Annotated in this window: 56 protein-coding genes and 3 tRNA genes (2 of these 59 cut by a window edge); 33 read left to right on the top strand and 26 right to left on the bottom strand. The window is 39.3% G+C overall.

Annotated features, from left to right (window positions below):
* Window positions 1-5 carry the 5' portion of a branched-chain amino acid aminotransferase gene (locus RCC89_20855; GenBank protein WMJ75587.1) on the bottom strand. It extends 1,060 nt beyond the left edge of the window, so 5 of the gene's 1,065 nt are visible here — the first part of the coding sequence; its start codon is at window positions 3-5; the stop codon falls past the left edge of the window.
* A 308-nt stretch (window positions 6-313) separates the two neighbouring features.
* Here RCC89_20855 and RCC89_20850 point away from each other — a divergent pair, with 308 nt between their 5' ends.
* Window positions 314-1,276: a glycosyltransferase family 2 protein gene (locus tag RCC89_20850; GenBank protein WMJ75586.1), complete on the top strand. Its 963-nt coding sequence runs from the start codon at window positions 314-316 to the stop codon at window positions 1,274-1,276.
* Between the two features lie 19 nt (window positions 1,277-1,295).
* On the opposite strand, the gene RCC89_20845 is transcribed toward RCC89_20850, so the two are convergent.
* Both RCC89_20845 and dtd read right to left on the bottom strand, forming a co-directional pair.
* Complete coding sequence (locus RCC89_20845) at window positions 1,296-1,622, bottom strand: nucleotide pyrophosphohydrolase (protein WMJ75585.1); 327 nt, start codon at window positions 1,620-1,622, stop codon at window positions 1,296-1,298.
* 2 nt (window positions 1,623-1,624) lie between these two features.
* Complete coding sequence (gene dtd, locus RCC89_20840; protein ID WMJ75584.1) at window positions 1,625-2,077, bottom strand: D-aminoacyl-tRNA deacylase; 453 nt, start codon at window positions 2,075-2,077, stop codon at window positions 1,625-1,627.
* 86 nt (window positions 2,078-2,163) lie between these two features.
* Between dtd and RCC89_20835 the strand changes: the two genes are divergently transcribed.
* A complete protein-coding gene (locus tag RCC89_20835) occupies window positions 2,164-4,857 on the top strand; it encodes a hypothetical protein (GenBank protein WMJ75583.1) in 2,694 nt (897 codons plus the stop codon).
* A gap of 75 nt (window positions 4,858-4,932) precedes the next feature.
* Window positions 4,933-7,608: a glucosidase gene (locus RCC89_20830; protein WMJ75582.1), complete on the top strand. Its 2,676-nt coding sequence runs from the start codon at window positions 4,933-4,935 to the stop codon at window positions 7,606-7,608.
* Between the two features lie 11 nt (window positions 7,609-7,619).
* Here RCC89_20830 and RCC89_20825 read toward each other — a convergent pair whose 3' ends face one another.
* Window positions 7,620-8,585 (bottom strand): glycosyltransferase, encoded by a 966-nt coding sequence (locus RCC89_20825; protein WMJ75581.1) that lies wholly within the window; start codon window positions 8,583-8,585, stop codon window positions 7,620-7,622.
* Window positions 8,586-8,797: 212 nt separating this feature from the next.
* On the opposite strand from RCC89_20825, the gene RCC89_20820 reads away from it, so the two are divergent.
* The 5 genes from RCC89_20820 (at window position 8,798) to RCC89_20800 (ending at window position 10,534) form a co-directional block, all read left to right on the top strand.
* Window positions 8,798-9,673, top strand: a complete 876-nt coding sequence (locus tag RCC89_20820; protein ID WMJ75580.1) for a YicC/YloC family endoribonuclease — start codon at window positions 8,798-8,800, stop codon at window positions 9,671-9,673.
* A 112-nt stretch (window positions 9,674-9,785) separates the two neighbouring features.
* Window positions 9,786-9,859, top strand: a tRNA-Asn gene (locus RCC89_20815).
* Window positions 9,860-9,921: 62 nt separating this feature from the next.
* Window positions 9,922-10,007, top strand: a tRNA-Asn gene (locus RCC89_20810).
* Window positions 10,008-10,069: 62 nt separating this feature from the next.
* Window positions 10,070-10,155, top strand: a tRNA-Asn gene (locus tag RCC89_20805).
* A gap of 97 nt (window positions 10,156-10,252) precedes the next feature.
* Window positions 10,253-10,534, top strand: coding sequence for a GIY-YIG nuclease family protein (locus RCC89_20800; GenBank protein WMJ75579.1), 282 nt, complete (start codon window positions 10,253-10,255; stop codon window positions 10,532-10,534).
* A gap of 490 nt (window positions 10,535-11,024) precedes the next feature.
* Here the strand turns inward: RCC89_20800 and RCC89_20795 are convergent, their stop codons facing one another.
* From RCC89_20795 to RCC89_20785, 3 genes are all read right to left on the bottom strand, one after another.
* A complete protein-coding gene (locus tag RCC89_20795; protein ID WMJ75578.1) occupies window positions 11,025-11,945 on the bottom strand; it encodes a hypothetical protein in 921 nt (306 codons plus the stop codon).
* A 75-nt stretch (window positions 11,946-12,020) separates the two neighbouring features.
* On the bottom strand, window positions 12,021-12,215 hold the full coding sequence (locus tag RCC89_20790) for a hypothetical protein (GenBank protein WMJ75577.1): 195 nt from the start codon (window positions 12,213-12,215) through the stop codon (window positions 12,021-12,023).
* A gap of 162 nt (window positions 12,216-12,377) precedes the next feature.
* Entirely contained in the window at window positions 12,378-12,965 is a 588-nt protein-coding gene (locus RCC89_20785; protein WMJ75576.1) for a hypothetical protein, read from the bottom strand.
* A 127-nt stretch (window positions 12,966-13,092) separates the two neighbouring features.
* Here RCC89_20785 and RCC89_20780 point away from each other — a divergent pair, with 127 nt between their 5' ends.
* Window positions 13,093-13,242 carry a hypothetical protein gene (locus RCC89_20780; protein WMJ75575.1) on the top strand — a complete coding sequence of 50 codons (150 nt, stop codon included), beginning with the start codon at window positions 13,093-13,095 and terminating at the stop codon, window positions 13,240-13,242.
* A gap of 123 nt (window positions 13,243-13,365) precedes the next feature.
* On the opposite strand, the gene RCC89_20775 is transcribed toward RCC89_20780, so the two are convergent.
* Window positions 13,366-13,560: a hypothetical protein gene (locus RCC89_20775; protein WMJ75574.1), complete on the bottom strand. Its 195-nt coding sequence runs from the start codon at window positions 13,558-13,560 to the stop codon at window positions 13,366-13,368.
* Window positions 13,561-13,937: 377 nt separating this feature from the next.
* Here RCC89_20775 and RCC89_20770 point away from each other — a divergent pair, with 377 nt between their 5' ends.
* The gene (locus tag RCC89_20770) at window positions 13,938-14,132 is read left to right on the top strand and encodes a cold-shock protein (protein WMJ75573.1); all 195 of its coding nucleotides are present in this window, start codon (window positions 13,938-13,940) and stop codon (window positions 14,130-14,132) included.
* Window positions 14,133-14,196: 64 nt separating this feature from the next.
* Here the strand turns inward: RCC89_20770 and RCC89_20765 are convergent, their stop codons facing one another.
* From RCC89_20765 to RCC89_20755, 3 genes are all read right to left on the bottom strand, one after another.
* Window positions 14,197-14,829 (bottom strand): sterol desaturase family protein, encoded by a 633-nt coding sequence (locus tag RCC89_20765; GenBank protein WMJ75572.1) that lies wholly within the window; start codon window positions 14,827-14,829, stop codon window positions 14,197-14,199.
* Window positions 14,830-14,879: 50 nt separating this feature from the next.
* Window positions 14,880-16,010 carry an N-acetyl-alpha-D-glucosaminyl L-malate synthase BshA gene (gene bshA / locus RCC89_20760; protein ID WMJ75571.1) on the bottom strand — a complete coding sequence of 377 codons (1,131 nt, stop codon included), beginning with the start codon at window positions 16,008-16,010 and terminating at the stop codon, window positions 14,880-14,882.
* A 236-nt stretch (window positions 16,011-16,246) separates the two neighbouring features.
* Window positions 16,247-19,198, bottom strand: coding sequence for a glycoside hydrolase family 3 N-terminal domain-containing protein (locus tag RCC89_20755; GenBank protein WMJ75570.1), 2,952 nt, complete (start codon window positions 19,196-19,198; stop codon window positions 16,247-16,249).
* A gap of 343 nt (window positions 19,199-19,541) precedes the next feature.
* Here RCC89_20755 and mutL point away from each other — a divergent pair, with 343 nt between their 5' ends.
* From mutL to RCC89_20725, 6 genes are all read left to right on the top strand, one after another.
* Entirely contained in the window at window positions 19,542-21,440 is a 1,899-nt protein-coding gene (gene mutL / locus RCC89_20750; GenBank protein ID WMJ75569.1) for a DNA mismatch repair endonuclease MutL, read from the top strand.
* Entirely contained in the window at window positions 21,433-22,221 is a 789-nt protein-coding gene (locus tag RCC89_20745) for a rhomboid family intramembrane serine protease (protein ID WMJ75568.1), read from the top strand. Before mutL ends, RCC89_20745 begins: the two co-directional genes overlap by 8 nt.
* A 13-nt stretch (window positions 22,222-22,234) precedes the next feature.
* Complete coding sequence (locus RCC89_20740; protein WMJ75567.1) at window positions 22,235-23,116, top strand: rhomboid family intramembrane serine protease; 882 nt, start codon at window positions 22,235-22,237, stop codon at window positions 23,114-23,116.
* Window positions 23,117-23,168: 52 nt separating this feature from the next.
* Entirely contained in the window at window positions 23,169-23,951 is a 783-nt protein-coding gene (locus tag RCC89_20735; protein WMJ75566.1) for an enoyl-CoA hydratase-related protein, read from the top strand.
* 71 nt (window positions 23,952-24,022) lie between these two features.
* Complete coding sequence (locus tag RCC89_20730) at window positions 24,023-25,525, top strand: oligosaccharide flippase family protein (GenBank protein ID WMJ75565.1); 1,503 nt, start codon at window positions 24,023-24,025, stop codon at window positions 25,523-25,525.
* Between the two features lie 96 nt (window positions 25,526-25,621).
* A complete protein-coding gene (locus tag RCC89_20725) occupies window positions 25,622-25,855 on the top strand; it encodes a DUF433 domain-containing protein (GenBank protein ID WMJ75564.1) in 234 nt (77 codons plus the stop codon).
* Between the two features lie 354 nt (window positions 25,856-26,209).
* On the opposite strand, the gene RCC89_20720 is transcribed toward RCC89_20725, so the two are convergent.
* On the bottom strand, window positions 26,210-26,746 hold the full coding sequence (locus RCC89_20720) for a hypothetical protein (protein ID WMJ75563.1): 537 nt from the start codon (window positions 26,744-26,746) through the stop codon (window positions 26,210-26,212).
* Between the two features lie 457 nt (window positions 26,747-27,203).
* On the opposite strand from RCC89_20720, the gene RCC89_20715 reads away from it, so the two are divergent.
* The 5 genes from RCC89_20715 (at window position 27,204) to RCC89_20695 (ending at window position 29,700) form a co-directional block, all read left to right on the top strand.
* On the top strand, window positions 27,204-27,641 hold the full coding sequence (locus RCC89_20715; protein ID WMJ75562.1) for a hypothetical protein: 438 nt from the start codon (window positions 27,204-27,206) through the stop codon (window positions 27,639-27,641).
* Between the two features lie 287 nt (window positions 27,642-27,928).
* Window positions 27,929-28,153 (top strand): DUF433 domain-containing protein, encoded by a 225-nt coding sequence (locus RCC89_20710; GenBank protein ID WMJ75561.1) that lies wholly within the window; start codon window positions 27,929-27,931, stop codon window positions 28,151-28,153.
* On the top strand, window positions 28,150-28,491 hold the full coding sequence (locus tag RCC89_20705; protein ID WMJ75560.1) for a DUF5615 family PIN-like protein: 342 nt from the start codon (window positions 28,150-28,152) through the stop codon (window positions 28,489-28,491). Before RCC89_20710 ends, RCC89_20705 begins: the two co-directional genes overlap by 4 nt.
* A gap of 323 nt (window positions 28,492-28,814) precedes the next feature.
* Window positions 28,815-29,159 (top strand): hypothetical protein, encoded by a 345-nt coding sequence (locus RCC89_20700; protein ID WMJ75559.1) that lies wholly within the window; start codon window positions 28,815-28,817, stop codon window positions 29,157-29,159.
* Between the two features lie 235 nt (window positions 29,160-29,394).
* The gene (locus RCC89_20695; protein WMJ75558.1) at window positions 29,395-29,700 is read left to right on the top strand and encodes a hypothetical protein; all 306 of its coding nucleotides are present in this window, start codon (window positions 29,395-29,397) and stop codon (window positions 29,698-29,700) included.
* A gap of 82 nt (window positions 29,701-29,782) precedes the next feature.
* On the opposite strand, the gene RCC89_20690 is transcribed toward RCC89_20695, so the two are convergent.
* From RCC89_20690 to RCC89_20660, 7 genes are all read right to left on the bottom strand, one after another.
* Complete coding sequence (locus RCC89_20690; GenBank protein ID WMJ75557.1) at window positions 29,783-31,282, bottom strand: NAD(P)H-hydrate dehydratase; 1,500 nt, start codon at window positions 31,280-31,282, stop codon at window positions 29,783-29,785.
* 142 nt (window positions 31,283-31,424) lie between these two features.
* The gene (locus RCC89_20685; GenBank protein WMJ75556.1) at window positions 31,425-32,669 is read right to left on the bottom strand and encodes a hypothetical protein; all 1,245 of its coding nucleotides are present in this window, start codon (window positions 32,667-32,669) and stop codon (window positions 31,425-31,427) included.
* A 247-nt stretch (window positions 32,670-32,916) separates the two neighbouring features.
* A complete protein-coding gene (locus RCC89_20680; GenBank protein ID WMJ75555.1) occupies window positions 32,917-34,137 on the bottom strand; it encodes an NADH-quinone oxidoreductase subunit D in 1,221 nt (406 codons plus the stop codon).
* 3 nt (window positions 34,138-34,140) lie between these two features.
* Window positions 34,141-34,641 carry an NADH-quinone oxidoreductase subunit C gene (locus tag RCC89_20675; GenBank protein WMJ75554.1) on the bottom strand — a complete coding sequence of 167 codons (501 nt, stop codon included), beginning with the start codon at window positions 34,639-34,641 and terminating at the stop codon, window positions 34,141-34,143.
* A gap of 18 nt (window positions 34,642-34,659) precedes the next feature.
* Window positions 34,660-35,205: an NADH-quinone oxidoreductase subunit NuoB gene (nuoB, locus tag RCC89_20670; GenBank protein ID WMJ75553.1), complete on the bottom strand. Its 546-nt coding sequence runs from the start codon at window positions 35,203-35,205 to the stop codon at window positions 34,660-34,662.
* Window positions 35,189-35,665, bottom strand: coding sequence for an NADH-quinone oxidoreductase subunit A (locus RCC89_20665; GenBank protein WMJ75552.1), 477 nt, complete (start codon window positions 35,663-35,665; stop codon window positions 35,189-35,191). Before RCC89_20665 ends, nuoB begins: the two co-directional genes overlap by 17 nt.
* Before the next feature lie 695 nt (window positions 35,666-36,360).
* Window positions 36,361-36,801 carry a GNAT family N-acetyltransferase gene (locus RCC89_20660; GenBank protein WMJ75551.1) on the bottom strand — a complete coding sequence of 147 codons (441 nt, stop codon included), beginning with the start codon at window positions 36,799-36,801 and terminating at the stop codon, window positions 36,361-36,363.
* Window positions 36,802-37,127: 326 nt separating this feature from the next.
* Here RCC89_20660 and RCC89_20655 point away from each other — a divergent pair, with 326 nt between their 5' ends.
* Both RCC89_20655 and RCC89_20650 read left to right on the top strand, forming a co-directional pair.
* The gene (locus RCC89_20655; protein WMJ75550.1) at window positions 37,128-37,586 is read left to right on the top strand and encodes a 3-oxoacyl-ACP synthase; all 459 of its coding nucleotides are present in this window, start codon (window positions 37,128-37,130) and stop codon (window positions 37,584-37,586) included.
* A 78-nt stretch (window positions 37,587-37,664) separates the two neighbouring features.
* The gene (locus tag RCC89_20650) at window positions 37,665-38,027 is read left to right on the top strand and encodes a hypothetical protein (protein ID WMJ75549.1); all 363 of its coding nucleotides are present in this window, start codon (window positions 37,665-37,667) and stop codon (window positions 38,025-38,027) included.
* 57 nt (window positions 38,028-38,084) lie between these two features.
* Here RCC89_20650 and RCC89_20645 read toward each other — a convergent pair whose 3' ends face one another.
* Entirely contained in the window at window positions 38,085-38,711 is a 627-nt protein-coding gene (locus RCC89_20645; GenBank protein WMJ75548.1) for a hypothetical protein, read from the bottom strand.
* A 690-nt stretch (window positions 38,712-39,401) separates the two neighbouring features.
* Between RCC89_20645 and RCC89_20640 the strand changes: the two genes are divergently transcribed.
* From RCC89_20640 to RCC89_20625, 4 genes are all read left to right on the top strand, one after another.
* Window positions 39,402-41,315: a sulfatase-like hydrolase/transferase gene (locus RCC89_20640; protein ID WMJ75547.1), complete on the top strand. Its 1,914-nt coding sequence runs from the start codon at window positions 39,402-39,404 to the stop codon at window positions 41,313-41,315.
* A gap of 2 nt (window positions 41,316-41,317) precedes the next feature.
* Window positions 41,318-43,234 carry an LTA synthase family protein gene (locus RCC89_20635; protein WMJ75546.1) on the top strand — a complete coding sequence of 639 codons (1,917 nt, stop codon included), beginning with the start codon at window positions 41,318-41,320 and terminating at the stop codon, window positions 43,232-43,234.
* A gap of 230 nt (window positions 43,235-43,464) precedes the next feature.
* Window positions 43,465-44,427: a methylenetetrahydrofolate reductase gene (locus RCC89_20630; GenBank protein ID WMJ75545.1), complete on the top strand. Its 963-nt coding sequence runs from the start codon at window positions 43,465-43,467 to the stop codon at window positions 44,425-44,427.
* A 506-nt stretch (window positions 44,428-44,933) separates the two neighbouring features.
* Window positions 44,934-45,092: a hypothetical protein gene (locus RCC89_20625; protein ID WMJ75544.1), complete on the top strand. Its 159-nt coding sequence runs from the start codon at window positions 44,934-44,936 to the stop codon at window positions 45,090-45,092.
* A gap of 31 nt (window positions 45,093-45,123) precedes the next feature.
* On the opposite strand, the gene RCC89_20620 is transcribed toward RCC89_20625, so the two are convergent.
* The 5 genes from RCC89_20620 to RCC89_20600 all read right to left on the bottom strand — a co-directional run bounded on the left by RCC89_20620 (window position 45,124) and on the right by RCC89_20600 (window position 50,607).
* A complete protein-coding gene (locus tag RCC89_20620) occupies window positions 45,124-45,972 on the bottom strand; it encodes a hypothetical protein (GenBank protein ID WMJ75543.1) in 849 nt (282 codons plus the stop codon).
* A gap of 14 nt (window positions 45,973-45,986) precedes the next feature.
* The gene (locus RCC89_20615) at window positions 45,987-46,841 is read right to left on the bottom strand and encodes a DUF2490 domain-containing protein (GenBank protein WMJ75542.1); all 855 of its coding nucleotides are present in this window, start codon (window positions 46,839-46,841) and stop codon (window positions 45,987-45,989) included.
* Window positions 46,842-46,990: 149 nt separating this feature from the next.
* Window positions 46,991-47,434 carry a hypothetical protein gene (locus tag RCC89_20610; GenBank protein WMJ75541.1) on the bottom strand — a complete coding sequence of 148 codons (444 nt, stop codon included), beginning with the start codon at window positions 47,432-47,434 and terminating at the stop codon, window positions 46,991-46,993.
* Window positions 47,435-47,653: 219 nt separating this feature from the next.
* The gene (locus RCC89_20605) at window positions 47,654-49,849 is read right to left on the bottom strand and encodes a hypothetical protein (GenBank protein ID WMJ75540.1); all 2,196 of its coding nucleotides are present in this window, start codon (window positions 49,847-49,849) and stop codon (window positions 47,654-47,656) included.
* 395 nt (window positions 49,850-50,244) lie between these two features.
* Window positions 50,245-50,607, bottom strand: coding sequence for a hypothetical protein (locus RCC89_20600; protein WMJ75539.1), 363 nt, complete (start codon window positions 50,605-50,607; stop codon window positions 50,245-50,247).
* Window positions 50,608-50,783: 176 nt separating this feature from the next.
* On the opposite strand from RCC89_20600, the gene RCC89_20595 reads away from it, so the two are divergent.
* From RCC89_20595 to RCC89_20575, 5 genes are all read left to right on the top strand, one after another.
* On the top strand, window positions 50,784-51,137 hold the full coding sequence (locus tag RCC89_20595) for a single-stranded DNA-binding protein (GenBank protein ID WMJ75538.1): 354 nt from the start codon (window positions 50,784-50,786) through the stop codon (window positions 51,135-51,137).
* Window positions 51,138-51,446: 309 nt separating this feature from the next.
* On the top strand, window positions 51,447-52,817 hold the full coding sequence (gene nhaA / locus RCC89_20590; protein ID WMJ75537.1) for a Na+/H+ antiporter NhaA: 1,371 nt from the start codon (window positions 51,447-51,449) through the stop codon (window positions 52,815-52,817).
* Window positions 52,818-53,014: 197 nt separating this feature from the next.
* On the top strand, window positions 53,015-54,553 hold the full coding sequence (locus tag RCC89_20585) for an IS5 family transposase (protein ID WMJ75536.1): 1,539 nt from the start codon (window positions 53,015-53,017) through the stop codon (window positions 54,551-54,553).
* Window positions 54,554-54,788: 235 nt separating this feature from the next.
* Complete coding sequence (locus RCC89_20580; protein WMJ75535.1) at window positions 54,789-55,871, top strand: hypothetical protein; 1,083 nt, start codon at window positions 54,789-54,791, stop codon at window positions 55,869-55,871.
* A complete protein-coding gene (locus tag RCC89_20575; protein WMJ75534.1) occupies window positions 55,871-56,641 on the top strand; it encodes a hypothetical protein in 771 nt (256 codons plus the stop codon). The genes RCC89_20580 and RCC89_20575 overlap by 1 nt, the downstream gene beginning before the upstream one ends.
* A gap of 334 nt (window positions 56,642-56,975) precedes the next feature.
* Here the strand turns inward: RCC89_20575 and RCC89_20570 are convergent, their stop codons facing one another.
* On the bottom strand, window positions 56,976-57,260 hold the full coding sequence (locus tag RCC89_20570; GenBank protein WMJ75533.1) for a hypothetical protein: 285 nt from the start codon (window positions 57,258-57,260) through the stop codon (window positions 56,976-56,978).
* A gap of 262 nt (window positions 57,261-57,522) precedes the next feature.
* On the opposite strand from RCC89_20570, the gene RCC89_20565 reads away from it, so the two are divergent.
* Window positions 57,523-57,671: the beginning of a hypothetical protein gene (locus RCC89_20565; protein WMJ75532.1), read on the top strand. The gene runs 247 nt beyond the window's last position; 149 of the gene's 396 nt are visible here — the first part of the coding sequence; it begins with the start codon at window positions 57,523-57,525; its stop codon lies beyond the right edge, outside the window.

Below are 57,671 nucleotides of genomic sequence, written 5' to 3'. Positions count from 1 at the left end.
GCCATTGTTGTATAATAATTAGTCTGATAGACCTGAAATGCTAAGTTTTTGTAAAATTATGTATTTATAAACCTAAAACAAACAGGAAAGAGTTGTGTTTAACGCTATTTTTTTATATTTTTTGAAATGTCTCATTTTTTGCCAGACAATAATTGTTTAATGGTATTAATTCTCTTTTCTAATACGTAATAATTATGCTTGGGTATGTAATGTAATGCAATAGTTTTTGGGAAAACAGGAATTTTTTAAGGGTTTCTGAAAATGTAGTAATTTGCGGTTCAAATTAGACAATCAATAAGCTGAAATCTCAATCATGACAATTAGTGGATTTACGATGGCCAAAAATGCGACTAAACTGTATTTTCCGATAAAGGAGTCAATACTTTCCATACTTCCAATTGTAGATGAATTCATAGTAGCACTTGGCGACTGCGACGAAGACGACAAGACAAGGGATGAAATATCCTCTATTTTATCTCCTAAAATTAAGATTATTGACACGGTATGGGATACCAGAAAATTTCCTCGAAGTACAGAGTTGGCTCGCCAAACCGATATAGCCCGAAAGGCATGCAAGGGTGACTGGTTGTTTTACCTGCAGAGCGATGAGGTGGTTCATGAAAAGGACTTAGAAATTATTAAGAATAGATGCGCTGAATTTCAACATGATGATGAAGTAGAGGGACTTCTTTTTGATTACAAACATTTTTGGGGAGATTATGACCACTACCATAATGCTCATGGTTGGTATCCTTCAGAAATTCGTGTCATAAAAAATAGACCAGATATAAGGCCATGGCGAGATGCACAGTCGTTTCGGAAAATACAAGATTTTAAAGAAGGGGACTGGCATGAATACTACCGTAAAGAAGGAACAGAGAAACTCAAAGTAGTCCGGGCTGGTGCAGATATCTACCATTATGGATGGGTTCGTCCGCCAGAAGTGATGACTAGCAAAAAAGTAAATCACGATAGCTTACACCATGGCTCTGACAAAGGTCAGGTGATGAATCAGGCTACCCCTCTGGAATTTGACTACGGTCCATTAAATAAACTTCCTGTTTTTCATGGAAGCCATCCCGTAGCAATGAAGGACAAGATAAATGAGCTTTACTGGAAATCAAGCCTTCAGTATAAAGGCAACGTCCGGCAAGGACGTAATTTACATAAGCATGAAAAACTGAAAAACCGGCTAACGACTTTTATTGAACAAAAGGTTTTAGGTGGAAAGCAGATCGGTACATTTAAGAATTATTGTCTATTGAAAAAGAAGTAAAGCCTCATATATACAAGGCCTACTTGAGTTTTTCATTGTTCTTATGCCTTTCTTTGTCTCTAATGCTTTTCTTTGCAAGGTTTTTTTCCAGTGCATCGGTTAGGTTAACTCCTGTCTGGTTGGCCAGGCAGATAAGTACAAACATTACATCAGCCATTTCGTCACTGAGGTTTTTGTCTTTGTCACTTTCTTTTAATGACTGCTCACCGTATTTTCGTGATATAATCCTTGCAACTTCTCCCACTTCTTCTGTGAGGATAGCCATATTGGTTAGCTCATTGAAGTAACGGACACCTGTAGTGTTTATCCATTCATCAACTTTTTTCTGTGCTTCTTCAATAGTCATTATTAAATCCTGTTTTTAGAATCAATTATTATAGTTACGGGGCCATCATTGGTAAGGGATACTTTCATGTCTGCCCCGAATTCTCCCGTTTGTACATTTTTACCTAAGTTAATAGATAAGATATTAACAAATTGCTCATAGAGTGGGATGGCAATCGGTGGCGGAGCTGCATTGGTGAAAGATGGCCGGTTGCCTTTTTTTGTACTGGCATGAAGGGTAAATTGGCTGACCACAATTATTTCGCCTTGTATATCTTTTACCGAAAGGTTCATTTTGCCCTCTTTATCAGAAAAGATACGCATTTGTACAATTTTCTTGCTTAGCCATACTATATCATCCTCAGTGTCTTCATGGGTAATGCCCAGAAGGATGAGCAAGCCATTGTTTATCCTGCTTTTGATTTTTTTATCAATTAATACCGAAGCTTCTGAAACTTTTTGTAGAACCGCAATCATTATTTAATATTTTTGTAATAAGATTTCATGCCTAGGTAAATCTACTAATTTTCTTAGTAGCCCTAAAACAACACAAAAATTTAAACATGGAAAAGGACTCCAGTTTTAAAAAATTAATAAAATATATACTTGTCGGCTTTGCTGTAGCGGTTGTAGTTTTTTTTATAAAATTTTTACCTTCTGACTCAGATGGGCCCGAAGAAAAACTATATGCCTTGGTTCCGTCTAGTGCCATACTGGTGTATGAGAATATCTTATTCGAAGCGGAAGATAGTTTAGTGACCCCAGCGTTAGAAAATGTTCATCAGGTGATGCTTCTGGATGGGCTGAAGAAAAAGGTTATAGGTTTAGATTCATTGATTGCAGATCAAGACTTAAGTTCTCTTTGGGGATCTGAGAAAGTTTCTGCCGCCATGTTTCCTAACGGGAGATACCAATGCAGCTACCTTTTGTATGTCCCCGCTAAAAGTAAGCGGAAGGGCTTGCCTGGAATGATAAAAAACAGTGGGTTGAAGATTAAAAAAAGGAAGTATAAGGGAGTTTACCTTTCTGAAGTAATTGACCCTGATGGAGAGCCTGCGGTGGCATATGTAACAATAGGGGATTATATTGTTTTAGGGGACGCTCCTTCTTTGCTTGAAGATGTTATACGTGTGTATAAAGGGGAGGCTTCTTCTTTTAGTAAAATAAGAAAAAAGGCGGAGCGGCATGCCATACATGCAAGCTCGGGCGCTGTATTGGTTAACTATGATGCCCTGCCTTCCTACTTTTCTTCTTTTGCTAATAATAAAGGGGCTGAGACCTTTCAGGGGTTGAAAGATTTGGCAGCATTTGCCGTGTTGGATATGACTTTTCGGGAAGATGAGGTTCTGATGAATGGATTTACCGATGTAGCCGGCAACGAGTTCTTGAATGTATTTAATGAACAACGCCCTGTATCTCCAGATTTTGTCAACTATGTATCCAACCAATCTGCAGTGGTCTACTTTTGGGGGTTTAGTGATGGCGGACGGTTTATGAACGCATTGTATGATCACTGGAGTGTGAAAAATCAGGCCGATCAAACTGCCCGTTGGGACTCTGTTAGTCTAAATTATAATTTAGAAGGGCTATATCATGGCCTTGCCAACCTGGCAGGAATTGCCTATTTGGAGCCTTCCAATCCATCTAAGTCAGAACGGGTTGTTTATTTGAAAGCTAAAGAAGCTGACACGTATTTAAAAAAACTGAGAAAACTCGCCGGTGATACTGTTTCTAACCCCGAAACTTTCAAAGGGCATAAGATTTTCCTTTTAGAGCGTGCAGAAATCCCGAGCCTGCTTTTCGGGAATCCAATGAAGGGATTTGGCTCTTGTTATGCCACTATATGTGGCGATTTTGTCGTTTTGGCGGAAAATGCTAAAAATCTTAAGAAGCTTATTTCTGATATAGATGATGAAAATGTCTGGGGCAAAACAATAAGGTTCAATAAACTGGTCGAAGAAACTTTGTCTGGTTTTAATATGTTTTTTAGCATGAATATTTCTGCATCTAAAAACTTTATGAAGCATTATGCTGCAGAGCATGTTAAGGCGAAGTTGGAAAATGACCCTTCGTTCAAAAAGAACGATTTGCTTTCCGTACAGCTAAGCCGGGCAGGAGATAGCTATATTACCAGTTTGGCCTTGCATTTAAATAGTGGAGAAAGTGAAGAACTGCCTCCAACATTGGTTTCTGCCGAAAAGGAGCTCAAAATTGAAGAGGGGCTTTTAGCAGGGCCGTTTACTTTTTCTAATGGAATCGCTTGGCAGGACAGTACTGGAAAACTGTATTTTAGAAAAAATAAAAACACCTATAGGATAGATTCCTTGCCAGAGGTCAAAATGATGGTTTCTGCTGATCTTGATGGAAATAGCATTGATGATTTTATTTTCATAGCCGGAACGGAGGTTTTTGCTTGTGATCAAAAGCTTAATTTAAAAGAAGGTTTTCCTGTTAAAGCTCCTGAAGATATTAGGTTGCATACGCTTTCACTCTTAGATTACAACAACTCTGGGAATTATAGGATTTCTGTTTCTGATATTTCCGGAAACGTAATGCTCATTGACCGCAAAGGAAAAATTCTGGCTCCATGGGACCCTGCTGAGTTTGACTACCGCCTTGCCTGTCCGGTAAAGCATATTCGGATAAAAGGTAAGGATATGATTGTAGTACTTACAGAAAACGGCAAGCTTCATGTGACTAACCGCAGGTCTGAGCCTTATCCAGGATTTCCTGTAGATTTAAAAGCTATCGTAAAAAGTCCATTTTATATTAATGAAGGCACTAGTTTTAATTCTACCATAATCAACATATTGTCAGACAAAGGTGAGTTTTTTAGTATAGATATGACCGGCAAGGTTAAAAAGAGAAAGCAATTGGTTCGTTTGTCGCCGGAGTCTACCTTCAAGCTCCGCCCTGATTTTAATGGAAAAGGTTATAAAATTTTTAGGCAGACACGTACGCAGTTAGACTTTCTTGATCAGCAAGGTGATCTGATGGTAGACCTTCAGGGCTTTAGTGGCTATGGCTTGCAAGTAGAATATATCAATGCTGGGTCGTCGAGAGAAGCTGTGATAGTTATGGACAAAGGAAACAACAGGCTGTACGTATTCTCTCTTTCAGGAAAGAACCTTACACATGACCTGGCAATCAATAGCCGTAGGTTACAAAGTGGATCGCCCATTTTGGGTAGGGGGATTATTTTTTACAAAGAGTATGATGGTGTAATAGAACAGGTTATGGTTTCCGACATTCCTTGATGTCAGACGTGCTTTAACTTATTTTGCACCTGAAGGTTATTTAAAAAATATGGTATTTTTTATAACCTCAGGCAAATGGCACTTCAAGAAGTTAAGAGACTTAAAGATTGTAAGGAAAATAATCCCTGGAAAATATGGGGGCCTTATTTGACAGAAAGACAATGGGGAACTGTACGGGAAGATTATAGTTCTAATAGTTCGGCTTGGGATTTTATTACCCATGACATGGCCAGAAGTAAAGCCTACCGCTGGGGTGAAGAAGGAATAGCTGGCATATCAGACCATAAATCTCTAGTATGTTTTGCAGTGGCTTTGTGGAATGGGAAAGACCCTATTCTGAAAGAACGGCTTTTCGGGCTTGCTGGGCCTGAAGGCAATCATGGTGAAGATGTCAAAGAAATTTACTATTACCTGGACAGTTCGCCTACTCATTCTTATATGAAAATGCTTTACCGCTACCCTCAAGCGGAATTTCCTTATGCTGCACTTAAAAATGTGAACAGGCATAGGAGCAAGAAGGAAATGGAGTATGAAATATATGATACAGGTGTATTTAATAAAAACCGTTTTTTTGATGTTCATACAGAATATGCCAAGGCCGACCCTCACGATATCTTAATTAAAATAACGGTAAAAAATCAAGGGCCGGACACTTCCGAGCTGACCGTTTTGCCTACTCTATGGCTTCGGAATATTTGGTCTTTGGGATATGAGTGTGGTGTTAGCCGGATGAAGGCGAACAGTGCTCAGAGTATTCATGTAGAACACCACCTTGCTGGGGACTACTATTTTTATACTGACCGTAAAACTGATTTGCTTTTTTGTAACAATGAGACCAATTATAAAAGGTTGTTTGGTGTTCAGAATAAATGCAAATATTGTAAAGATGGTATAAATGATTATATAGTTTCGGGGCAGAAGAAAGCTGTTAACCCTGAAAAGGAGGGCACCAAAGCGTCTGCCACATACAAGTTCAAGCTTAAACCAGGGCAGGAAGAAGTGGTTTGCCTTAGGTTGTCCAGTAAACCTCACGAGGAGCCTTTTGCTGATTTTGACCAAATTTTTGAAGAGAGGGTTAAGGAAACCGATGAGTTTTACGAAGATCTTCAGAAAGATATTTATGACGATGAACTGAAGATGATCCAACGCCAAGCTTTTGCTGGTATGATGTGGAGCAAGCAGTATTATTACTTTAATATTCAGCAATGGCTTAATGGCGATCCGGGGCAAATGAAACCACCACGTGAAAGGTTGAAAGGTCGGAATGCCAATTGGTCTCATTTGAATAATAGTAATATCATTTCTATGCCCGATAAGTGGGAATACCCTTGGTATGCCTCTTGGGATCTTGCTTTTCACTGTATTCCACTGGCCCATTTAGACCCAGATTTTGCCAAAAGGCAGTTGACAATTCTTCTTAGGGAATATTATCTCCATCCTAACGGTCAAATTCCGGCCTATGAATGGAATTTTAATGATGTGAACCCGCCTGTGCATGCTTGGGCTACTTGGAGGGTTTATGAAATTGACAAGGAAAAGAATAAGGGTAAAGGAGATATTGATTTTCTGGAACGTGTTTTCCATAAGCTTTTGATGAACTTTACATGGTGGGTAAATCAAAAAGATACTACTGGAAATAATATTTTTGAAGGAGGTTTCCTAGGCTTGGACAATATTGGGGTGTTTGATAGAAGTCATGGGTTGCCGCATGGTGGAAAAATGGAGCAGGCGGACGCTACCAGTTGGATGGGAATGTACTGCCTTAATATGCTTCGAATTTCATGTGAACTTGCCCTGGAGCGACCATCCTATCAAGATGCCGCTTCTAAGTTTTTTGAGCATTTTCTGTTTATTGCCGGTGCCATGAACAATATAGGTGGTGAAGGAATTAGCCTTTGGGATGAGGACGAAGAGTTTTATTTTGACGTTTTGCACTTGCCTAATGGAAAAAGCATGCCGTTGAAGATTCATTCTATGGTCGGGTTGATTCCCCTATATGCAGTGCAGACCATTAACCCCGAAATGCTCGAAAAACTTCCTGATTTTAAACGGAGGTTAGAGTGGGTTATTGAAAACCGGCCTGATTTGTCACGGCTTATTTCTTCGTGGTATGAGCATGGAAAGGGAGAGACACGACTTCTGTCATTGGTAAATGAGACCAGGCTGCGCAAGGTTCTTACCAGAATGTTGGATGAGGATGAGTTCCTTTCTGATTTTGGAATACGTGCCTTGTCTAAATATCATAAGAAGCACCCTTATCAGTTTCATATAAATGGCGAGGTATTGTCCGTTAGTTACTTGCCTTCCGAGTCTGACTCTACGCTTTTTGGTGGCAATTCTAATTGGCGTGGCCCCGTATGGTTCCCTGTCAATTTTATGATCATCGAAGCGCTAAAAGAGTATTATAGGTTCTATGGAAATGATTTTTTAATAGAATTTCCTACCGGGTCTGGGAAGAAGTTAAATCTGGAAGAAGTAGCTTTCGCTATTAGCAGGAGGCTGATAAATATTTTTTGCAAAGATGCCAAAGGTAAAAGACCTGTATTTGGCGGTAATGCCCTTATGCAAACCAATCCCCTGTTTAATGACCATGTTTTATTCTATGAATATTTTCATGGTGATATTGGTGCCGGAATTGGAGCTTCTCATCAGACTGGCTGGACAGGCTTGGTGGCAGACCTTATAAGCGACTGTTGTAACAACCGGGAAGTATGGGAGGATGCTCCTTCCGAACAAATAGAACTTGAGTAAAAGCCTGCCTCTTAGTCAGGCTTTTTTTTCTTACTGATGAGTTGAATGCATCCGCTAATAAAACCTGTTCCATAACCTGTAAGTTGCGTTACAGAAGCCGCAACCGAAAAAAGGCCAGTAAAGAAGCTGCTGTTTCTGATAGAGGCATCTATTAAAACCAGCATTAGGTAGAAAAGTAGAGGCGCAAGTGCTACAGGATAAAATAGGGACAATATGAGAAGAAACGCGGCCCCCAGGGTGAAAGCGGTAGGTAGGAAATGGACTGGCTTTAAACTTTCTGGGTGAAGTTGGAAAAGAACAAGCCTTGCTTTTCCTGACTGGTAAACTTGGTTGAAAAACTTTCTTAAATCTGTTCGTCTTTTGTGGTAAACATAAGCCTCAGGAATTAATGCTGTTTTAAAACCTTTTTTTATGATTCTTAAGGTCATGTCAATATCTTCACCATAACGTATGGAAGAAAAGCCTGAAGTAGCTTCAAATACTTTGCTGCTATAGCCCATATTAAAACTACGCGGTAAAAACTTGCCAATACGTTTTTTGCCGCCCCTAATCCCTCCGGTGGTGAAAAATGAAGTCATGGCATAGCTGACGGCTTTCTGCATAACATTAAATTCCGGATCAGCCATATCAGGGCCTCCAAAGCAGTCTACAGGCGTTTCTGTAAGAAACTCATCTACTGCACGGAGGTACCCTTTGGGTATAACGCAATCAGAGTCCAGAAAGATTAAAAAGAGTCCTTGTGCGTGTACGGCCCCGTAATTCCTGCTCAATCCTGGCCCAGAGTTTTTCTTTGTAAGGTACTTAATTGACAGTTTGTCATAGTAGCTCCGCACAATATTTTCTGAAGGCCTTGATGAGCCATCTTCTACCACAATGACTTCAAAGTCTTTATAAATTTGATGTGTCAGGCTTTCAAGAAGCTCTTCTATTTCTTCAGGCCTATTGTAGACAGGTATAATTAATGAATATTTCGGCATTGCACTTAAATGTATTCTCTCACAAATTTAATAAGGCATGCCTTGTGGTCACGCGCATTTGTGAATTTTCCAGCAGGGTCTATGTTATTTTAGTTGTGTTGAATTTAGTAAGTATATTGATTTTAAGAACACGATTTAACAAAACATCCGTATTTTTGGAACAAAAGAATAATTAATAAAGTAAGGTAAGTTATAAAAATTAATTTTTTTCTATGATAAAATCAATGACGGGCTTTGGCTCTGCGAGTAGCGATAGTGAAGACAGGCTGATTGTGGTGGAGGTTAAATCTCTAAACTCGAAGTTTTTGGATACCAATCTTCGCCTTCCAAAAGAGTATGCAGACAAGGAAATAGAGGTTCGGAATTTGCTGGCGAATTTATTGGAAAGGGGAAAAGTGTCCCTAAATATTGAGATACAGCAAAAGAAAGACACCAAGCCTAAGGTGGCGGTGAACCGTGCAATTGTAAAGCAATACTATAAAGACCTCCAAGAAACAGCAGAGGAGCTTGGGGTAAGCAATAGCGACCTTTTTAGAATGGCGCTAGGCATGCCTAAAGCAATAGAGACAGATATAGAAGCAGAAGACAATGCTGAAGAATGGAAGCAAATTACAGACACTATTAGAGCAGCAATAGACAAGTGCAATAGCTATAGAGCTGATGAAGGATTAAGCCTTAAAGAAAAGTTTGGTGCTTATATTGAAAAAATTGCCATGCTCCTTGAACAAGTAATTGCTCATGACCCTAAGCGAATAGAAAATGTAAGGGAGCGTATTCAAACGCACATGAATGATTATTTGAATAATGAGCAAATAGATAAGAACCGTTTTGAGCAGGAGCTGATCTATTATATTGAAAAGTTAGATATTACCGAGGAAAAAATCCGCCTTAAAAACCATCTTGATTATTTTGTTAAAACAATGGAAAGTGATGGCAGTGGTAAAAAGCTAGGTTTTATAGCTCAGGAAATCGGAAGGGAAATAAATACCATTGGCTCCAAAGCTAATGATGCAAATATTCAAAAGTGTGTGGTTGAAATGAAGGAAGAGCTAGAGAAAATTAAAGAGCAGGTGCTCAATATATTGTAGCTTTCACTCCGTTTGGGCAAACATTCGCCTTGAAAAAAAAGTTAATTTTTTTAGAAAGGGATTTGCGATATTAAAAAGAAACCTGTAATATTGCATCATCAATACGGGATACTCCTCCTTAGCTCAGTTGGTTAGAGCACATGACTGTTAATCATGGGGTCCTTGGTTCGAGCCCAAGAGGGGGAGCATTTAAAAAAAGCCTTCTGTTTTACAGAGGGCTTTTTTATGATTTAGTTTTTATTTAATATCCCTCCTTAGCTCAGTTGGTTAGAGCGCATGACTGTTAATCATGCCCCGATAGCTATCGGGGTTGGTTCGAGCCCAAGAGGGGGAGCATTAGAAAAAAGCCTTCTGTTCTACAGAGGGCTTTTTTATGATTTAGTTTTTATTTAATACTCCTTCTTAGCTCAGTTTGTTAGGGCACATGACTGTTAATCATGCCCCGATAGCTATCGGGGTTGGTTCGAGCCCAAGAGGGGGAGCATTAGAAAAAAGCCTTCTGTTTTACAGAGGTTTTTTTTGCCTAAACTTAAATAGATAGTATTGTTCTGATATTTTTAAGGGTTAGATTTTTTTGTTGTGTATTTTGTGTACATCATACTTTCCCAGAAAAGCCAAAGGTTTTATATAGGCCAGACCTCAGATCTAAAAAAGAGATTGCAGCAGCACAATTGCCCTGAAAGCACCTATTTGACTCGTAGTGGTCAGCCTTGGGTTTTGTACTTTTCCATCGAATGTCAAACCATAAAGCAGGCGATGAGGGTAGAGCGTCATATTAAAGAAATGAAAAGTCGTCGATATATAGAAAACCTGACCAAGTATCCTGATATGGTTGCCAAATTGCTGGAAAAGTACCGTTGAAATATGAGGTATTTATAGTTTTGTGCTCACATGACTGTTAATCATGCCCCGATGGCTATCGGGGTTGGTTTGAGCCCAAGAGGGGGAGCAAAAAAGCCTTCTGTTTTACAGAAGGCTTTTTTTATGCCCAAAGTTAAATAGGTTTTATTTAATTACTCTGTCCTCTAAAAGAACTCCAAGAGTATAGCTTATTGCGAAGTCGGTATGTGTAAAGGTAATTAGTACCCGTCAGCGTCAATAGACCTGACGGCGTATTTAATTAGCAGGCGCGTGTGCAACAAAGTTTGTAAAGGTGTTTTTCAAGGAAAGCTTTTCAAAAATGCTTGTTTTTAAAAAAGAGCAATAGGTGTTGTAGTTTTTTTGGTAAGGTTGTTTAAGGCTCCATATGCATAACATGCTGCTAAGTCATTATGTTAAAGGGTAGTTTAATACTCATCAGCGTCAATAGACCTAATGGCGTATTAAATATTTCCGGATCATGTTCGGCGGTTTATTGAACCCACTCTACAAGTTCTTTTTCAGAAAGGTCTAGGTAATCTGTTTTTTTGTATACGACACCATTTTCTACCATAAATATAGCAGGTAGTGCAGGGCCGCTCATTTTTAAAAACTCGCTTCCACCTGAAAACATGCTGTAGGAAATGTTGTTCGCTTTTGTTTTTTCGAAAAAAGGTTCTATGTTTTTATCTTTCCCGTTTAAGACCATATAAATTGGAAGGTCAGGGTTGTTTTTTTGTAAGATGTGTAGTTTGTAAGCAGCTATCTTGCAGTGAGGGCAAGTTAGGCTGATATAAGCAATAAGCCATTTTCCGTTTTTCAGGTCTTTGTTGGGGGGCGTGTTGGTTGAACTATTGTAAAGGATGTCTAAAGGCAGTTCGTAATCCTTGGCTTCCCTGTCAAAGTTTGCTGCGCCTGAATAGATAGGGTTGAGTATGAAAGGTAGTGCCAGTGTGATTAATAAGGCAAGGGATATTGATGCTTTGCGGAAACGGAACGTAAGCCCAGATTTGAGTTTCTGAAGGCCAAAGACGGCTGCTATGAGCAATATGTTTTTCAAAATACCTTCTAAAGGTGTCATGGGGAATGCATCCCCGAAACAGCCACAGTTGCCGGTATTGCCTTTGGTGGCAATTTGTGCTGCAAGATAGATTGAAAATATGCCTAGTAATAAATAAAGAGACCTGTAAAACCATTTGCCAGTAGCAATGCCTGAAATTAAAATGAGGCCGGCAAAAAATTCTATACCTATAATAAACCTGGAAATGAACGGTGCGGTAGTCCAAGAACTTAGTCCTTGATCTACAAATCCCATTTCGAAATATTCTATGGGGTATAGTTTTGTGTAAGCGGAGAAGATGAATAAAAAGCCTGTGAATACCGAGAGGCTGTGGAATACTACTTTGTTTGTCATTTCTTCTTAACGAAGGTTTGTGATAAGGATTTACAGAGGTTGGTTTGTTAACCTCTGTAAATTATAATGGCTAAATTATTTAAGTTCACAATGAACGCCGTGATCAGGGTCGCTTTGGCTGTCACACCACGCTTTGTCATTGCCTTCAATTGGCTCGTTGTAAATTGTTTCTCCGTCCACCTCGCAAACGCAATTTTGATCTTTTTTACAGCTTGAAAGAACTGCTGAAGCGAAAAGTACACCTAGTGCTAAAGTAGTAAGTTTTTTCATGATTTTATGGGTTAAAAATTGGTTATTGTTCAAAGATGAAAGGTTTTTTCTTTAAAAGCAAAGGTTATGTAGATTAATCTAGGTTTTATTGGTGTGATAAAATTATGTCAAATTGACTGATGTGACATAGTTTCCGTGTTTTTTTCTCTGTGATATCCTAGGCTATTCCAGCCACTCTAAAAGCTCTTTTTCAGAAAGGTCTAGATAATCAGTTTTTTTATATACGACACCATTTTCTACCATAAATATAGCAGGTAGTGCAGGACCGCTCATTTTTAAAAACTCGCTTCCACCTGAAAACATGCTGTAGGAAATGTTGTTCGCTTTTGTTTTTTCGAAAAAAGGTTCTATGTTTTCATCTTTCCCGTTTAAGACCATATAAATGGGAAGGTCAGGGTTGTTTTTTTGCAAGATGTGTAGTTTATACGCAGCTATCTTGCAGTGAGGGCAAGTTAAGCTTATATAAGCAATAAGCCATTTTCCGTTTTTTAAGTCTTTGTGGGGAGGCGTGTTGGTTGAACTGTTGTAAAGGATGTCCAAAGGCAGTTCGTAATCTTTGGCTTCCCTGTCAAAGTTTGCTGCGCCTGAATAAATAGGGTTGAGTATAAAAGGTAGTGCCAGTGTGATTAATAGTGCAAGTGCTATTGATGCTTTGCGGAAACGGAACGTAAACCCAGACTTGAGTTTCTGAAGGCCAAAGACGGCTGCTATGAGCAATATATTTTTTAAAATGCCTTCTAAAGGCGTCATGGGAAATGCATCCCCGAAACAGCCACAGTTGCCGGTATTGCTTTTGGTGGCAATTTGTCCGGCAAGATAGAGTGAAAATATGCCTAGTAATATATAAAGAGACCGGTAAAACCATTTGCCTGTAGCAATGCCAGAAATTAAAATAAGGCCGGCAAAAAACTCTATACCTATAATAAGCCTGGAAATGAACGGTGCGGTAGTCCAAGAGCCTAGTCCTTGGTCTCATTTCGAAAAATTCTATGGGGTAGAGCTTTGTGTAAGCGGAGAAGATGAATAAAAAGCCTGTGAATACCGAGAGGCTGTGGAATACTACTTTGTTTGTCATTTCTTCTTAACGAAGGTTTGTGATAAGGATTTACAGAGGTTGGTTTGTTAACCTCTGTAAATTATAATGGCTAAATTATTTAAGTTCACAATGAACGCCGTGATCAGGGTCGCTTTGGCTGTCACACCACGCTTTGTCATTGCCTTCAATTGGCTCGTTGTAAATTGTTTCTCCGTCCACCTCGCAAACGCAATTTTGATCTTTTTTACAGCTTGAAAGAACTGCTGAAGCGAAAAGTACACCTAGTGCTAAAGTAGTAAGTTTTTTCATGATTTAATGGATTAAAAATTAGTGATTGTCCAAAGATGAGAGGGTTTTCCCTTAAAAGCAAAGGTTGTGTAGATGAAATTAGGTTTCAGCGGTGTAAGTAAATTGTTGAAATTGTCCATAAATACACCTGTTTGGCTATTTTAAATCAAGTGGTATTTTCTTTTGCATGTTGCTCAATGGCCTACTTTTTAAATTTTGATGGTATAGCTTTTTTGTTTGGAATATATTTTTTTTGTGTAATATTTTTATTGCTTTTGCTTTAAAATGTATTTAGTGGATCGTCCTGCGGACGGTAGCTAGGGTTATATTGAACATTTGAACTTATTTGGTAGGGCAATGTTATGCTTTTATAGCAGTAACAATAATTAGTAAGAGTAATGCAAAAAGGAACAGTGAAATTTTTTAATAACTCAAAAGGTTTTGGGTTTATTAAACCAGAAAATGGAGGAGAGGATATATTTGTTCATACTTCTGGGCTTATTGATGAAGTCCATGAAAATGACAAGGTTCAGTTTGAGGTTGAGCCTGGTAAAAAGGGTATGAATGCAGTAAAAGTAGAGGTTATAGAGTGACAGTTTTAAAATACATAGTACAAAAAAAGCCACCTGTCTAGGTGGCTTTTTTTGTCTACCATTCTTATTTAGGCTTTTTTTCTGGCATTGTGCCAAATACATAGTCCCACAGGGGTGAGGATACTCCAAACGCAATTTCTTGATCCTTATAGTGGTGTATGCTGTGGTTTAACCAAAGGGCTTTGAAAACATTCTTTGGTGGTGGGTAAGCGTGTACAATAAAATGTACAAAAAGATAGGCTGCATACCCTGTAAGGAAACCTGGCAAAAAAGCAAATACCCACGTGTCCATAACTAGATAGTATAGGGCAAAAAATGCCGTAGCCAGAAAGATACTTGCCAATGGAGGCATGGCCAATCTTGTTTTATCTTTTGGATATTCATGGTGGACGCCATGGCATATATACTGCATTCTCTTGCGGCCCTCTGTATGTGTACTCATATGGAAGAGGTACCTGTGAACCAAATATTCTAAAAAAGAAAACAGCAATGTGCCTGCCATAAAGACCAGCGGTATGAGGTATGCTGGCAGTGCAGTATGTTTAAATGCATAAAACAGCAACCCTGCTGAGATGCTTAAAAAAATAGTAATTGGAACTGATATGTGTGTTCTGGACAATTTTTCCAGTACAGGGTTCTCAAATAGCTGTTTTGAACCCGAATGTTTTGGTCGAGCTTTTGTGTATACGTTTTCCATATGACCCTAATATTCAAAAATTTCATGTAAAAATATTGTTGATGTCGAGCTTACTCCCCCGTTTGTTTCAACACTTCCTCGTAAAGAGCAATGTATTGCGGGACTATAACATTAACATCAAAATCCCCTGCTCTTTTTAGTGCATTTTTTCTAAACTGAGGGAGGTTTCGGTCATCTAAAATATGCAAAGCATTTTTGACCATGTCATCAACATCTCCTGTTTTACTAATGAACCCAGTTTTGCCATGAATGTTTAACTCAGGCAACCCTCCGGCGTCAGAAGAAATCAAAGGAACCTCACAGGCCATGGCTTCAAGTGCCGAAAGGCCAAAGCTTTCCTTTTCTGAGGGAAGGATAAATAAATCGCAAACTGACAAAATTTCCTCTACGGCTTCAAGTTTTCCTAAAAAACGTATGTCTTTATGTACATTAAGCTCTCGGCATAAGATTTCTATTTTTTGTCTTTCTGGCCCATCTCCTACCATTAATAACTTGCATGGAATGTGGGTTCGCAAGGCATGAAACATTCGTATAACATCATGCACCCTTTTTACAGGCCTAAAGTTTGAGGTATGTACAATCAACTTTTCATTGTCAGGGCAAATGGCGCGCCTGAAATACTCCCTTTTCTGCTTTTTGAACTTCATCAGGTCTATAAAATTGGGAATGACCTTGATGTCTTTTTTTATGTCAAAATGCGCATAAGTGTCCTTCCTCAGGTCTGAGGAAACGGCTGTTACCCCGTCCGATTGGTTGATGCTGAAAGCAACTACTGGGGCATAGGAGACGTCTTTCCCAACCAAGGTTATATCCGTGCCATGAAGTGTGGTAATAAAAGGTATTGAAATGCCTTCGTCCTGTAGTATTTGCCTGGCCAGATAGGCAGCAGAGGCGTGTGGTATGGCATAATGTACATGTAAAATATCGAGTTTTTCGAATTTTACCACATTGACCAATTTGCTTGCCAGTGCTAGCTCATATGGCGGGTACAAAAATAAAGGGTAGGGGGCTACGGCAACCTCATGGTAGAAAAGGTTCTCGTTAAAGAAATCCAACCTGACAGGTTGGGTATATGTAATAAAGTGAACTTCATGCCCTTGTTTGGCGAGTGCAATGCCTAACTCTGTAGCTACTACACCACTGCCGCCAAAGGTAGGGTAACAGACAATGCCTATTTTCATGGGAAACAATTCATTGGTAAAAATTTCCTGTTTCCTTAACAGAAAAAATCATAGCAAAAATACATTTTTAAGATATAACCCTAAAGGCATTGAAAGAAAAAATGTTGAAATTATTTGTTGTAACATCTTTTTGAGTAAAAAGGTGTTTTGATTGAAAAACCTTTGCTTGTTTTGAGTAGTAAAAAATATATGTTCAACCCGTTGTGTTACAGGTTTTTTGTTTTGTTTGGACGATCTTATTCTTTTGCCAGATTGTATTCTAAAATTGAATTGTAGATTTGGTCTTGTATAACTGTTCTAACGTTGTTTTTTATCAATTTTGTGTTGTTGGCATCTGGACACACCCTGTTTGACAGAAAAATATAAATAAGGTTATATTCTGGGTCTACCCAGGCTGCGGTGCCGGTGAAGCCAGTGTGCCCGTAAGTCATAGGAGAGGCCAAATCTGAGGTAGGACCACCCCCGTCAGGCTCTGGTTTGTCCCAGCCTAAGCCTCTACGGTTTTTGTCAAACTGTTTTTTGGTAAACCGCTCTATCGTCTCTGGCTTAAAATATTGATAGCCCCCATATCTTCCTTTTTGTAGGTGCATCTGCAAAAGAATGGCCAAATCATTGGCATTGCTGAAAAGTCCCGCATGTCCGGCAACGCCTCCAAGCATGGCGGCTCCTTGGTCGTGAACGGTGCCTCTTATCACTGTTCTGCGGAATAGTTTGTCATCTTCAGTAGGGGCTATGCATCCTTGTTCAAATTTGCAAAGAGGGTTATAGCCCATAGTCGACATGCCCATGGGGTCATAAAAGTTTTGTTGCAAAAACTCGTTTATGGGCTGGTTAAGGAGTTTTTCTGATATTCTTTTCATAATGTAAAAGCCGAGGTCGCTATATACATACCGGTACTTTTCTTTTTTCTTCTTTTTTAACATGTCAGACTCCACTGTCCATTTCCAAAGGCTATCTTCTATGGAGCCGATGGAATAAACCCCCGGTACTACTTCATAAGGGTGTTCTTCATCTTTTTGCCTGGCATAACAGGTCGGTGAGAAACCATTGGTGTCCATTGTTTTTTTCCAATAGGGTATAAAAGGAACCAAACCTGCCTGATGTCCTAATATATCTTTTACGATAAGATCTGCCTTATTGGTATTTTTGAGTTCTGGTAAGTAATAAGACGCTTTTTGATTTAGGTCCAACAAACCTTTCTCATGCAAAAACATAACTGCTTGCATGGTGCCAGCTACCTTCGTAATAGAAGCAATATCGTAGATGGTACTTTCGGTAACGGGTTGTTCTCTGTCATAGGTCATATGGCCAAAACTTTTGTTATAGACCACCATTCCGTCTTTGGCAATCAGTACTTGACCGCCCGGAGTCGCCCCATCTTCTATGGCTTTATTGAAAATACTGTCGACTTTGGCCAGAGAACTGCCGTTGAGGCCTACACTTTCAGGTTGTCCATAGCGAAGCCTGTCCAGGTTTTGGGTTATTAAACCTGTTCCGATTGGCAGGCTTTCTGATACAGTTACCGGAAGTTTTCCTGAAGGAGAAAGCGCGCCAAATATTATTTGTGGCACTATCCGATTGGTCGTTTCATTATCTTCAAAGCCACAAATTACATGTGGGTATTGGTCAAAGTGCTTAAGGCTGTATGGGTTGGCAAAGACTGACAAAACCACATTGGGATGGGCCTTGTGCAGTTTTTCAATGAACTTACGTGAGTTTTCAGTAATGCCGTAATCTTTATTGTTCCATGGGTTCGTATTGTGCAGCCCGACTACGACTACTTCGTGCGAAAGCAGTTCTTTTAAAATATTATCATAAAAGGCTTCTTCGGCATACTTGTTTGGCACTGAGTAGTGTTTGAAAGGTGCATATTTGTCTAAAGATTTTTGGAATGCATTGTCTTTGTCAATACCTATTGAAACGGAGGCAAAGCTGGCTGTGTCCACTATTTTGATCGGAAGCAGCTTGTGGTCGTTTTTGACCAGGGTAATGGCTTTTTCAAAAAGCTCTTGCTGAACAGCTTTCGCCTGTGTGTCGTTGAGGTCGGCATAAAGGTTTTTCAGGTCTATCTGAGGGGTGTGGTCCAATCCAGCCCAATATTTAGCCCTTAGTATTTTCCTTACTCTTTCATCGATCTCTTCTTGTGTAATTTCTTTGTTTTTAATGGCAGTAGCTATTTTTTTAATAGCCAAAGGGACATCCTCGGCATATAATAATACATCGTTTCCTGCCAACAATGCCAGTACATCTACCTCGCCAGGCTTATAGAAGTTGCTGACGCCTTTCATATTGAGTGCGTCTGTAAAAACCAGCCCTTTAAACTTCATTTCGTTTTTCAGAAGGTCGGTTACTACATATTTAGAAAGTGTGGTAGCTTTGTTTTTTGCATTGTCATAAGCAGGCACGTGTATATGTGCCACCATAATGCTCATGATGCTGTCTTTGATCAACTCTCTGAAAGGGAACAGTTCTATTTCGCTGAGCCTTTCTTTAGAGTGCATAATTACTGGTAGTGTCAAGTGGGAGTCAGTGCCGGTGTCGCCATGGCCTGGGAAGTGCTTGGCATTGGCCATCACTCTATTGTTTTGCATGCCTTTCATGTAGGCAATGCCTTTTAAAGCAACATTTTTTTTGTCTTCGCCAAAAGACCGCATACCAATGATCGGGTTTCTAGGATTGCTGTTGATGTCAACAACCGGTGCAAAATTTACATGCACGCCTAAACGGTTGCATTGCCTGGCTACCTCCGAACCCATGGTGTAGACGAGCTTATTGTCCTCAATGGCTCCAAGGGTCATTTGTTTAGGGAAGCTGATGGTACTGTCCAAGCGCATGGATAGCCCCCATTCTGCATCCATAGCAATGAGTAGGGGCACTTTGGCCAAGCTTTGGTAACGGTTGGTAAGGACAGCCTGCCGGTAAGGCCCGCCTTGAAAAAATATAAGGCCTCCAAGGTTGTGTTTGGTGATAAGTTCTTCGATTTCAGCGGTGTGTTTCTTGTCTTTATTAGAATAAGCTGCAACCATAAAAAGTTGACCAATTCTTTGTTCGGCAGTCATAGAAGACATGACGCTATCTACCCACTGGTCTATTCGTGGTTTTGATTTTTGGTTAACATGCGGCTTCTCCCATGCAACAAGCATTAGAAGTAGCGGAACAATGGCAAAGTTTAGTAATCTCCCAGGCATTACCTTTTGTGTTGATTTTTTTTGAAACAAATAAACTTAAAATTTGTGCTGAAAATTCAAAAAAAGTTTAGCAATTAAGAAATTTATATGGCTTCAGCTATAAAAGCCTTAAATTTGTTATTCGTTTAACTTGTTTGTGAAATAGCAAACACATATCTATTCCAGAATCAGTTTGTTCCCCTTATAGGGTCGGGTTTGTGCAATAGCGGTGATCGTTAGCAGCGTTATCGCATTTCCGGCTTAAACTTAAGGGTAATTTAAAACATACTGAAAGAAAAACGAGTTATTATTAGTTTTAATTTTGTTCTTTATATAATTAAACGTAATAAAAGGGAGTTCCCTGATGTCTGATATAATAAAATTATTGCCCGATGCCCTTGCCAACCAGATTGCGGCTGGTGAGGTTGTTCAACGTCCTTCTTCTGTTGTCAAGGAGTTGCTTGAAAACTCTATAGATGCCGGTAGCACCCGCATTACCTTAATAGTGAAGGAGGCTGGCAAACAGTTGATACAAGTGGTGGACGATGGAAAAGGTATGACCGAAACAGACGCTAGAATGTGTTTTGAAAGGCATGCTACTTCAAAAATTTCATCTACCGAAGATTTGTTTTGCATACGTACCATGGGCTTTCGCGGGGAGGCCATGGCGTCTATTGCAGCCGTTGCCCAAGTGGAGTTAAAGTCTTGTGCCAGGGACAGTGAGCTTGGCACCCTCCTAAAAGTCGAAGGCTCTGAGGTAAAAGTTCAGGAGCCTGTGGCCACTCCAGAAGGTACTTCCATTAGTGTGAAAAATCTTTTTTTCAATGTGCCGGCCAGAAGGAATTTTTTGAAATCCAATCCTGTGGAAATGAAACATATACTCGATGAGTTTCAACGGGTGGCTTTGGCTAATCCAGAAATTTCATTTTCATTGATACAAAACGATCTGGAAGTTTATAATTTGCCTTCTGAAAAACTTAGCCGTAGGATAATCTCCCTTTTTGGCAATTCTTATAAAGAGCAGTTGATTCCTTGCCAGGAAGAAACCGAAATGGTAAAAATTCATGGCTATGCAGGAAAACCTGAAAATGCCAGAAAGACACGTGGTGAGCAGTTTTTCTTTGTCAATGATAGGTTTATAAGAAATAATTACTTGCACCATGCGGTCATGTCTGCTTATGAGAACCTACTTCCAGATGATCATTTTCCTTTCTATGTTTTATTTATAGAAATTGATCCGAGACATATTGATATCAATGTGCATCCCACCAAGACAGAAATCAAGTTTGATGACGAGCGTACAGTGTATGCTATTATGCGGGCTTGTGTAAAAAAAGCTTTAGGGACACATAACATAACACCTTCTATAGACTTTGATCAGGACGTAAACTTTAAGCTGCTTACCGGAGCGTCACACCAGTCCTTCTCTATGCCGGAAACCAATTTTTCTTCCGGAGGGTCTTCCCCTGCGTCTGGAGGCGGTAGTTTCAGGCCGGACAAAGGTGGTGCATCCAATTGGGAGATGTTGTATCAAAACTTTGAAACGTCAGCCAGGCCGGAGTTTTCGCAGGATATGAACGACGAGGAAGGGACTCAGCAGGAAATGATTACTTTTGAAAGTAAAGCCAATTCCATGCGGAGCAACAGCCTTAATCTTGTCAAAGAGCTGTTAAATCCTGAGAATGATATGACTTTTCAGTTACACAATCGCTATATTGTGGCACAGATTAAGTCTGGAATGGTTATTGTAGATCAGCAGGCGGCACACGAACGTATCTTGTACGAGAAGTTTGTTGGCATGATGGAAAACCGCTCAGGCGCATCACAACAGTTTCTTTTTCCTCAAAAGCTTGAATTGAATCCGGCAGATTTTGCTCTGGTCACTGAAATGGAGGAAGAAATAAAAGGGCTTGGCTTTGTATATGAGGTATTTGGTAATAATACCATCGTTATCAATGGAACACCGGCGGATGTTTCTCCCGGAAATGAAAAAGGCCTGTTTGAAAATTTAATAGAACAGTTTAAGTTTAACAAATCAGAGCTTAAGCTCGATAAGCGGGAAAACCTGGCAAGGTCTCTGGCAAAAAAAGCTGCCCTTAGACCAGGTACTAAACTTTCTGTTACAGAGATGAATACATTGATAGACCAGTTGTTTGCCTGTAAAAACCCCTCGTATGCGCCAAACGGAAACCATACGATAGTGGTTATGGATATGAACAAGATAGCCGGATTTTTTAATAAAAAACCAGACCATAATGTATAACCTTACCCCCATTGTAAAAAATTTACTTCTAATCAATATAGGTGTTTTTATTTTGGCCTCTATGCTCATTGGTGACGATGCTATATTTATATTGGGGCTTAAATATTTTGAGTCCCCAGCATTTCAGCCATGGCAGTTTCTCACGCACATGTTTATGCACGCTGGGTTTGGTCACTTGTTCGGCAACATGATTGGCTTGTTTTTCTTTGGCCCGATGCTGGAAAGGACTTTTGGGTCGCAAAGGTTTTTGGTATATTATCTTATTTGTGGGTTGGGTGCTTCTCTTATTTACATGGGTTTTGTATGGTATGAAATCGGTGGTTTGCAAGATATGGTTCAGACCTTTCTTATTGACCCAGATCCTGCACTCTTTCAGAGCATTGTCAATGAGTACGTAACCGGCACAGCACGAATTGAGTATATGAATCTGGCGGATGATTTTAGAAACAATCCAGACAATACAGCGCTTATTCAAGAAACAAAAAGGGTAGTAAATCGGATTTATAATAGTAGGATAAACATTCCGATGGTAGGTGCGTCGGGTGCTGTCTTCGGGATTCTGATGGGCTTTGCATTAATTTTTCCCAATACGGAATTATTCTTGTTGTTTTTCCCTTTCCCGATTAAGGCTAAGTATCTGGTATTTTTCTATGGTCTATATACTTTGTATGCTGGAATCCAAAGAACACCAGGCGATAACATAGCACACTTTGCGCATTTGGGCGGAATGATTTTTGCGTTTATACTAATTAAATATTGGGGTTACAGAAGGTATAATTAACCAAGTAGGGATTATGAACAGCTTACTAAATGAATTTAAATATAGCTTTAAAAAGCAGGACAACGGACTGATACAAATTATCATTCTCAATGTCGGAATTTTTGTACTTACTGCTATTATCTATGTTTTTTCCAAACTTTTAGGAGATTCACGTGTCTTTGATTTTATTTATTATAAGAACATGCACCTCCCTTCGGCTCCTGCAGAATTTTTGACCAGGCCTTGGACTATCGTTACTTATTTCTTTAGCCACTCCATAAATAACATCTTTCATATATTGTTTAATATGTTGGCATTATATTGGTTTGGAAGGCTGATAATGGAATACTTAGGGCACAGGCGATTTGTTAATATTTATATTATCGGAGGTTTGGTGGCAGGTGTTGTTTTTTTGATGGCTTATAACTTTATTCCAGCATTGAGCAACCAACCGGCTATATTGATAGGTGCTTCAGGCAGCGTTTATGCGGTGGTGGTTGCCGCTGCGACACTTGCGCCTGATTATCGCTTTTATATGATATTTCTTGGGCCGGTTAAAATTGTTTACATAGCGGCTTTCTTTGTCTTTATCTCGTTTTTAGGATCTGTAGGGGACAATTCAGGTGGGAATCTTGCTCACTTGGGCGGTGCTTTACTTGGATTTGTTTATATTAAGCAATTAAAGAAAGGCAGGGATATTGGTAAACCGATTAGTGCAATGGCTGCATTTTTCCAGAAACTCGGAAGGAACCGGCACCTAAAAGTGTCTTATAAAAATAAAAATCCTAAGGCCAATGTCAAAGTGGTTCCAGATGAAAAAGAAATAGATGCCATTCTGGACAAAATATCTGTTTCAGGTTATGAAAGCCTGACTAGGGAAGAAAAGGAAAAGCTTTTCAAGGCAAGTCAGAAATAAATAATAAAGGCTTGTATATTTGTGAAAGAAACGCTTAAATAATAAATTTTTTATGGCAGCATATATAAACCTGCTTACAGAGCTTCAAGATGGAATTTTGAAAATTACTATCAACAGGGCCGACAAATTGAATGCACTGAATACTGCTACTTTAGAAGAACTAAGGGATGTGTTTGCAGGAATCATTGATAATACAGATGTAAAAGCTGTTATCATTACCGGGGCTGGCGAAAAAGCTTTTGTGGCAGGTGCTGATATTAAAGAAATTTCGGAGGTTAATGAACTTACTGCCCGGAAGTTTTCAGAAAATGGACAGGAGGTTTTCAAGTTGATAGAGACTTGTACGAAGCCTGTAATTGCTGCTGTTAATGGCTTTGCCTTAGGTGGTGGCTGTGAACTTGCTATGGCTTGTCATCTCCGGGTAGCTAATTACAACGCCCGCTTTGGTTTGCCTGAGGTTTCTTTGGGTATTATCCCTGGTTATGGCGGTACACAGCGCTTAACCCAACTGGTAGGCAAAGGAAAAGCCATAGAACTCATGATGACGGGAGAAATGGTGGTGGCAGAGGAAGCAAAAAACATCGGCTTGGTCAATTATGTAACGACCAATGAAGACTTGATGGCCAAGTGCGAAGAGTTATTGGAAAAAATTCTTGCGAATGCTCCCTTGGCTATCGCTCAGGTGTTGGAGTGTGTTAACGCTGCTTATGACCCAAGCGAAAATGGTTTTCAAACAGAAGCCAACTCTTTTGGTATTTGTTGCAAAACCGATGACTTTAGGGAAGGCGTAACTGCTTTTCTTGAAAAAAGGCAGCCTGAATTTAAAGGAGAGTAAAACTTTTTTATAATTATACACCGGAAATCAGTATATACTGGTTTCCGGTTCTTTTTTAAATAGCTTTTGATTTGTCAAAAATAAAGAAGCTTGCAGGACAAACTGCATTGTATGGGCTTAGTAGCATTGTCGGTAGGGTATTAAACTTTCTGCTGGTACCTTTCTATACATCTGTCCTTCCCTTGGCTGACTTTGGTATTTATACGGAACTGTACGCTTATGTAGCTTTTTTAAATATTGTCTTTTTGTTTGGGATGGAAACCACCTATTTCCGGTATTCCACAAAAGATACTTCCAAAGAGCAAACTTCTTATAATTATACACAAAGTTTTGTTCTGCTTACAAGTGTAGTTTTTTCGGGACTGATAATCCTTTTTTCACAACCCATTGCATCTTTCTTGCAGTATCCCCAGCATTACGATTATTTGATTTGGTTAGGTTTAATCCTGTTTACCGACACCATTTTAGCCATTCCATTTGCCCGGTTGCGGCTACAGAACAGGGCTGGTAGGTTTGCGTTCGTTAAGCTCTTTAGTATTATAACTACCATTTCTCTCAACATTTTCTTTTTGGTCTTTTGCCGGCAAATTTATTTGGGGAAAATGTTGCCCGACCTTCAGCTTTATGTGGAAATGATTTACGTACCTGGTTATGAGGTGGGGTATATCCTGCTCTCAAACCTTATAGCCAATGCGCTACAGTTTCCCTTCCATGCACCTTCATTTAAAGGTTTTCGGTTTTCATTTAACTTGGAAGCCATTAGGCCCATGTTTATTTATGCTTACCCACTCATGTTTATGGGACTTGCGGGTATGGTGAATGAAGTTGTGGACAGGATCATGCTGAAGTTTATGCTTCCCGATGATTTTTATGCAGGCCTTACCAGTCAGGAGGCCGTGGGGGTGTATGGTGCCTGCTATAAACTGAGCATGTTTATGACTTTGGCCATTCAGGCATTTCGTTATGCTGGTGACCCTTTTTTCTTTTCTCAAGCACAAAATAAAAACGCACCTGCGCTTTTTGCCAAAGTGATGAAATACTTTATCATCGTTTGTACAATTATTTTTCTGGGCGTAAGTGTTAATCTGGACTTGTTCGGCTTGCTTTTAAGAGACGAGTCATACCGCCAGGGACTTATGATCGTTCCGGTATTGTTGCTGGCAAATCTTTTTTTGGGGGTTTATTACAACCTCAGTGTCTGGTTCAAACTTACCGACCGGACGTTTATGGGTACGTTCCTCAGTTTCTTTGGTGCAGGAGTCACCATTCTGGCAAACTTCCTGTTGATTCCTGTGATTGGTTACATGGGGAGCGCAGTGGCTACTTTTATTTGCTATTTTTTAATGGCAGCAGGAAGCTATATGCTTGGCAACCGTTATTTCCCTGTTCCTTACAACCTGAAATCGGCAGCTTTTTATATTCTATTAGCAGTAGCTCTGGTAATAATTTCCATAGAGCTCCATCTGCCAGACCCTTTATTTGATTACGGATTCAGGTTTTTTCTTATTCTGATATACCTGCTAATTGTTTTTGCGCGGGAACGGAAAGATTTTAGGACGAGGCTGGATGTGTGAGTTGTGAATATTTTTGTTAAATTAGGTTTATGCAATTTTTAAGAAAAAAACTAACTGTTTAAAGTTTACGTTGATAATGTAAAGACCATGAAATCTATGAGCAACTTTTCAACAAGAATTACAATTGACCCTAACATTTGTAACGGAAAGCCTACAATAAGGGGTAAAAGAGTGACCGTTCAGACTATTCTTGAGTTTTTAGCAGCGGGGGATACTCCTAAAGAAATTTTAGCACAGTATCCGAATTTGGAGGAAGAAGATATTAAGGCATGTCTTGACTTCGCCTCAAAGATGATGAATAATAGTTTTATAGTCAAATCCGTCGCCTGATGGCTAATTTTTTAATTGATGTCAACCTTCCTTATTATTTTTCTTTATGGAATAAATTAAAAGCTGACTTTCTTAAGGCAAACCAGATGAGGTTTTCCGTAGCATATCTCCAAATCTGCTATCGGATTTATTGTCTGAAATAATTGCTACTTCTGAAAGTCTCTATAATTCCACTTATTCCTTCAATTAAATCACCCGTATTGCTGTTTATAAAAGCATTGGTTTTGCTCCTCATTATGAAATCTTTCGTCAGGGGCTATGAAAAAGGCCATGGTTGTTACATGGCCTTTTTTACTATGGTTATATAGCTATTTCAGTGGGATGTATAAATACCCTTAGAAAACAGATTTGATATTAGAAGTCGCCGAAATTAAAGAAAAGTCCTACGCCAAATACATCGCTGGCATCATCAAGGGTGTTGATCATATATGAAACTCTTAGGGTTAGAGGAATATCGTTTATTAGCGCTCTAATACCGCCGTTGAGTACAGGACCAGCTGCTTCGTTAAAATCGGCACCAAAAGCACCTTGTGAACCAATTCGGCTGATACCATAGCCAGCTCCCACAAACCCTCCAAATGCAGCATCAGAGTTTCTTGTTGCAGCATGCCCGAAGTTGAATTCCGCCACAGCTGGTGCATCAAGGGCAAAGGAGTTGCCTTGTTCTCCTATGGTTAAACCTAAACTTAAATGAGTTCCTACTGACACGGTCATATCATCGCTCATTTCTACTACGTTAAGTCTTGGCGAATAAGTAATCGCAGGGGCAGCGGCATGTCCTCCAGCAAAGTATGACGCTCCAAGTGAATGTGAAAAGGATACTTGGGAATAAACATTGTTTGAAAAACCAGCCAAAATAAATAGGCAGATCAGATAAAATTTCGTTTTCATTTTCTTTAAAGTTTAGTAAGAAATCTGAGCAAAATTATAAAAAACACTTTTATTGATGTGGTTTATGTAATATTGAGGGTTAGTTTAATCAATTTTAACTACGATTTTGGCGGTAATGGATCCTTTTTTGAGGTATAACGGCAATTTTTTTCGAAAAATATGTAGTGAGTATTATATGTATGGGATGTGCTATTTGTGCAATGAATTAATAGTATGTTTGAACCTGTCCGTTATTGTAGTTTTTTGAGGAACTGGTATTTTTCAGTGCTGTAAATACTTATGGCCTTAGCATCTAGACAAGACCTCTCATTTTTTAGTAAGTAAAACATTGTTTTTGAGTAGTAAAGAGCATCAAATGCAATATGTGTAAAAATGATATGTTTAATAGTTTCTTTGGTTTTTGTCTTATATTGCAGTCTTGTAATTGAAACTTTAATCAAAATAAACGAAGAGGAGTATGAAGTGTACAAGTAGGTTTTTAACATTATTATTGTTTAGTTTATTAGCTGTTTTTTCTGCCTGCCAGAAAGAAGATGAAGTAAAGGAATGCAAGGAGCATGAGGTTTCAGAATGTAGAGAGAATGCCGATAAGGTTAATATCAGGGTAGTTAACAACACTGGTCATGATATATGTAATCTTGTGGTTAATCCATATAATGAGAAAAAGAATCATGGCAACCTGAAAAAGGATGAGAAGACTTGCTATAGGGCTTATTCGACTGCTTATTCTTATGGTTATATTCAGTTCTCTATTGGAGATAAAGAGTTTGTGCTTCAGCCAATTGATTATGTTGGACAAGATGCTTTGGAAAAAGGTTTTTATTCCTGGCATGTTGAGATTGAAGATTATGAAGCAGGTAAAGTTTCACTAGTAAGCAAAAAAGAAGAAAATTAAATGTCCTCCTGAAGGTCTTAGCATTCTAGTTGCAGTTTATCCTGATAGAGTAGAGGTGTTACAAGCAGTGAAGCCTAGTGGTTGTAAATGTCTGTTATAGGTTTATATCTCTTGAAGTTCATCTGCCAGATCCTTTGTTTGATTACGGATTCAGGTTTTTTCTTATTCTGATATACCTGCTAATTGTTTTTGCGCGAGAACGGAAGGATTTCAGGACGAGGTTGGATGTGTGAGTCGGAAACTTTTTTAATTTTTTTCGTTAAATTAGTATAGAGAACTTTAAGCTAATGAAACACTACACTGAAATAATTACCATAGACCCTAATAAACGTTTTGGGAAACCTTGTATAAGAGGGCTCAGAATTACTGTTTACGACGTTCTGGGATGGCTGGCCTCTGGAATGGGCATATCTGAAATTCTGGAGGATTTTCCTGAACTCACAGATGAAGATGTGAAAGCATGCCTGGCTTATGCCGCAGACAGAGAACATAAATTGAAAATTGCCTCATGAGGTTACTTTTTGACCAAAATATTTCTTTTAGGATTTTAAATAAAATAAAAGTAGAGTTTCCGGAGGCAAATCAGGTGCGATTATTAGGTTTAGACAATAAATCCGATATTCAGATTTGGAAATATGCTAAAGATAATCAATATGCTATAGTTTCATTTGATGCGGATTTCTATGACTTAACCGTATTGAAAGGGCATCCTCCCAAAATTATATGGCTGAGGTCAGGTAATACTTCGACAAAATTTTTAGCTGATCTGTTAATCAAAAACAAGAGCATTATATATGACTTCTTAAATTTGAAAGAATGGGAAAGCATAGGATGCCTTGAACTTGTTTAAAATCTTTTTAGAAGACTATCTATTTCCTAAAGTTTTTTAAAACAAATCATTTATTCCTCAATAGAATCCTCTTTATATTTTATTAGCAGTGGCTCTGGTAATAATTTCCATAGAGCTCCATCTGCCAGATCCTTTGTTTGATTACGGATTCAGGTTTTTTCTTATTCTGATATACCTGCTGGTAGTTTTTGCGCGGGAACGGAAGGGTTTCAGGTCGAGGCTGGATGTGTGAGGAAATTTTAATGTTAATTATTGGCATAATTGGAATCAATTGTGTAGTTTAATAAGTAATATTATTATACAAAAAAACGTATAATAGGTCTATGGCAATAAATGTTTTACAAAAAGAAAAACTACAAGTTGTAGTTGATAAGGTAAAAAACAGTTCATTTGAAGAAAAAAGAAATATTTTTTCTCAAGTACAGGTTGACTATTTCCTGGATAAAATATTAGAACTTAAGAAAGTTCTTTCACATAAGGCTGATAAGTTAAATAATCTTTCTAAAGAGTATGATGAGCTGATCTGGTTCACTAATCCATCTGAAGGTGAATTAAGACTTTTAAATGAGTTAGTAGCTTCATCTAAAGACTTAAGGTCTTCTGTGATTAAAACTTATATTTTATTAAATAATACTCTTGGTAAAAGGGGATTGCAAAAGAAGAAATAAGAAAGTTTAAAGAATCAATAGATCTCTTTAGTGAATCGTATAAGGATTTAGAGTGTGTATTTTTTGAGCTTCCTTATGATAAAAAGTTTAAAAGACTTGAATGATGAACTTGAAAGTCTTTTTGACTAAAGAACAAATCTATTTTTAGTGAAAATTTTTTGTATTGAAGAGTTTAAGGTTCAGTTTGACAGACTGAAATCAAAAAAGCATTATGCAGATATTGAAAAAGTAATAATTGAGTATTTTTTCAATAAACGCTCAAACCAGCTATTATCAGGTACCAGGCTTAATAATGGCGATAAAACTCCTTTCATTAAGAAAAGGCGGTTATCGTATATATTTTTTCGTTGTTTTGTGTAAGGACGATTTATATCTCCTATTTTTGCATCCCAAAACAGGGGCAGATGGAGCTTCAAATATTACGAATGAAGCAAAAGCAAAGCTGCTGAAATTAGTAGTCGAGGCCATTAAGACTCAAAAGTTGTTTAGTGTGTCAACGGATAAAGAAAAGAAAGAGCTAATATTTTCTGAATTTTCATGAAAGGTGAATTCTTAAACGCCGCCTCATGGTAAGACCTTTTTACATCAAACTATTTTGCTTGTCACCAGACACAAACCTCACTTTATCTCTCATAATCCTTAAAAAAGTCACTAATTCCCTCAATTAAATCTCCTGCGAGCATGGAGGTCTGGCTGAGCATTTGGGCTGCGGTGTCTCCTGCGTGGCCGTGGATATATGCTCCTGCTATGGCGGCTTCTTCTGATGAGTAGCCTTGTGCCAATAATGAGGTGATGATGCCTGTCAAAGCATCTCCTGTGCCTGGGGTGGCCATGCCTGGGTTACCGGTTGAGTTGAAGTGGACTTTTCCTTCAGGAGTGGCTATGGCTGTGTAGGCTCCTTTTAGCAACACTACACTTTTCGTTTTGGCTGCAAAATCCTTCAACATCTGCAGGCGGTGGAAGTCGTTTTCTGCTTTGTCTGCTAACCTCGAAAACTCCCCGGGATGGGGCGTTAGTACGGAACCGGCAGGTAGTATTTCCAGAAACTCTTTGTGTTTTGCCATTAGGTTTAATGCACCAGCGTCAAGAACCAAGGGGCATTCTGCCGTTTTAAATATTTCTTCAAGAACTTTTTTCCCATCTTCATCTTCCTGCACTCCCGGACCTATGCCTATGGCGTGGTAACCTTCCAGTTCTGGTGTTTGGGTCAACTTTTTATAATCAGGGTCAGTCATGACCATGGCTTCAGGAAGGGCGGTCTGGAATATGGTGTAGCCGCATTCTGGAACGTATGCTTTTAATACTCCGCAGCCTGTTCTCAAGCATGCTTTGGAAGTAAGCAAAGCCGCGCCCATCATGCCATGACTGCCAGCTACAATGAGGACTTTGCCGAATGTATTTTTGTGGGAAAACTTATTTCTGGCTTTTACTATCTTAGTGATGTGCTGTTTATCCGTAAAATAGTGCGGTGTGTCTTTCTGTTCTATAAAGTTTTTGTCCAGTCCGATATCCAAAATGTGAAAAGAACCTGTATATGCTTCGTTTTCTGACATTAAAAAAGCCAGTTTGGGCATCTGAAAGGTCAGTGTATGTGTCGGCTGGACGACAACAGCGTCTTCTGGTGTATGTTCATCGGCAAATAAGCCGGATGCAATGTCGATACTAATGGTTTCTGCACCTGAGTTGTTGATTTTTTGTATTACTTCTGCAAATATACCTTGAGCTGGCTTGTTCAGTCCTGACCCAAAAAGGGCATCTATAATAAGATTTTCCTCTGGGATGTCCGGTATGTTTTCCGGGGCTGTAATGTGATTAATGGATAGAAACCGTTTTAACCTTTCTTCATTAGCCTTGAAGTCATCAGAAGTTTTACCGGTATGCACTATGTAAACCTCTACCTTATAAGAATAACTTAGCAGTTGCCTGGCTACTGCCAGTCCATCGCCGCCATTGTTGCCGGGGCCGCAGAAGATGGTGAATTTTTTTTCTCGTTGAAAGTTTTTGACGAGCCAATCGGTAACGGTGGTTGCAGCTCTTTCCATCAAGTTAATGGAAAGGATAGGCTCATTTTCTATAGTATGGGCGTCAAGCTCTCTAGTCTGTGCAGCAGTAAAGATTTTCATATCAAAAAATACTTGTTTGGGTGCAAATTGTTAAGGCTATCTCAAGTAATTAAGATAGTAAGAAACTCTTTATAAGGAAAGTTTTTTTGTCTGAAATAGGTATGGTTTACTGTTGTTATTATTATGTTTGAGTTCATGCTTCTTAAGCCAATGCTTTTTCTTTCGGGGGTACTGTTTGGGTTTGGTAGGAGAAAAACGCGCAGCAGATAAATGTATATCCTATTAGAACACGGGCAAATTCATTTAGTGCCTTTTCTGCGGTGATGGCTCCGAGGTATGAATAAACGATGTAAAAGACTATGTTCATGCCTATCAGCAGGTATAAACCTCTTTTGGATGTGAGGGCGGAGAACATGGCCCAGCATTGGGAAATCAGGAATATAACATTGAGGATTATGAACACGGTAAACATGTAATCGCTTACATCGGCTTTTTGAAGTGAAGAATATGTAGGTATTATTTTCAGTGCGCTTAATGCTACAAAAATAAAAAAGAAAATCAGTCCGAATTTTTTATGCGCTAATGCTGAGATTTTTGATGGCTCCTCTGTCTTGTTCAGGCATAAGATTAAAAAGGGTATGAAATTTATTACCGGAATAAAGCTTATCAGGTAGAGCCAGTGTGCTGGTTTGCCTAGTTGGCGGAAACGCGCTCTTAAACTACCTGCAAGTAAAAGTGTGATGAAGTAGAAAAAGGGAAGGGCTGCTAAGGTCGCATAGTTGCTCAGTGGCTTAGGGTTGTTTGTACTTAATGAATACAAGGACAATAATATAAGTGTGTATAAAATAGTAAAAGAGAAGATATACTCTTTTTTACTGTAATGTGCCTCCACAAGGGGCAGGTTTTTTAACTGTTTTGTATTGAACAGATTGCTATAAAGAAAGTAAATAGTGGTTCCTGTCAGGAGCATAAACCCATACAAAAGTCCGGGAATTAGTTTTGAAATTGTTCCATCGCCGGAGGTTTTGAGGGCAAGCAGGTGAATGACGGGCAAAAATACATAACTGAAAATTTGAAAGCTTACCCCTAAGAGAAACGCTCCTAAGGTTTTGATTTTGTTTCCTGAAAATATTTCTAGCAGGGTGAAATTTATAGAATAGATTCCCAGAAATACCATTACCGGAATAAATGTTAAGTCGTCAGTTGCTACTCTTAACGCCAGTGAAATGCTAGTGATAATCAGTAGAACTACTATATATTTTGAAAACTGCGTTTTAGATAAGTCCCTCCACCCGTGAAAGGCAAAAAAAGCTGTTGCCATAGCTATGAAAGCATAGCTGTTGATGCCCTCGTTTATGTTGCCTGTGACAAGAAATATAACGGGTGCAACTAAAAGCAGGGCAATGCCGGTTTTTAGGGTTGTTTTTTGGGTTTGGGTAAAGTTCATAGTATTCGGTATTCATCTTATAACGTCAAGATAAGGCGTTTTGGTGACTTTATAGATGAGAAAGCTCAGGAATTAAGATTAAAGTGAAGGCTGCTAATACCCACCTGCGGTTGCTTTGCGTGAGGGATCGGAGCGGTTACCCCGCAGTCCCGACGCCAGGAGGGCGAGGAGTAATAGCGTAGAGCCCGACCCCGGCCGGCTTTGTGGGTTGGTTTGTGTGTGGCCGGGGGCACGCCCTGAATATTTTCTACCGGTCTATTTCCCCCATTACAATGTCTATGGAACCTAATATGGCCACGAGGTCGGCTATCATGGTGCCTTTGGCAATTTCGGAAATGACGGAAAGGTTGACAAAGCATGGGCTGCGGCCTTTGCAGCGGAATGGCAGGTCGTAGGTGCCGGTGCTGCGGAAGAAGAAGCCAAGCTCGCCTTTGGGTGATTCGCCGCGGACGTATAAATCCATGGCTTTGGGGCGGATTTTTTTTGGTACAAGTGCCTGAGGGTTGAAGTCGCGGGTGCGCTTGTGCTCGCCGAGGAGCTTTTCGAGGCACTGGTCTATGATGCGCAGGGACTCGTAACACTCCATGACACGGACGTATGCCCTGTCCCAGCAGTCGCCGGTGGTGCCCATTTCACCTTTTCCTATGGGTATGTCAAATTCGAGTTCGGGATATACGGAATAACCGTCTACCCGACGCAGGTCATAACGGAGGCCGGAGCCACGAAGCATGGGGCCGGAGATGCCATAGTTCAGGGCAAGGTCGAGGGGCAGCACGCCTACATTGGCGGTACGCTGTATGAAGATTTTATTTTCGATAATGATTTTTTGCAGCTCCTGTAGTTTTGGCTTCAGGTAGCTGGAAAATTCCTGACATTTTTCCTCAAAGCCTACCGGCAGGTCGTAGAAGAGGCCTCCTACCCAGATGTAGTTGTAGAGCATTCGGGCGCCGGAAACCCACTCAAGCATGCGGTTGATGTGCTCGCGGTCGCGCATAAGCCACAGGAAAGGGGTGAAAGCACCGATGTCAAGGCCATAGGTGCCGACTGCCACAAAGTGTGAAGCAATGCGGTTTAGTTCGGCCACCAGTACGCGGATGTATTCTATCCTTGGCGGGATTTTGTCTTCCATGCCCATGAGCTGCTCCACGCCCATACAATAGATATGCTCGGAGTTCATGGCCGCGAGGTAGTCCATCCGGTCAACGAAAGGGATGGTCTGGTTGTAGGGCAGGTTCTCGGCATGTTTTTCGAAACAGCGGTGCAGGTAGCCCATGTGCGGAATGATTTCCTTTACTATTTCGCCATCGGTGAGGACTTCGAGCCTCAGCACGCCGTGTGTGGAGGGGTGCTGGGGGCCGATGTTGATAATCATCTCACCTTCTTTGAGGTCTTCTTCCTTAAAGTAGTTGGGCTCCGAATTGCGGAAGTTTTCTTCCTTATATATGTATTGAATCTGGTCGGTAGGCATAAATCAGTAAACGGTTTTGATTCCCTGATAATAATCCTGCAGTTTATAGTCCTTGCGCAGAGGAAATCCCTGCCAGTCGTCTGGAAGAAGTATACGGCGGTGGTCGGGGTGGCCTTCAAAACGGATGCCCAGCAGGTCCCATGTTTCGCGCTCGTGCCAGTTGGCCGTTTTCCAGATGTTGCAGAGGCTTGGCACGGCAGGAATCGGGACTTCCTCTGTATTGTTACGCTGCAGGATGACTTTCAGCACCATGTGGTGGTTGAACGGCACCGAATACAGGTGATAGATGACTTCCATGGTGCCTTTTTCCGGTCCGTTGTCCAGGCCGGTGATGCAGGACAGGAAGTCGAAGTAGGTGTTTTCATGGGCATGGAGCACTTGACAGACTTCAAGGAGTTTTGAGGCCGGGATAACCAGTTGGGGCTGCTTGCCCTGTACTTCGTCTGTTATGGCGTCTTCGCCACATTCCTGTATGAGTAGTTCTTTTATTTCCTGAAATGTCAAAACCCTGATGTTTTAGGTTTACGAATTCTGTTTTTCTTTTTTAGCCAGCAGTCGTTGCAGGGCTTCGGGTGCTTTTACAGATTTTTCCTGCCTGATTTTTTCTTGAAGTTTCAGGAAGCCCCCGATAAGTGCTTCCGGTCGTGGCGGACAGCCGGGTACGTAAATGTCAACCGGAATAATCCGGTCTACGCCTTTCACCACATGGTATCCGTGGTCCCAGTAGGGGCCACCGCAGTTGGAGCATGAGCCCATGGAAATGACGTACCTTGGCTCGGGCATCTGATCGTAAAGCCGGCGTATACGTGCGGCCATTTTGAAGGTGACGGTTCCGGCGACTATCATGACGTCTGACTGGCGCGGTGAGCCTCTTGGAAAGATGCCAAACCTATCAAGGTCGTAGCCTGAGGCGTAGGCAGACATCATTTCAATGGCGCAGCAGGCAATGCCAAAACCCATAGGCCACAGGGAGGAAAGCCTTGCCCAGTTGACGAGGTCGTCGAGCCGCGTGACGACTATGCCGCCTTGTCCGGTTTTTTCGCCGGTGATGTTATTTATATCTTTCATTAAGTTCGTCGTACAGTCTGCGTGGTACAGGCGATTTGTATTCTTTCTTTTCGGGCTGTGGAATTATCCAGTCGAGATGTCCTTTTACCCATGCATAGGCAAGTCCGAGGGCAAGTATGAGGGCAAAGATGAAGACTTCTCCCAAGGCAAACCAGCCCCACAATCCGCCGGTTCCTTCTATAAGTTCTTTCTGACCAAAGACTACTGACCATGGAAAGAGAAAGACTATTTCTACCTCAAAAAGCAGGAATATTAGTGCTATAACGTAAAATCTTGTGTTGAACTGTACCCATGGGTTGCCTATGGCTTCTTCGCCGCATTCGTATGGCTGTAGTTTTTCCGGGTCTGGCTTTGAAGGGCTCAGCATACGGGAAACGGCCATGGATATCAATACGAAGAGGAAACCGCCGATGATGAACAGCAGGACGTTGCCAAATTCTGAAATTTGTTCGTTTTCCAAGGATTCGAATGTTTATACGAGAACAAATTTACATATAATGAAGCAGAAAGTATAGTGTTTTCTTTTGCTTGTTTCAACCCCTCCAAGGGCTCCTTAACGGTTATAGCTTGATTTTAAAAGTCAATTGGTAACATCCTTGACGGTAAGTTCTATGATGGTAAGTGCCGAAGAGTAGACGGAAGGGGTAATTCCATAATCAGTAGCCCGGCAGCGTAATACCTGTCAGCGTCCATAAGACCAGGTCAGCCTCTGACACATATAAGTTAACTTTGTGAATCAACCTGCACAGCTTACCGCAACCAGATTGCCGCGGCATTTTTTCATAAGAAACTAAAGTCTTAAAATCAAAACCAAAAACTTTCCCCACCACTATCTAGCGCCTCGCAATGACGGCTAAACTCTGTTTTTCTGCTAATTACAATTTTGAAAGAAGAATTGTTCGATCATTGGATGAGGCGAATGTTTAGCCGATTTCCTATCGGCAAAACGACATTCCTGTAGTGCCGATTTTTTATCGGCATGGCTAAATTACGTAAAAGATAATCCTCAAAACTAACAGCTAAAACTAGCGGTAAGCTCCACACCCCCTCCAAGTGTTTCAAAAAACCTTGGAGGGGGTGGATTGGAAGGCAGCGAATTTTAAAAGAAGTAGGTCTAAGTGCACATTAAAAATCGTACGGACTCATTTTTTTATATCATAGCTTCTTGTCCATTAAAACAATTTGCTGATTTACTTGGTATCCGTTTTTTTTATAAAACTTCTCAGCCACACCATTACGCATGGTTAACAAATAGATATTGCAGATACCTTCTTCCTTTAACTTAAGCTCAAGGAATGCAAGAAGTTCAGAACCTAGACCTTTGCCTTGTAAACCGTTGCTAATGCAAAACTCCAGTAGGTAGAAGTTTTGCCCTTGGTCCCATATCTCTTTATATCCTGCACAAAAACCGATGAGCTGTTCTTTGTCATACATTCCATAACCAGAGAATCCCGGAGTAGAGTAAAGCTGGTGCAACTTTGCATAGGCCGATATTTCGTTCCAAGATTCGCTCCATGGACTATCGTTAAAAACTTTTATGAAAAGCCTTGTGGCTTCGTTTAGACTTTCTGGTGAGAGCTTTTGGAAGTTGTTCAATTGCCTTGGATTAAAATATTAGAATTATATGATTTTCTTTACTGTTCAGGTTATAATCATTGGTTGTTGATTATCGAAAGGTTAAGTTAATAAATGTGATATATATTCTTCCATTTTTATGGAAATAGCATGTGCCTAGCTAAGCTATAAGCGAAAAGAGTTATAGACCTAATAACTGGAATGTATATATTTGGTCTTGTTTAACCAATGGCTGGTAAAGAGGGTTTGTTTCTTGATGGGTAATACCATAGTTTTATCCCTGTTTGTGGAGTGTTTCTTAGCAATCCATTTTCTTTTGCATATTTCGGATTTTAAATATAGTACCAGTGGATTATTTAGCAATTAAAAAACAGTTGCATAGTAAGTGTAAGGAGCAGGCACAGCAGCGGTTGGATAATATTCAAAAATCGGTAAACGCCGTTCAAGATGCCGCTAATCTGGAAACAAGGAGCACCGCTGGCGATAAGTACGATACCAGCAGGTCTATGATGCATTTGGAGCAGGAGAAATTGGCCAAACAGCTATCAGATGCTAAAGCGTCTTTTCAGGCTATTGATCAATTAGACCCTAATAAGACCTATGATAAAGTGACACATGGAAGCCTTGCCATAACGACAGGAGGGAACCTTTACTTTTCTGTTAGTATAGGTAAGGTTGATTTGGAAGGTGAGACATACTTTGCATTGTCTGGCGCAGCTCCTTTGGCTAATGTCCTTATGGGTTTAAAGGTCGGAGAAACAGGTGTTTTTAACGGTAAAAAATACAAAGTTCTAGCTGTCGTTTAACCTGAAGTATGCGATAGAAAGCTCTATTGCATATTGTCGAGAGGTAACAAACGGGCAAGGGTGGACGTATAATATGGTATGAAGCCCTTACTTATCATATATGTTTTGATTATGATTTTGTGCTTGGAAAATGTTGAGGCGCAGCCTAGATATAGCAATAAGCAAGTTATGAGGGAATCTCTTGTTCAGGTAAAATGTCACAAGTATTACAATTCATTGCTTGGTGTTCCTGTCAAGGGTGTCAAAACAAAATCATGGCATATTTTTATGCCTCAATATAACACGTACTACGATACGCAAAGGGGTGTTTATATTTATTTGAACAACAATAGGTGGATCACAGAGATGAGCGTTCCTGTACACCTAAGAAATGTAGACCTTCGTTATGTACATCAAATTGAGATGGAGCTGGATGTTAATGACTTTTTGCACGAACTATAAGTGCAATTTGAAAGATAAAAAACAATGAAAGCCGGCTAATCACCGGCTTTTCTATTATTATTCAGGGTCTTTAATATTATAGTTCCTTATTTCTTTTACTTTTCCTTCTGTTTCATGTTTTATTAGCCCTATCCCCGGTGCAAAATAGTAGGTGCCTTTTAAAGGGAAACTTTCACAAGAAGTTTGGGGAGTGACCTTTATAACATTAGAAAAGTTCTTTTCATTAATGGAAAAAGAATTTAGTCTTTCTTGATCAATAGTTATTCTGTCTGTTCCGTTGCTGCACCGAATATCTTGAGATCTGCTACTTCCCATTACGTCAGTACGGAAAAAGACCAATGGGTGCCACTTGTTGGTGGTACTGTTGTGGTACCAGAAGATAACATCATTCTTATAGGTCCTAAAGCCTCCTTTATCTTCCCATGCGAAAACTTCTTTATTGTCAATGACTTTAAAGTCATTGAGCTGTAAATGTATAGTCCGGGAAGAGCCCCCTTCGTTTACCTCGTATTCCCAGCTATTGCCAATGGTCAAAGGCATATAATTGTTGTACTCAGATGGTCTTGCTATGACTTCCTCTTCAGGATCATCATCATCTTTGTTGCATGCAAATACTAATAACAGCAAAGCATAAAATAAGAAATGTCTTTTCATTAACATATTGGCAATATACAAACTTTTCAAAAACGTAAATTTAATAAAAAGATTGCCTGGTTCGGCTACTTAAGATCGGTTTCTTTGTGAAACGTTAAAGGGGGATCTGTTTTGCCTGTGTATCTGATGGTTTTATCTTATAAGATTGCCCATTTAAGTCTCTAGGAGGTATAAGTTTTTTTGTACGATAAAATGCTTTAAACTGCCTTTCTTAAATGGCGATAAGTTCCATTGTTAGAAAATAAGGTGGCCATTGATGAAATTGCGTTAAGAACTTTATAAGCATGAAGCGGCCAAAAAATTTGCTGTTTGAGCCCGACGCAAGGAGGGTGAGTTTCATCCCGATAGCTATCGGGATAGCGTAATGGTTATAAAGTTTAGCAAATTTCATCACAGGCCTTGACTTTTTTGCTTACTTTTTTTGTCTAAGAAAAAAAGTAAGGCCCTGCCGGCGAGGCAAAAAGTAACTTAGCGAGCCTAAGTAAGATAATAACACATAAGATATCTAAGTGGGTAACCCTATTATCTTATTGTATTTTAGTGTCTTACTGAATGCTCATTTCCTTTATAACCCTCCTGTCACTTTCCATCTGCTTTATTTCAAACATTCTACGGTTAGTAATGCTTAACTATTTCTTAATGTAGGCTTAACCTATAGTTAACTTTAGTTCTTATGTGGTTAGTTGTTAGTGTTTTTTATAAATTTTAAACAGAAGTACTATGCTAAGGTCTACTAGTAGAGCAATCTTAGGTATAACATGCTTTTTTTTATTAGTGCTTGTGGTTATTCGTGGAAATGCACTAAACCATGGTTATTTTGCTATTTTAAAATCACCTGGACTTGCCGGGCGTATTGCTTTTGGAGCTTTTTATGATGTGGCTTTTGCTATAGGGCTTTCTGCCATATTTTTAATATGTTGTTTTTGGTTGAAAAGCAGACCTGGCATTTTAAAGCACATGTCCACTTTATATAGTGCAATAGTTGTTTTGTTGATTTTTGTTGCACTTGTGAATGTGAAAAATATTGCCATGTTGGGAGGACCTTTCAATTATCAATGGCTTTATTATTCCGATTTTTTGGATAACAGCGATAGCAAAAAGGCCATAGCTGCTAACCTTACCAAAAGACTGTTGCTTGACTTTGTGGCCTTTAGTTTATTGACTATTTCATGTGGATTAGTATTAGGTAAAGCGCTAAAGAGGGTTCATGGTTTTCGATATAAAAAGCATGTCTTCGCCGTATTCGCAATTTTAATGGTGGGGTACTTTTTATCCGCAAAATATTATATCAACCGTAGTGATTTTTCTTACAGTCATATTGCCAATCCGGTTATTGCTTTCTCCGAATCCGTAATTAAGGTTTTATCAGACGATCAACCGGACCTTTTTACAATGGACATCCCAAAAGACTTTGAGCCTTTTGACCAGCGAGAATTAGTTCGTAAAACTTCATACAAAGGAGTAGATAATTCTATTGAAAATGTACTTCTTTTTGTTCTAGAATCTGTCCCAGTAGATTATGTGGCAGGTTACCCAGGGAATATCAAAGTAACACCGGTTATTGAGGATAACTTAAGTCGGGGTATGGTTTTTTCTGATATTTATGCACATGTACCGGCAACGAATAATTCACTAGTGTCTATTTTAAGTTCGCTATATCCGATGATTTCTTATAAATCAATTACTCATGAATATCCCAACATTCATTGGCCAGATTTAAGCGCAGAACTGAAAAAAAGGAATTATCATACGAATTTTTTGCATGCTTCTGACAACCGTTTCCAAAAAGTTGATACTTTTTTATCTTACCGTCAGTATGATGAGGTGCATGACTATAAGACCATACCTTGTGAGCGAGATACTTTCATTGGCAGTACAGAGGAGTGGAAGCACCTAGATGGTGTTGATGAGGAGTGTATGGGTGCTGCTTTTATTAAATGGATGGATCAAAGAAAAGATGATGGACCATTTTTTGCCACTTTATGGACCATGCAGACCCATTACCCTTATTTTGTTTCTGGAGAAGAAAAAGATTATCAGGTAGGGGACCCTGTATTTAACCGGTACTTAAATGCTTTAAACCATAGCGATGATGTGCTTGGGAAAATAATTTCAGATCTAGAAAAACGAGAGTTGATGGAGTCAACCTTGATTGTAATTGTAGGTGATCATGGTGAGGCTTTTGGGCAACATGAACAATTTGGACATGCTGTTCATGTTTATGAAGAAAACATTAAAGTTCCTCTTATTTTTATAAACCCTGCATTGTTTAGTGGGCAAACTAAAGAAATTATTGGCGGGCATATAGACATTGCTCCTAGTATTATGGATGTTCTGAACCTAGAACCTCCTAAAGAATGGCAAGGTATAAGCCTATTTAATGAAGAACATCCCAATCGTACCTTTTTCTTTAACCCCTATTCAGGATACCTTTTTGGGTATCGTATTGATAGCCGTAAGGTTATTTACGATGCCGCTCTTGATGAAATAATGGTATTTGACCTTAAGGATGACCCCGAGGAGAAGATCAATATAGCCAAACAGATCCCCGGTTTTGTGGACACAAGCAAGGTGCGTTTGGCGCAATGGGTGCAATATCATTCAAAAACAATGGAAAAAATCTTAGAGGAGTAATTATGAACAAGAACTTGTTGTATAAGATAATAGGAAGCTATGTTTTTTTGCTGTTTGTTCTTCTGCTTATCCGTGGCAAGGTAATGCAGTTGAGCTATTTCTCTTTTTTTACATCACCAAGGTCAGCGCCTTACATTTTGGCGGCTGCCTGGTACGACTGGCTTTTCATTAGTGCGATAACCCTCTTTTTTTTATTATTAGGATATGTGTGGATCCATAAGGTAAAGCGGTTAAAGATGCTTGGCTACACCTATAATGGGCTAGCTGTTTTGGTTATTTTGGCAGCCTTGGTCAATGTGGTCAATGTGCATATGTTAGGTACGCCATTCAACTATCAATGGCTTTATTATTCAGATTTTCTGGGCAATAGTGACAGTAAGCAAGCCATAATGGCCAATGTGAATCTATGGCTGATACTCGAAATTTTATGCTTCAGTGGTTTGGTTATTAGTGGTGGCTGGTTGTTGAAATGGGCTATTGACAAATGGGCCATTTCTAATCTTAAGCTAAGGTCTGTTACTTATGTTTCCATTTTATTGCTTTTTACATATTTTATTGGAGCAAGATATTTCATTGAGCAAAAGGGGCTGAAATATAACCAGACAGCAAATCCTATTGTTGCATTTACAGAATCAGCCATTCATACGATGTATTTTGATCAGCCTGATTTGTATAATATGGAGCTGCCGGATGATTTTGAGCCGTTCCCTAAGCCTGAAATTAACCATAAAGCTAACCTAGACCCCAAGGCATCTCAAATAAAGAATGTATTATTATATGTACTGGAATCTGTTCCCGCTGAATATGTTGCAGGTTATGACCGGGAGTATGAAGTGACACCAAATATCGAAAAGCATTTAAAGCACGCGTTGGTTTTTTCTGATATCTATGCGCATACTCCTACCACCAATAATTCTTTGGTGTCAATATTGGGGTCTATATATCCTTTAATATCATATAAAACCCTGACTGTAGAGTATCCCGATATTAAATGGCCTACTATTAGTTCAGAATTAAAAAGTCACGGATTCCAAACGTCTTTTTTCCATGCTTCCGACAATCGGTTTCAGAAAATGGATGAATACCTTTCCCATAGAAAGTTCGATTTGATAAAGGATTATCAAAACATACCTTGTGATGGCGAAGTAATGGTGGGTAGTACCAAAGAATGGAAATATTTGGATGGGGTTGATGAAGAGTGTATGGCAGATGCTTTTATCAATTGGCTGGATGATGTGGACGCTCCTTTTTTCTCAACTATATGGACTATGCAAACCCATTACCCTTATTTTGCTTCTGGGCCGGAAAAGGATTATATTGGAGACGAAAATCCCGAGCTAAATCGGTATTTGAATGCGTTGAACCACAGCGATGCGGTGTTCGGAAAAGTTTTGGGCGCATTAAAGCAACGTGATTTGATGGATTCAACATTGGTAATAATCCTGGGCGACCATGGCGAAGCTTTTGGCAGGCATGGACAGGTGGGGCATGCGGTTTATGTATATGAGGAAAATGTCAGGATTCCGTTGATTTTTATCAATCCTGTTTTGTATAATGAAAATGTGAAAGAGGTTGTTGGTGGACAAGTAGACTTAGCTCCGACCATAATGGATGTTTTAAACCTGCCTACTCCTTCAGAATGGCAAGGGGGTAGCTTGTTTAATACTAAAAGGGCAAACCGGGCTTATTTTTTCAATCCTCGCTCAAACTATCTGTTTGGTTATAGAACCCCGGAATATAAATTTATTTATGACGCTACTGAAAATAAATCCATGGTGTTTGATCTTGCCAAAGACCCTAAAGAAGCGCATAATATTGCCGACAGTTTGCCTGATTTTGTTGATACTAGCCATAAAAGATTGGCCAGGTGGGTCCAATATCATTCTTCAGTAATGAAAGAGGTTCTGAATGAGAAATAATGTCCCGTTTTTTGGGATTGTAACTTTCTCAGTTTTAAAAACAAATAGTCCATATTACAATTGTTATTATAAAAGGTTTACAATAGCAAAAAGCCTGCGATATATGGTCAGCAACTTTTTGCCAGCTATGGTTAAACGGAGCATCTCACTGGCACATGGTTTCAAAGTGTCGGATCATGTAAGTTTTACATATTAATTTTGTAAATTGCAGTAAAAAAGAAGGGAAGATTATGCTGACATACGGAATTACTCCGCCTAAAGCGAACAATACAGAGGAGAAAGTACAGGAGATTGCAAAAAAACAGATTGACAGGATCAAGAACCTGAACATTGACGCACTTATTATTTACGACATACAGGATGAGTCTGATCGGATTTCAGATGACCGGCCTTACCCATTTTTGCCGACCATGGATCCTAAGAAATATGCCGATTCTTATCTAAATGAAATAAATGTCCCTAAGGTTTTATTTAAGTGCGTTGGCAACTGTTGTCCAAATAAACTTAGTAAGGAGATAAGAGAGGTAAACCAAAAACAACATTATGTTTTTGTAGGGCCTTCGTCCAGCTCTCAAAAGGTTTCTATTACTTTGCCGGAGGCTTATAAGCTTATTCAAAAGTCTGACCTGATTAATTTGGGAGGTATAATGATTCCTGAGAGGCATCAGAAGAAAAATGATGAACATATTAGGGTGAGGGATAAAATAAAAAGTGGGTGTAATTTCTTTATTTCCCAGGCGGTATATCATGCAGAAGCTTCAAAAAACTTTTTGTCGGATTACCATTACTTATGTGAGCATACAGGACTGGAAAAAAAGCCTATTATTTTCACATTGACTTTATGTGGGTCTCCTAAAACCTTGGAATTTCTGAAGTGGTTGGGGGTGTCTATTCCTAAATGGGTTGAGAATGATTTGTTAAATGCGCAAGATATTTTGCAAAAATCTTACGATATCAGCTATCAGATATATAAGGAATTAAGCAGTTTTGCAAAAGACAAGGGAATTCCTGTGGGTTTTAATGTAGAAAGTGTAGCCATTAAGAAAGACGAAATAGAAGCTTCTTTGCAGTTGCTTAACCACATTCACCAAGATTTCCAAAAGCAAAAAGAAATCAAGGGTTTGTTTGAAGAAGTAAATGCCATTAAGGAAGTGTACACAAAAACTGCACTGGATAGAAAACTTATTAAGTAAAAAAAGGAAATACATTTCAAATGAATAAATGGGGTGAGTTTATTATTGCCCCATTTGCTCTTTTAGGAGATCATAAACTAAAAAACTCCCTATTTAGTCATGCCGTATAAGGGGGTGGAATATATGGTTCGCTTTGGGAAATAGTGATGCTTTATATTTTAAAATACTGTTAAACAACAATCTTCTTGCGGTACAAGTATACTAGCCCTATTTTAAATCCATTGGTTATGGCCTTGTTGGTCATGGCCTTGATCCCATTAGCTCTTACAGCTCTTATGGGAGAGGTTTATTCCATTGGGTTTGTTTTCCTGTTATGTTCCCTATTTAGTTTGAGGAAAACTGTAACATTAGACTTAGAAAAACAAGAGGTAATTTTTAGTAGGTCTTACTTTGTCTTTTCTTCCCATAATTGTAAACCCTTATCTGAATTTTCTAAATGCAAACTTGTACACAGGAATAAATCTTGGTTGGTTTATGGCGGTAGAACAAGTGTTAACCCTCTGCAAATGAACAGTCAATATACTGCTCTTGAATTGCATGAAACTATGAGTCAAAAATATGTACGGGTAGCTCAGGGAGATCGAAAAGAAATTCGTGCTTTGACGAAACGGGTATACCAGTACATTTCAAGAGGGGAAAAGATGGCAGTAAAACAGAAGCCCTAAGAAGTAATCTTAGGGCTTTGTAAGAATGTCTTTATTGTTCCACTTTCATTTTGCGGGTTTTTCTACGGTCGAAGCTGTCTTCTTTCCAGTACCCGTGAACCAGAGTATCGCCTCTGGCACTAACTACTGTGCCAAAACCATCTCTTTTGTTTGCTTTCCATTCACCTTTATAGTAGTCACCATTTCTGAAAGTGTAAATACCGGAACCTTCGCGCTTGTCGTTTCTCCAATCACCTTCATAGACCTCTCCATTTTTGAATTTTTGGAAACCTTTGCCGTGACGCTGGTTATTTTTCCATTCTCCTTCATAAATGCTGCCCGTTTCGAAGATGCCCGTGCCCATGCCACTGGCCAAACTGTCTAGGATATAGCCCAAATAATATACTTTGTTCCCGCCGCTGCTTTTAAACTGAAGAAGCGTTTTTCCGTCTATCTCTTTTAACCGCTCTTTAGAATAAGATGCTGTTTGTTTAACATCCTTAAAGCAGTCGACGGTGCAGTCTAGGAGGTCTTCCTGCTGAAGCTCTTCTGGGCTTTTTGCCCCGTATTTTTTTAGTGATTCTGGGCAGTTTTTTAAAAGCGTCAGTAGTTCCTTCTTAACGAAAGCATTTTCTTTTCTACTAATTTCCCTTTTCTGTAATAGGGTACTGTCCCCTGTTTTCTTTGTTAACTTATTGTAAATCTCAAAAGCTTCTTGGTATTTTTTGTCAATAAACAGTTCGTCTGCCTCAGACTTGAGCGTGTATAACGAAAATGCTTCTTTCCGAGGAATAATTTCTCCTGTGTAAGAGGCTTTTGGTGCACGCTGTCCAAGTATGTATGCACCAATTAGAGCTAGGATTATTGTAGGAATCCGATAGTACTTTTTTATAAAATGCATTGTTCTTTAAGTTTTTAATCGGCATATTGAATAGGTCGAGTATACCTTCTGCCAATATAGGTTAACTGGTCAATATTAAGGGCTATCATAATTCCCCTTCCATGATCAAATTCAAAACCTGTAGCTCCGCGGGTACGGAAGCGGTCAAGATACCGGAGTTCAACCCTCATTGCATTAAGGAATCGGTATCCTATCCCGGCATAAACACGGTTTTGGTTAAAAGTGTTCATTACTACATTTCTTCCAATATTTAAACCAATTTCATTGGATACAGCTGCATATATGGTGCCTGGTGTATAAAAGTCTGGTGTGTTGAGCATTACCCTTATTCTATAACGGAAACGAAACCTTGTGAAAAAGCGATAACTTTCGCTGCCTGGTTGATATTGGTTACGAAACTCATACCTATAACGCCAAGTATGCATAATTCGTCCACCTAACATGGGATGATGATGGAAAAATTGGATGGTGGATCGCAGTTCGTGAAAGGTAGGTCGCTCCAAATCTGCCTCTAAAGCAGCATATTCGTTACTGTGAAAATACCCTAACGGACTAACAGATAGTCTTGCATAAGGAGAAAACTGATAGTGTACCCAAGGACGTACGCTCGTACGGAGGTGTCGATCAAATACAGTTCCTGTCCCAAGCTCATTTGAGCGTCTGTGTATGGCATCAAAGCCAATACCGAATTTTGTGTTTTCAATAATTTCCGCTACTTCCAACTTGTTCCATAACAGTGTATGTGGATACACTATTTTCCTGTCTGGTACCTGCGCTTGTACAAAATAAGAAGTTGAAAATGATAAAGCTAAAAAGAGATAAAAAGCTTTGCTGATTTGTGCCAATTTAGATGCCAAGTCTGCTCCCAATTAAATATTTATACTATTTTATTTTGCTAAAATAATTCTAATATATAAAAACTGGAACTTTATCGGCAATTATATATTTAAATGTTAAAAGATATTTTTGAATTTAAAGTATAATATATTGATTATAAGTGTTTTGGTTGAATAATTTTCTAATAACTATGCTCTTTATTTGATAGAGGATTTTTCTCATTTGTGCTTGTTTTTCTAAAGAATATTGAAACTGTAGCACTCACCACCAGCATCCAAGAAGTAGTTACAGAAAACTTTGTCAGGCGATCTGAGGCAAAGTCTCCGTCCAAATGGCCAATGTTTATCGTGAGCCAATAACCTTGGAAGAGGAAATTTGCGAAGACAGCAATAGTGGCACAGGCCATAAAAGCGATTTTGTAATCAAGTAGGTGTTTAATTTCTTTTTTTATTTGAAGTAAAGCAACTGTTAGTATTAAGGTAGTGCCAAAAGTTGTTATAAGCCCTAAGGCGTGTCCAGGTACGGCCTGAAATAGGTGTTCTCTGCTATGGCTGTACACAATCATAAACAATAGTTGTGCTAACACAAATACGCCAATGGTTTTGGAAGGTATATTTTTCATCATATGGTTTATGTATTAGAATTTTAACTTGAGTCTTGCTGCGCAAAAGAAAGTTCTATTGCATATTTCAGGTTTAACATATAACTCAGATTACGCAATAGGGTTTATCTTTTGCGGTGGAAAAAGAATACAGGTTTTGAAAGTGACAAGTACTATGCTCAAGTTTTTTATACGGCACATATGATAAGCTCTTTTCTTTGTTTTCTAAAACTTGGTCGTTATTTACCGGATTTGGCCTAAGAACATTACTTCTCCCAATTTATATGCTTCAGGTGTTAAACTTTTAAATGCGCTGGCGTAGATCTTGGCAAAGTTTTCTTCTGCTGTTTTTTCAGTCTCTGTAGGTTCTTTTAAAAATGCATACTTTGCATCAGCATTCATGCTATTTATAAAATCGTTCAGGTCTTGCCTGTCACATTTAGCGACTATATCTTTTGTGTTCTTTAAGCTTTCTTCATCTGAAGGAGTGCCCAACCGTCGAGCAATGGACCTGAAAATTTTTACAAAGTATCTTTCTCCGATAGTTTTGCCTTTGTGTCTATCAAGTCCTATTTGTAATAATTCCGGAAAAACCCTCTCAGTGCCTCGCTTTGCTAAACCGTTAGCTAAGTGAACAGTAGCTTCGTACTCTTTGTTATTAATCAATAGATTTAATAAATCATCTGTAATGCCCGGTACATCAAAATAAGCTAGTGCTTCTGTAGCCCAACGTGGGTTTTGTTTGGCAGCTTCTAAAACTTTATTATAGATAACTGTATCCTTGAGTTCCGACAATGCATCTCCTTTAATCGCCGATAGGCTTTTGGCAGCAGCACTTATACATTGTCCAGAACCTTCAGTAAGCTGTTTTACCAATTCCGGAATTGCTGATGTAGCTTGTTGTATTCCTAACCCGATAATTGCTTCTCTTCTCAAAGCTTCATAGTTTTTATCAAGCTGTTGTACCAATAGTGGGACGACCCGTTGGTCTTTGTACCATCTTAATGCACATATTATATCGTACATATAGTATTCATCTGCTTCCTTATATGCATCAATGAGATAACTTACAGCAACTTTGCTTTCCTCGGGCATTATGTTATGATAGTGCAGCAGTTCACCAATGGCCTCTAAGAACATCGGAGATTTTTCGTGTAACGTAGGGGAGAGTGATACTGCGATCTTTTTATTCCCCAGTTTTTTAATTATGTCTTTTACAGCCGTTGTGCGTAAATCTAAATCTATTTCAGGGTTGAGGATAATTTTACAAATATCCGGAAGTTTCTCCCTTACTAAATTAACTAAGGCAGGATTCCTTTGAATAGCCAATTGGCATGCTCCATTAATAACATGTACCGGGTGAAAATGAGACAGTGCTGCCTTTTCATATAGCCAGTCACCTTTTTGAGAGTAGTCAATGGTTATCGGGGGCGGTTCCAAAGTTATTTTAACGCTATATTGCTTTTCTTCGAATGTTTTATGCTCAGGCGCTTCAGTGAACAGATAATCGTATAACAGATTCACCAGCTCTGTTCTTAGCAAATGTTGTTCTGGTAATTTTTCAAGCGAAATGGCAACTAAATCCTCATAGTCCTTAATTGCACTTTTGCCATAAGATTTTAGTCCCCATAAACTTATCTCTGCCATTTTATTTACGGGGAGCTCTTCCATGGCGTTTAGCAAACAGTATTTGACATTGCGTCTTTCATCATTGTTGTCGGATTTGTTTTTCCAAGTGTCTATCAATATATCCTCAAATGTATCAGTAAGTTTAGAATGCAGCGTGTTGATCAAAGTTGAAAGTCCGTCAAACTCTTCTATGGACTCATTCATTGTAGTAATTTGATACAAGTACAGCAATGAATCTACTCTAAGTTTATCGGCTTTACTTTCCAATAAAGTACTAATGCTGTCGTCGCCATCGTCAGAAGACCATGTAACTGCACCAGTTGGGATCTCATTATCTATTTTAAGAAGTGTATTGCTTATAAGTTCATAATTTTCGCTGGCAAATATCTCTTTAAGCAACCTTCTGTTCGGTTTTTTCGATTCAACTACTTCCCCAAAGTCTTTATCATTCCAATAACTTTTAAAATCTTCGTCTTCTTTCGCCATTTTACAATAGTCGGTATACTCGTCCAACTGAATCGATTTTTTCAAATTCACCAACATGTCTTTTTTGTTGTTATTAAGCGCTTGGTAACATGCCATATTATAGTAAGCGCTTGCAAACTCTGGATTCAGTTCAATCGACTTTTCCAATATCTCAACAGCCTCTTCTTTTCTATTGGTATTCCATAGTGCTAGGCTCAACCTCTTATAAGCCAAAAAATCATCAGGGGCACTGCCTACTGCTTGCTGGGCATATTCAAGCGCTTTGTCCCACTGTTTGCGGTAGGAGTAAAACAAGGCCCTGTCGAGAAGTTCATGTACTGTCATTATTGTAAAAATTAAAACTCGCCTTACTTTGTGCCAAATGTAGTAAATTATGGCTAAGGTTATAGGATAAACTATTAGGTACTAGTGTTCAACACTACCTCTCCTAGCCTTAATTGTTTATTTAGGTCCCTGCTGAAAAAGTCACAAGTGTGCGTAGCCACAAGGCATGTCTTGTGGCTACGCTAAGCATGGCCTTACATGAAGACGTATTGGCATACTTCGAATGTAAGGCCATAAAGTAAATTGTGCGCTTGTGGCTAGCCCAAAAAAAGGGTTAAAAGCTTCTCAATTTACTGTGCACGGAAAATAAAAAATAACCGATAGACCCTTGCACCTATACCTCCTAATTATACAAATATAAACAGATCAATATTTTGGACGTTTTTCAGCGCGTCCTACTTTACGTATTCTTGTCTAACAACCAGTGTCACTGTTTCATCTTCCAGCTCTAAATATCCTTGGTCATAGCAGAAGTAATAGGCCTTGCCTGAATTTGTCCGGTATATATTGGTAAAGTAGTTAAAGTTAAAGCCCATGGCCATCAGTCTTTCTTTGGACATACGGGCTTTCCCATCTGGATTACATTCTGCTAATATACGTCTGTTTTTTCGAAGTACGCTGTTTACTGTACGCATGAGATGGTTGGCACCTCCATTCTGCCGGTTGTGCCAGGCATTGCGGCAGTAGTCGGAACAGAACTTCTTGTCACTTCTGCCTTGAAAAAATTGCTGACATTCCAGGCATTTTTTTGGTTTCATAACAAGTTGATTTATAGTTAAAAAATCGTTTATAAACGTTTGCAAACATTTATAAACGCTTATAAATGTTTAATAGACGAATAATTTTTCAATGCTTTTCCACTTTTGCATCACAACATTAATCACGGCCGGGATTGTAAAAATAAATTAATCAACTATTTAAAAACAAGATAATTATGGCTAACATTAAAAACAAAGTTTACTTGAATGGTTTTTTAGGCAGAGATCCTGAGATTAAGACATTTTCTAATAACCGCACCATGGCACGGATGTCTATCGGAGTGTCCGAGTCGTACAAAAATTATTCTGGACAATGGATGTCAGATACCAATTGGCATACATTGGTGGCGTGGGGGAAACTTGCAGAGTACGCTGAGAGTAATCTGCATAAGGGGGCAGAAGTTAAGGTGGAAGGGAAGCTGGTTTCCAGGAGCTATGAAGATAATTCAGGAAAGAGAAACTATATTACAGAAGTTGTAGTTTATGACATTGAATTAGTTCCAAGGAAAGAAAAGGCAGAGGCAGAATAATGTTAGTTTAGTGGCGGTGTTTCTTTTGCTCGAAAAACAAGAGTTTTATGCAGGCAAAAATTCGGATCAGAATTTCCGCTCGCACATGTGTCTTTCGGGTTTAAGCCGCCACTCTTTATCTGCTTTCGTTGTTTTAAGTGGGGTAGAAATTGAACATTTTATATGTTTTAATTTTGGGGGTAGATTAAAATTTAGGCTTGGCTTTGCGAAAAAATGGCAAAAAAGGGGAATTTTAATTATCTGTTAACGATATTTGGAACGTTGTTTGTTTAATGAATATTCCACAAAAAAAACAGATAGAAATTATCTATGAAACCTACCGTAATTGAGCGTTATATTGTAGAACCAGTATCGCACTTTATGCACAAGCAAACCTCTACAGGTATTGTGTTGCTTAGTGTTACTATTCTTGCCTTAATTGTTGCCAACTCGCCACTTGCTGAATATTATCATGCACTTTGGCATCAGAAATTTACCATCGGGTTCGAAAATGCCAGATTAGAAAAAGACTTGAGCCACTGGATCAATGACGGTCTTATGGCTATTTTCTTTTTTGTAGTAGGCCTTGAGCTCAAACGAGAAATGATGGCAGGAGAGCTCGCCAAACCTAGAGAAGCCCTTTTGCCTATAGTAGCAGCTATTGGCGGTATGGTAGCACCCGCACTTATTTTTTCTTTGTTGAACGATGGTACACCTTTCAGCAAAGGCTGGGGAATACCTATGGCTACTGATATCGCTTTTGCGCTTGGTATCCTTTTTATCTTGGGGGACAAGGTGCCTGTTGCACTAAAAGTCTTCTTAACGGCTTTAGCTATTGTGGATGACCTTGGTGCTGTACTTGTCGTTGCGTTTTTCTATACCTCTGAAATCTCTTTTGTGAGCCTAGGTTTTGGTGCTCTGTTCTTTGGCTTGCTGATCGGCGCCAATTTGCTTGGAATTAGAAATACTACTTTTTATGGTATTCTGGGGATTGGAGGTCTTTGGCTTGCATTCTTATTGTCAGGGGTGCATGCTACCATTGCGGCAGTACTTGCAGCCTTTACCATCCCTGCAAGTTATAGGATAGACACTTCTGTGTTTTCAAATAAAGTGAAGTCGCTTTTAGGAAAGCTCAACACCCAAATTGATAATAGTACTGCAAACTCCAAGCGTATGTTAAACCATGACGAATTGCATGTGTTGGATAAAGTTACCACGCTTTCTAAAGATGCCCATACGCCACTGCAACGTCTAGAACACGCATTGCACCCGATTGTAGGGTTTGTGATACTTCCAATCTTTGCTTTTTCCAATGCAGGTGTGACTGTTTCAGGTAATTTTATTCAGGACCTTATGAGCCCTTTGGCATTAGGTATTATCCTTGGCCTTAGTCTAGGAAAGCTGTTAGGTATTGCTTTGTTTTGTAAACTTGTTGTTGCGCTAAAATGGACTAAGCTTCCTAAAAATGTGACTTGGATGCATATTTACGGCGTTGCCTTGTTGGCTGGCGTTGGTTTCACCATGTCCCTATTTATTACGGATCTTGCTTTCTTGAATCCGGATACTATTAACCAAGCGAAGATTGGTGTATTAACGGCCTCTACCATTTCAGGTGTGCTCGGCTACCTTATCTTAAGTAAAGCACCACGTAGAAAGAAAGTGGCTGAACAATCTGATGTTTCAGGAGCGGTTCCTGTCTAGGACTGAAATATAAGTTAATGCAAAGGTCTGGTTTCTATTTGAAGCCAGACCTTTTTTATTCTTATTCTGGCAAAAGAGATCATGGGTCTGAGCAATGGAGTATGTAAATAGGGTCTGCTTAGAAATAAAAAATAGCGGCATTAAGAGGATTTTAGAACTATTTTTATGAATTTGAGGGAGTCCAAGTGCAAAGAAATATGCAGAAGACCCCTAAAAGGCGTGCACCACGCTGCGAATATTCAAGTCCCAGCCAGTTGTCAATTATTGGTTTCGAGACACCGTTTCATAATCAGCTTGACCCCAACAACCGGTGGGTTTTGCTCAGCAACAAAATTCCATGGGATGAACTTGTCAATCTCTACAACAAACGCAATCCTCCAAAAAAGACAGGGAGACCGGCGCTTAACCCTCGTGTGCTGATTGGAGTGGTGATCATCAAGCATATCCTCAACCTGGATGATCGTGAGACAGTTGCCCAGATTACCGAAAACATGTATCTGCAATACTTTCTGGGGTACAGTTCTTATATCAAGGAGCCTCCATTTGATCCATCTTTGTTTGTAGATATCAGAAAACGGTTGGGGCAGGAACTTATCAATGCGATGAATGAAAGGATCCATGAGTTTTACATGGAAAAAGCCCCAAAAAAAGTTGACAAAACTACGAAAGGAAAAAATGACCCTCCTTCCTTTGCCAGTGGGCAAGAGTCTAACAAAGGAGAGGCAATCTTTGACGCAACTGCCTGTCCTCAAGATATCATTTACCCAACCGATTTGGGGCTGCTGAACAAAGCAAGGGAAATCACCCAACAGATCATAGATGAGCTTCATTGTAAAAATACCCAGGGGAAGAAACCAAGGACTTACAGAAAAATAGCTCGTAAAACCTATCTGAAGGTGGCCCAGAACAAGAATCCATCAAGAAAAGTAATTCGCAAAGGGATAAAAGCCCAGCTCCAATACCTTAGAAGAAACTTCAAGACCATTGAAAAGCAGCTGGACAGCTTTGAGGTTTTTCCTTTGTGTCATCGTACACAGCGGTCATACTGGGTCATTCAGACACTTTATGAACAACAGCTTGGCATGTTTAAGAACCGGGGCCACCATGTAGCAGATCGGATTGTTAGTATCCATCAGCCTCATGTGCGACCTATTGTACGGGGAAAGTCACGAGCCAAAACTGAATTTGGAGCCAAGATCCACCTTAGCATGGTGGATGGTTTTTCCTTTCTGGACACTGTGTCCTGGGAGGCTTTTAACGAGGGCAGTCATCTTGTTGATTACGTTGAAAAATATCGGAAACGGTTTGGTTTTTATCCTGCCAAAGTACTGGCAGACAAAATTTACTGCACCCGTGAAAACCGGAAGTGGTTGAAGGGAAAAGGAATAAAACTGGCAGCCAAACCTTTGGGCAGGCCATCCGCAAAGGCAGTGGAAAACCACGTAAGTCCAGGAGAGAGGAATCCGGTTGAAGGAAAGTTTGGACAAGCAAAAAACAGCTATGGGATGAACCGTATCCGTGCCAGACTTAAGAATACCAGCCAAACGTGGATCGCCTCAATAATCCTGGTGCTCAACCTGGTCAAATTGACCAGGCAGGCACTCTATTTTCTGAGTTTTTCAGCATGGCATAAGTCAATTTTTAACATAATTCGGGGTCTGAAAGACGTATTTGAAAGGATGACAATAAAAAACCGGCCTGGCGAGCGCTCAGGGCCGGTTTTTTACATATGTTAAATTTGAGTTTTTCAGCAGACCCTAAATAAACATAGCCCTAATGGGGTATAGAAGATATAACTGATATTGCGCCCCGGTTGGGGCTTTGGTTAGTCTAGTGATTTTTTCCAATGAGCTGTCGCCCATTGTTATATATTTCGCACCTTTGGTGCTTGCATTAGGAATTTATTTGTAATAAGGCTTAAGGTCGTGTTAGTGATCATTAATTAATATAGTACGAATAACAACAAGGTGTATGAGAGTAGCTGTTATAATATTCGTTTGTTTTATTCCCTTCGCAACTTTTGCTCACCAGGATCTAAATATTTTTTTTAATAAAAATGATGTACACCTTGTTCTAAAAACCGGATGGGCAGAATTTGAAATAAAGCAGAAAGCAAATATATTATTGCATTTAATTGATAATCTGAAGAATAAAGCCGAGTATAGTGGCGAAAAAGTGTTTGTTTATTTTAACCATGACTACACTTACTCGGATTCTGCTACTTATTCACTGGGCTATGGGGCATTTACCTATTTTGATGAAAGTAAGTCGGGAGAAGATACCGCTACCGGAATTAAGGTCTTTATAAAGGAAAGGACGATCGACATTCCTAAGGTATTATATCTCATAAACTCAGCTTTTGAAAGGGTTGAAGATATTAAAAAAGAACAAAGAGCATTTTTCTTTGATAAAAAATACAGGTTTGAATCAATTCCGTTGGAAAAGGTTTTAAACTTTCAACAATATAATAAGCTAGTGGAAGAGCTGTTGAGCGAAAAGACCTATAGGTTTATCAATCCTTCCGAAGAAAGGTTGGCAATCGATTATTTTTATAGTCAAAGGTGCTTTAATTTTTATGTACCAAGTAATAAAGAAGGAGACGAGGAACTTGTAGTACTGGAGATTCCTCACATACATGAAATCTTGGGTGACTCCCAATATGGGTACTTTATTTTTTCTAATGATAGTACCTTTTATTTTTTGTCCTCATACGAGAAAAAAGCCAAAGGCCCATATGTTGTAACCGGTTTGTGGGGAACTAGAGCTCCTGTCGAGAATATTATTTATGACCATTCTCCTGAAAAAAGGTTTACCTTTTTCTTTACAAATTATGTTGATTCAAGGAAAGTTATGTTTGTTCCCGGTAAAGATTTAGTCATTTCTGATTTTAAATCAACTGAAGATGAGTTTATCGCTAGTCTTATAAGTAAAGAGGAAGGGGGGTATTCAGATATGAAACTTAAAGAAAAGACTGTCTCAGGGTGGTTGATTGGCCTATTAATTGTTAGTGTTTTATTAAATATAGCTTTTATAATAAAGATCAAAAAAAGCTAATGAGCAATATTTTATATTTGTTTTCTAGAAAGATAGCTCTTGTAGCGATTTTGGCTGGTTCGCCATTTCTTGGTATAAGTCAAGATATAATGAAAGCACTTGACAGTAGGGCTGAAATAAAGCCTAAGTCTAATGTTATTGATTGGGTAAAGGCCTTGCCGATAGAATTAACCAGGTATGACTACACAGAGACTTCATTTGTTAGTACAGATAAAGGACTTATTCAAGAAGGACATCCAGACAGTTGGCTTGTTCAGGTAGCTGACTTGGATACATCTAACGGGTATATACGTGCAAATGGATATTTACCCGGCGTTGGTGACTATACTCCTGAAGAACAGTTTAAAGTATTTAGAAAAGCTTCAGGAGATCACATCTTGGCTTTTAACTATATTGACAAAAATAGTCCTCAACAAAATTCTTTAAATTTTTATAAGGCTTTGAAAGGTAAGGTATATGAGTTGCCTCACAGCCAAGTTCTTCCAGAAGTTGACATATATGATTTTATTACATCTGAAGACTATAATGATTTGCAAAAGCATTTTAAAAATGCTGGTGATATAATAAATGAATTGCTCGTTTTTTATTATTTGCCTCGTCAAGGAACAGCCATTCAAGCAGGGTTATATTATTCTTTAAGTAGCGAAAATAAAGACTTTATGGGTAGTCTGAGTGAGTTGATAAAAGATAAATGGGAAGTTGATGGATTTGTGGTTTATGGAAAAGTTGAATTGAAATGGAATAGTAAAACGGAAAAATTTGAAAAATAACTAGTAGAGTGCATAATTCGGCTAACCTATAATACCCTTGCTTTTTAAGCAGGTAGCGCTGCACGGATAATACCAGTTAATGTTATAAGCTCCAAAGGAGCGAAATAGATCAACTCAGGGGTTTGGCCCTGAGCAATGAGGCATATAATAAAACATAGCCCCAACGGGGTGCGATAAAAGATATGCTCAGGACAGGAATGGTGGGAATTTATATTGCGCCCCGGTTGGGGCTTTGGTTAGTCTAGTGATTTTCTCCAAAGGGCTGTCACCCATTGTTATATATTTCGCATCTTTGGTGCTTTTGCTAAGGTTTTATTTAATCTTCCGTTTATGATTATAACTCTGTTAGAAGTCTTACGTCTAGTGCCTTAGAAGTGTTATGCCAAAAGAGCGCTGCCCGCATAATGCCAGTTACCGATGCAAAGAAGCTAATAAGCTCCAACGGAGCGAAAGAGATCAACTCAGGGGTTTGGCCCTGAGCAATAGGGCATGTAATAAAACATAGCCCCAACGGGGTGGGATTAAAGATAAAGATATGTTCAGGAATGGTGGGACTTATATTGCGCCCCGGTTGGGCTTTGGACAGTCTTGTTATCTGTTTCCATGGGCTGCCGCCCATTGTTATTTATTTCGCACCTTTGGTGCTGGTACTAGTATATGGTTTATGTCTAATTTATAACAAAATTAGGTGGTAAATAACTGTATAATCATAGGGAAAAGTTATATTAGACTATTAAGCTGGGGTGATAGAAGATCTAGGCTCTTTGTTCATAAAAAATTTATTAGAAGCCGATTTGGCTTAAAGGTTGATTTCAAATCATATGGTTCTGTCTAGGGCTTTTACATATCGCACAAATTTATCTTTATCAAATTTCAGAGATGTGTTCCACAAAAATATAGAGGATGCTTCTTGGTGTGAGAATATCAACGGTTTTATTTCTGAAGTGTCATTTAGGTATTTCCCAACAGGGCATTTTATAATGTTGCCTTTTCATATGTATAAAGTTAAGGGAAAGGTAGTAGGTGATGA

This window comes from Cytophagaceae bacterium ABcell3 (genome assembly GCA_030913385.1).
Lineage (GTDB): Bacteria > Bacteroidota > Bacteroidia > Cytophagales > Cytophagaceae > ABcell3.
Note: the sequence above shows the minus strand (reverse complement) of the source record. Positions and strands in the feature narration are given on the sequence as shown.

Bases quoted from the DNA above. Each gene is read 5' to 3' on its own strand.
- RCC89_20650 (WMJ75549.1), top strand. From the start codon at position 37,665: ATGAAGCCCTTACTTATCATATATGTTTTGATTATGATTTTGTGCTTG.
- RCC89_20715 (WMJ75562.1), top strand. From the start codon at position 27,204: ATGAAGTGTACAAGTAGGTTTTTAACATTATTATTGTTTAGTTTATTA.
- nuoB (WMJ75553.1), bottom strand. From the start codon at position 35,205: ATGAAAGATATAAATAACATCACCGGCGAAAAAACCGGACAAGGCGGC.
- RCC89_20570 (WMJ75533.1), bottom strand. From the start codon at position 57,260: ATGGGCGGCAGCCCATGGAAACAGATAACAAGACTGTCCAAAGCCCAA.
- RCC89_20740 (WMJ75567.1), top strand. From the start codon at position 22,235: ATGAACAGCTTACTAAATGAATTTAAATATAGCTTTAAAAAGCAGGAC.
- RCC89_20795 (WMJ75578.1), bottom strand. From the start codon at position 11,945: ATGACAAACAAAGTAGTATTCCACAGCCTCTCGGTATTCACAGGCTTT.
- RCC89_20620 (WMJ75543.1), bottom strand. From the start codon at position 45,972: ATGCATTTTATAAAAAAGTACTATCGGATTCCTACAATAATCCTAGCT.
- RCC89_20610 (WMJ75541.1), bottom strand. From the start codon at position 47,434: ATGATGAAAAATATACCTTCCAAAACCATTGGCGTATTTGTGTTAGCA.
- RCC89_20690 (WMJ75557.1), bottom strand. From the start codon at position 31,282: ATGAAAATCTTTACTGCTGCACAGACTAGAGAGCTTGACGCCCATACT.
- RCC89_20680 (WMJ75555.1), bottom strand. From the start codon at position 34,137: ATGCCTACCGACCAGATTCAATACATATATAAGGAAGAAAACTTCCGC.
- RCC89_20770 (WMJ75573.1), top strand. From the start codon at position 13,938: ATGCAAAAAGGAACAGTGAAATTTTTTAATAACTCAAAAGGTTTTGGG.
- RCC89_20755 (WMJ75570.1), bottom strand. From the start codon at position 19,198: ATGCCTGGGAGATTACTAAACTTTGCCATTGTTCCGCTACTTCTAATG.
- RCC89_20575 (WMJ75534.1), top strand. From the start codon at position 55,871: ATGAGCAATATTTTATATTTGTTTTCTAGAAAGATAGCTCTTGTAGCG.
- RCC89_20785 (WMJ75576.1), bottom strand. From the start codon at position 12,965: ATGACGCCTTTAGAAGGCATTTTAAAAAATATATTGCTCATAGCAGCC.
- RCC89_20640 (WMJ75547.1), top strand. From the start codon at position 39,402: ATGCTAAGGTCTACTAGTAGAGCAATCTTAGGTATAACATGCTTTTTT.
- RCC89_20775 (WMJ75574.1), bottom strand. From the start codon at position 13,560: ATGAAAAAACTTACTACTTTAGCACTAGGTGTACTTTTCGCTTCAGCA.
- RCC89_20780 (WMJ75575.1), top strand. From the start codon at position 13,093: ATGCCAGAAATTAAAATAAGGCCGGCAAAAAACTCTATACCTATAATA.
- bshA (WMJ75571.1), bottom strand. From the start codon at position 16,010: ATGAAAATAGGCATTGTCTGTTACCCTACCTTTGGCGGCAGTGGTGTA.
- RCC89_20600 (WMJ75539.1), bottom strand. From the start codon at position 50,607: ATGAAACCAAAAAAATGCCTGGAATGTCAGCAATTTTTTCAAGGCAGA.
- RCC89_20850 (WMJ75586.1), top strand. From the start codon at position 314: ATGACAATTAGTGGATTTACGATGGCCAAAAATGCGACTAAACTGTAT.
- RCC89_20705 (WMJ75560.1), top strand. From the start codon at position 28,150: ATGAGGTTACTTTTTGACCAAAATATTTCTTTTAGGATTTTAAATAAA.
- RCC89_20790 (WMJ75577.1), bottom strand. From the start codon at position 12,215: ATGAAAAAACTTACTACTTTAGCACTAGGTGTACTTTTCGCTTCAGCA.
- RCC89_20585 (WMJ75536.1), top strand. From the start codon at position 53,015: ATGCAGAAGACCCCTAAAAGGCGTGCACCACGCTGCGAATATTCAAGT.
- RCC89_20635 (WMJ75546.1), top strand. From the start codon at position 41,318: ATGAACAAGAACTTGTTGTATAAGATAATAGGAAGCTATGTTTTTTTG.
- RCC89_20825 (WMJ75581.1), bottom strand. From the start codon at position 8,585: ATGCCGAAATATTCATTAATTATACCTGTCTACAATAGGCCTGAAGAA.
- RCC89_20625 (WMJ75544.1), top strand. From the start codon at position 44,934: ATGAACAGTCAATATACTGCTCTTGAATTGCATGAAACTATGAGTCAA.
- RCC89_20605 (WMJ75540.1), bottom strand. From the start codon at position 49,849: ATGACAGTACATGAACTTCTCGACAGGGCCTTGTTTTACTCCTACCGC.
- dtd (WMJ75584.1), bottom strand. From the start codon at position 2,077: ATGATTGCGGTTCTACAAAAAGTTTCAGAAGCTTCGGTATTAATTGAT.
- RCC89_20835 (WMJ75583.1), top strand. From the start codon at position 2,164: ATGGAAAAGGACTCCAGTTTTAAAAAATTAATAAAATATATACTTGTC.
- RCC89_20700 (WMJ75559.1), top strand. From the start codon at position 28,815: ATGGCAATAAATGTTTTACAAAAAGAAAAACTACAAGTTGTAGTTGAT.
- RCC89_20820 (WMJ75580.1), top strand. From the start codon at position 8,798: ATGATAAAATCAATGACGGGCTTTGGCTCTGCGAGTAGCGATAGTGAA.
- RCC89_20685 (WMJ75556.1), bottom strand. From the start codon at position 32,669: ATGAACTTTACCCAAACCCAAAAAACAACCCTAAAAACCGGCATTGCC.
- RCC89_20830 (WMJ75582.1), top strand. From the start codon at position 4,933: ATGGCACTTCAAGAAGTTAAGAGACTTAAAGATTGTAAGGAAAATAAT.
- RCC89_20580 (WMJ75535.1), top strand. From the start codon at position 54,789: ATGAGAGTAGCTGTTATAATATTCGTTTGTTTTATTCCCTTCGCAACT.
- RCC89_20595 (WMJ75538.1), top strand. From the start codon at position 50,784: ATGGCTAACATTAAAAACAAAGTTTACTTGAATGGTTTTTTAGGCAGA.
- RCC89_20720 (WMJ75563.1), bottom strand. From the start codon at position 26,746: ATGAAAACGAAATTTTATCTGATCTGCCTATTTATTTTGGCTGGTTTT.
- RCC89_20725 (WMJ75564.1), top strand. From the start codon at position 25,622: ATGAGCAACTTTTCAACAAGAATTACAATTGACCCTAACATTTGTAAC.
- RCC89_20765 (WMJ75572.1), bottom strand. From the start codon at position 14,829: ATGGAAAACGTATACACAAAAGCTCGACCAAAACATTCGGGTTCAAAA.
- RCC89_20845 (WMJ75585.1), bottom strand. From the start codon at position 1,622: ATGACTATTGAAGAAGCACAGAAAAAAGTTGATGAATGGATAAACACT.
- RCC89_20630 (WMJ75545.1), top strand. From the start codon at position 43,465: ATGCTGACATACGGAATTACTCCGCCTAAAGCGAACAATACAGAGGAG.
- RCC89_20710 (WMJ75561.1), top strand. From the start codon at position 27,929: ATGAAACACTACACTGAAATAATTACCATAGACCCTAATAAACGTTTT.
- mutL (WMJ75569.1), top strand. From the start codon at position 19,542: ATGTCTGATATAATAAAATTATTGCCCGATGCCCTTGCCAACCAGATT.
- RCC89_20745 (WMJ75568.1), top strand. From the start codon at position 21,433: ATGTATAACCTTACCCCCATTGTAAAAAATTTACTTCTAATCAATATA.
- nhaA (WMJ75537.1), top strand. From the start codon at position 51,447: ATGAAACCTACCGTAATTGAGCGTTATATTGTAGAACCAGTATCGCAC.
- RCC89_20735 (WMJ75566.1), top strand. From the start codon at position 23,169: ATGGCAGCATATATAAACCTGCTTACAGAGCTTCAAGATGGAATTTTG.